Here is a 56,965-nt window from a genome sequence, read left to right on the forward strand (position 1 = left end):
AAACCTTCTCTCGATCTAGAGCCGAAAGAATTATTGGCACTACCTTCTGCTACTTTCTAACTTTGTCGAACTCACGTCGATTCAGAAGCCATACGCCGAGAGATTAATGAAGGTTTAAATGTGGTAGAGAGATGGAATGGGGTTAATGACTTTATCTTCTACGGTAAAGGTGGTGAGTTTGCTTCTAATCGCTTGGAGAGTCAAGAACTATCGGTATTATCTTTGCACCTGTTACAGATTTGTTTGGTGTATGTAAATACCTTGATGATTCAAAGCGTACTGGCGCAGGAGCATTGGTCGAAGAGGCTGACGGCGAGGGATTTACAGGCTATTACTCCTTTGATTTTTAGTCATGTGAATCCTTATGGCTTGTTTAAGTTAGATATGAAGGAGAGAATAGAGAGGTTAGCGCAACCATTAGTGGCATAGAATCGGTCTAATCCATCCAGAAATTCTCAAACCTTCGGGGTGACATCTGAGTATAGCGGACTGTATGATGAATATTTTTATGCCCTAAATAATCCTGAATCGCTCTGGTGTCATGTCCTTGGGCAGCTAGATAGTATCCGCACGCATGGCGCAGTTGATGAGGGTGAACGAGTAAGGGAATACCAGCTATTTCTCCTGCTCTGGCTACAATGTGGCGAATGGAACGAGTTGAGAGAGCGGCTTTGCGTTCGGAAACAAATACATAGCTCGTATCAGTATAATCTCTCTGGATTTGGCGTAAAGCTCTGATTTCGGGAGAACGCAAAGGATGAATACTGTCGTGACCATGTTTGACTCGATGGACTTCGATGTAACCACTAGCTAAATCTATTTGAGTCCATTTAAGAGCTACTAATTCAGCCGTTCTCAATCCATGACGAAACATCAGTAAAATAATTCCCCCATCTCTGATGCCATGACGACCTACTTTTTTGGCTGCGCGAATCATGGCATTAATTTCCGAAGTACGCAGGTATTCTCTTTCTCTGGTTGATGCTTTTTTCGGTGGAGGAGAAAACTTTGCCGAAAAGGGAAGTTGGGCGGTGATTTGTAGCATGGGTCAAGTCCTCATGCTGGTGTTTATCTCTTTATGATACTTTGCCTAGAAGGAGACAATTTAGGCAAAGTTAATATTTGTATTTCTTATCAATCAAACCAAAAAATGGTATAAAAAATCACACTTTTTTTGAGGCTGCACTTCGTTGCACGAACCTTCTATTTTCGCCAAGTCATGGATTGATTAAAAGTAATCCCGCCCAAAAGATTAAAGCACCCAAAGACAGAAAAGATCCTGCTGCTCGGATTACTTTTATGGAAGTAGATGAATTAAAATTTCTACTCGACCATATTCAATTTCAATTAGTTCAAGCTAAAACAAACAAACAAAAACTAGTACTGATGCGCGATCGCGTTTTGGTTGGCATCATGAGTTTAGAAGGATGCAGAACAGTAGAGATGCACCAACTCAGAATAGAAGATATTGTTAGGCAGGGCATTAAAACAGGACTAAAGGTATCGGCAAAACGAGCCAGTCGAGTTGTTCCTTTAACAGATAACTTGACTACTCAATTAGATGAATATTTAGAGGTAAGGCAACTCGTTTTAAGAAGAAAAATTAAACCTACTGATTTTGTCTTTGTATCCTTAAGTAACAATAGTAAAGGTAAACAACTATCTAGACGGAGCATCAGAGCAATTATTGATGGTTATTTAGTTGCCACTAATCTTAAATATACTCCTGGTCGAATCCTTTCTGCCCACAGCTTGAGACATACTGCTGGTACGTTGGCATTAAGAACTGGTGCAGATTTGAGACAGGTACAGGATTTGCTGGGTCACGCTGACCCCAGAACTACTTCGATCTATGCCCATGTTGGCGATCGCTGGGAAAATAATCCAGGAGACAACATTGAGCGCGATCTTTATTGTTGAGATTGGCAGTAATGTCCATTTTTACGTCTAGTTTTTTTGAAAGACTTTACGTTCTTCTAAATTAGCCTCCACTTCTGGACGTGAATACCAGACGGGACGCAACTGTTTTTGAGAAAATAATTTTAATTGTTCGCTAGAGTTACTATTTGACTGAGTGCTATTACCATAGGTAGTTAGTGCCATTGCCTTGACTGGTTGAGAAAACTCAATAGCAGCGACGAAAGAATCTCCATCAAAGCCTTTAAAATGTTTAGAGTCTGACCCCGGGGCAAAATTAACTACTCGAAAGATCCCAAAATCTCCTGGTCCACCATTAGCAGGGAGATCTACATTGCCGTAGTTCATACGGAACACTTCACCCCAGGGAACATCGATTGCGCCATAGTCTTGTTCGATTTTGGTAGCTACAGCTAAGAGTGTTGCTACTGATTGTTGAGGATTGGCTAAACCATCGGGGGTAGTAAGAGGAGATTTTTTTTGCCAGGGCTTACTAAACAAGGTATCAAAGTCAGTTTCTTCTAACCAAGCAGCAAATAATACTGCTCCCCGACTATCGGCATTAGCTTGTCGATCCCAGTTTGACAATACATCAGCTACTTTTAAAGCTAAGGGACTACCTTCTCTTCGTAATGCAGGGAGTAAATCATCGAGGAGGCGATCAGCCGTTTGCATACGGGTTGAGTGTTTATCGGCAATCATTTCTTCAAGAGAGATTTTAGAATCTTCTGCTAGCATACGGGCAGAACGTTGGGGTCGAAAATCCATTCCTTGGGGTGCTATGTAAGCAGGGTAATTTTTGGCAGCGATCGCAGTCGGAAAAGTAGTCGTCCAGGGCGGATCGTTGGCATTTTGTAGCCAACCGCTAGTCGGATCGACGATACGGGGTAAATCTTCGTAAGGGTGAATTTTAGTCCATAAGGTATCTGAGGTGTCACCAGGAATAATACCCGACCAATATGCAAAATCTCCCTGAGAGCGAATGGGAACTTGACCGTTAAATAGGTGCATAATATGCCCCTCACGGTCGGCATACATGATAGTGAACATGGAAAGCTGTAGGCGTTTCAGTACCGCTTCAAACTGTTTGAAGTTATTAGCTCTTGCCATATCCCACCATTGCTCTAGTACCCCAGGGCGATCTAAACCGACAACTCTTAAGGCTAAGGCTTTCCCTTGTTCTTGTTTGATGACTGGACCATGAATAGAGCTTTGTATGGTAAGTTTCTCTGATCGCATGGTGCCATCTGGTTGTTTGACCTTAATTTCAGCAGTTTTTTGGGCAAAATTACGTACTTCACCATCAAATAAATATCCGTCGCCAGAGAGGGTTAACTCATAGAGATCCCAACCATCAAAAGTATTGACCGTGTGAGTCCAGCCTAAATTATTATTAAAAGCGATCGCCAGAACGGGAATACCGACTAAAGTTGCACCATAGGCATCAATTCCAGGGGCGGTAATTTGTGCTTCATACCAGAGGAATAAATCTGACCAAGGCAAATGGGGATTTGCCAGTAACATGGCATTACCACTAGTAGAATGATTCGGCGCGATCGCCCAACCATTAGAACCTTTAGATTGTTCTGGTTTTGATTGTTTCCCTTGGCTACCTAAGTCGGCAACTGTTGCTGGATCTACCACAAAGGTAAAATTAAGTACTCGATGAACGTGCGCCAGAACATCTTCTCCTGTTACTGGCAATACTACTTCAACTTCATCGTCAATTAATTCAGGATGTTCTTGTGCATAGCTATTGATACCAGCAGCAAAAGCATCTAAATAGTTGCGAAAAGTTTTATTCTGTTCTTGATACCAAGTTGTTGCTCGTTCGGGAACGCCCATCGTGACAACCCATTGATCTGATTCTAGATAATCTTCGCCCCAGTATTCGGCAGCACGCCCTCTAGCTTGACCGTAAAGACGCAAAATTAGGTCGCCATGACTCTGCATTTGCGCCCAACCAAAAGCTCTAAATGCACCCTGAACGTCGACTCCATAGACATGAGGAATACCATAGTTATCCCAGAGAATTTCCGTACTTTTGGTATTACTTAGTAAACTTGTTTGTCCGATGAATAAAGCTATAAGTAGACCCGTAACAAATAAAATTGATTTAAAGGAGCGAACAAAATCTTTTTTGCTCGGCTGATTTTTTAAAAATAGATAATTATTCAAGTTAACTTGTTGGTTAATGATAGACATTTAATTGTTGAATTAATTCTGGAAGAAAAGACTGAGACGAATGAATAAAGAAATGATCTCCAGGTAACATTTTTAAATCAAAAGAATTGCAAGTTTGCGCTTGCCAAGCTTCAAGCTGTTCTATTGAGACTTCTTTATCTTGTAACCCACCAAAAACAGAGATTGGGCAATTTAGAGGAGCTTCATCAGAATAAATATATGTCTCTAAAACTGTAAAATATGCCCGTAAAATTGGCATTAATAGTTCCATTAACTCATGATTATTCAATACTTCTTCCGGAGTACCGTTGAGTTGGCGTAATTCTTGTAAAAAATCTGCTTCTGGGAGATTATGAATTGGCGGTTTAAAATTCTTAGTTTGAGGCGCTCGACGACCAGAAATAAATAAATGAACTGGTTCTAAATTGTATTGGCGACGAATAAAACGAGCCAGTTCAAAACTCACCAAACCTCCCATGCTATGACCAAAAAAAGCAAAAGGTTTATCTAGATAAGGTAGAATTTCTAGTGCGATCGCTTTGACTAAAGGTTCGATTCTTTGATAGGGTTTCTGCTCGATCTTAATTCCCCGTCCAGGTAATTCTATCGGACAAATTTTGATTGTTTTAGGTAAATAGTCAAGCCAAGAACGAAAAGAGTAAGAACTTGCACCAGCATAGGGGAAACAAAATAGACGTAGGGAAGCAGAATCATTGGATTTAGAGGGATCGAGGCAACAGATATTGGTCGGCGTAAATGCCATAATTTTTTCTGTTTAAAAGTTACTATTTTTATTCTTTAGAGAACACTTAATTAGAAGTAATCATTTCTCCCATAGCGACGACAATTTTGCGCTCACCTTGATAAGTATTACGACTATGAGCAGCTAACATATTATCTAGCATTAACACATCATTTTTTTGCCAAGAAAAACTAATTTTAGCTTCTTGATAAGCTCGATTAATTGCTACAATTTCTTCGTTTTCTAGACTAGAACCATCACCATAATAAACATTGCGAGGTAAATTTTCTGTTCCAAATACTGATACTAAAGATTCTCTGATTTTGATATCTAAATAGGATATATGGTGCAGTTGAATTTGATTAAAAAATATTGCTTCTTTTGTGAATGGATGTTTGGCGATCGCAGGTCGTTTTTGACGAGTTCTTAAAGCATTGTTGGGTAACCATTCAAACTCAATTTTAGATTCATAACAGTAATGTTCAACTACTGCTTTATCTTCGGTATGAAAGAAGTTTTGCCAACTGACATCTAAACCTTCAATATAGTTACGAACATACATTAATTGCTTTTGCACTAATTTTTTTCGTAATTTAGGGTCGAGGAGTCGATAAACTTGACGACAATCGACAATTGGTGTTTCTCCTCCCTGTTGTGCTGGTTGCACGCAGAAAAACCAAATTTTTTGAGGATAACAATTTAAGTGAGAACTTTCGTTATGAAATAAAATAGCTTGATCGGCAGGATAAGGAGTCGAACCGTAAACCTTGTCGCTAATCTCAGTGCGCGGTAGATCTCCATAATCACCAAAGAGACTAGGACACATAGCTTGTGCTAAATTTTCAAAATCGGCAATTGAAGTGAGATTACAATCACGAAATAGAATTGCTCCATGTTGGCGTAATCGATCTTCTAGCAATTGACGATTGCTTTTAATCCAATCAATTATATCGATATCTTTTACAGCAGGGGTAATTATTAAAGGTAAAGTTTGCCCTGCTTGTAGATAATCTGTCTTAATTAATTTCTTAGAAGAGGGTAATTCAATCGCTTTGGGTTTAACTTTGAGGAATTGCTGAAATTTATTTTGCATCTCTAGTTACTTTTGCCATTTTTGTGATTCTCTTGCTCTTATTGAAATTGAACCTTGTTATTTTAGTTAGCCTAAAAATCCTCCTTGACCAAGCTCGGTTAAGCTGTCTTGAATAGCTTGGAGAATTTGCTCAATATCTTCTTGAGTATGAGCTACAGATAAATAACCACTTGCTCCTAAAAGGTGAATTCCTCGATCGAGTAAGTTATAGCGTAATAACTCCATACAGCAATCAATAGCCGAATCTGGTTCGGAATCTTCGTTCTCATCTTCTATGGCAGCAGAGCCAAACAAGGAGCCAAAATTAGCCATCTTCAAAGGTATTGCATTGTTTTCAAAAAAACTATTCAGAGTCTCGACAAATCTAGAAGTACGTTGATTCAAATCTGCTTGCAGAGTCTCTCCCTCAGTTTGCAGATGTCTCAGGACAGCCCGTGCAGCAGCCATAGCTAAAGGATGTTTACAGAAAGTACCAGCAAAAAATGTTTTTTGTGCTTGAGGATAAGAGTTATCTCCATAATTCCACATCCCTCCATCGATGGCATTCATAAAGACTGCTTTCCCCGCAATAATACCGATAGGCATACCGCCACCGACAATTTTGCCATAGGTTGCAATGTCGGCTTCCACATCAAAATATGCCTGTGCGCCACCAGGATGTATCCGAAAACCAGTGACCATCTCATCAAAGATTAGGGCAATTCCCAATTTGGTGGTTAACTGTCTGAGTCGCTGAAGAAAAGCTTTTGGCTGTAAAGCTGGTCTTTTCGTTTGCACGGGTACGACCAAAACTGCTGCTAGTTCTTGTTCGTAAGCTTGAATTATTTCTAGTGATTGAGGGCTATCGTAATCTAGCACTAAAACATCTTTGACAAAATTAGATGGTATTCCAGGAGCTATGGGTAAAGTTAAGATATTTCCGTTTGTTCTTTGTCCTTTGACTAAAGTGCCATCGAAATGACCATGATAAGAGCCTGAAAAGATAACGATCTTAGTGCGACCTGTAACTGCTCTTGCTAAACGAATAGCCGTCATTACTGCTTCGGTTCCCGTATTGCTAAAAGCAACTCGCTCCATTCCTGTTAGTTGAGAAATTAACTCTGCTACCTCACCAACTAATTCTGATTGAGGACCAATTTGTATTCCCTTTTCTAGTTGTTTTGTTAGTGCTTCTTTGATGAAAGGAGGATTGTGACCAAAAAGATTGATGCCCAATCCCATCATTAGATCTATATATTCATTACCATCAACGTCCCACATTTTGGAACCCGAAGAATGCTCTGCCACAATGGGATAATAGATTTCCTTCAAAAGCAAACTAAAATTCCCTAAGTTTTTATTGTCAGCCAGGACTGGGCGATAGGTTTGAGAAAGTTGTTTTGATGTTTTTGTGCGCTGGTTATAGCGAGTAATAAAGTTTTCCAGATACTTTTGTTGATGTCGATTTAATTCGATGGTTGATGATGCTGTTGTGGATTGTTGTGAATTTGATAGCAAATCTTTTTGTGACTTAAATTCTGTAGTAGTCATTTAATTTTTACCTCCTCTATGATTTAATTTCTTGTTGAATTAGGTAAGAACAGTATTTATGCAGCAGTTTTTGATCCACTGGTGGGCAGATAATAGAACTACCTTCAAGTCCATAGAGAGTATTTTGGCAATCGAACTCTAAACTTGCTGTGGGTATTTTTTCTGCCGTTTCCTGAGCAGGGAAAAAAGGTATTAATGAATATAAAGGATGTTGGGCAGAACCTTTAGTAATCTGTAATAATTGCGATCTCCACTGTTGATAATCAATCGTCTTTAGTGAATAACCAAGAGAACGAATTTGTTCGATCAACATATTTGAGTGTAAGGTTTGTGAATTAACCAGGTGAAAAGCTTTTCCCAGAGATGTTTTTTTGCTTGATAAACGAACGATCGCTTTACTGACATAATCTACAGGAACGATGTTTTCCTTGATATCTTCGTCTGGAGCAGCTTCTAGTTGAATACAGCCTAAAATTAATTTAGATAAAAAGTCATTTTGGTTAAAGACTCCAGTTTGGCTATGTCCTGAGATGCGTGATGGTCGATAAATGCTGACAGGAATACCTCTTTCTCCTGCAATGGTGACTAACTTTTCGGCAACCCACTTAGTCTGACTATAGCCATCTTCAGGAATTAAGCGATCGTTAAGTTCATCTTGTTCTCGAATTAATTTCACTCCTGAATGAGCTTGAGATGAAAATACGCTAGAACTAGAGATGAAATGTACGGGTTTGACTTTAATCTGACTAGCTAATCTCAAAACTTCTTGAGTACCTAAGACATTAGTTGCTTTGAGGATCGAGTAGGGATAAATATGATGAACCCAAGCACCATTATGATAAATAGCATCGATTTTACTGGCGATCTCTTGAAATTGCGTTGCTTCCAAACCCAAAAGTGGCTTTGATAAGTCTCCTGGTAAGGGAATAATTCTCGAACTTAAAGATTCATCCCACAGGTAATAGGATTCTAAACTGTCCCGTAACTTTTGTTTGCCTGCCTCAAAATTTGAACACCTTACCAAGCAATAAATCTCAGCCTCTGTTTGTTGCAAAAGTTCGTAAAGTAAAAATGCTCCTAAAAAGCCTGTTGCTCCCGTTAACAAGATACAAGTACCGTCAGTAACAACTGCACCTGGATTTTCGGGGTGACTTGTTAGTTGAATTGTGGGGTCAAGCATCGCTTCAGTTTTGAAATCTATTAGAGTTTGAGGCTGAGTTGAATCGTTATTTTCTGGATGAATAACTCTGGCGATATTTTGAGCCAGACTATCTATTCTAGGTGTTTCTAGTAAACTGCGTAAAGATATATCTATCTGAAGAGTTTCTCTGATTTTGGCGAGTAGCTGAGTCGTGAGTAAAGAATGTCCTCCTAAGTCAAAGAAATTATCGTAAATGCTAATTTGCTCAACTTTTAGGAGATCGCGCCAAATTTCAACCAATATTTCTTCGATCGGAGTGCGAGGAGCAACAAAAATTCCTGAATTATGCGATCGCACCTGTTCTGGTCTGGGTAGGGATTGACGATCTATTTTGCCATTAGGAGTTAATGGTAAATTGTCTAGTAACACGAATACAGACGGTATCATGTAATTTGGCAGCTTTTCTTGCAAAAAATAGCGTAATTCCTCAATACTTGGTGCTGATTCTTGATGAGGAACACCATAGGCAACTAAACTTTGATAATTAGTTTGCTCTTCTCTGACAACAACTACACTTTCTTGTAAATCTGGATGTTGATTTAGGGTTAGTTCAATCTCTTCTAATTCAATCCGATAACCTCTAATTTTTACTTGGCGATCGCTCCTCCCCAGAAATTCAATATTTCCATCAGCCAAATATTGCCCTAAGTCACCGGTTTTGTATAAACGCGCATCTAGATCCTGACTAAACGGATGAGGAATAAATTTCTCGGCTGTAAGTTGTGGTTGATCGAGATAGCCTTGAGCTATTCCTGTCCCGCCAAGATAAATTTCCCCTGGAACTTGAATGGGAACTGGATTAAGCAGAGAATCAAGGATATAGATCTCAACATTAGCTATTGGTTTACCAATGGGAATTCGCCCAGGTATTTCAGATTGACAGTGATAGACGCTACTCCAGACAGTGTTTTCAGTTGGTCCGTATTCATTAAATAGATTAGTTTCTGGTAGTTTGGCTAAATGGCGTTTGACTAATTCTTGAGTACAAGATTCTCCTGCCACAATGACGGTTTGTAACGATTGGAGAGCTTGCGGCTTCGACTCCTGGAGGGTCAAAGCATATAAAGAAGGCAGACAGAGTAGATGAGAAATGTGATCGCGATCAATCGACTCGATTAACTTGGGTATGTCTCGCGGTAAATCTGCTTCCGGTAAGTATAGTGTTCCTCCCTGACATATTGTCCAGAAAATACCAGCAACCGAACTATCAAAGGCAAAGGATGAAAGCAATAAAAAGCGAGTTACAGGTTGTTGATAATAGCTAATACGAGCGCAAGTAGAATGGACTAAATTTCGATGATTAATCCGAACACCTTTGGGTTTACCTGTCGAACCAGAAGTGTAAATAATGTACGCTAGATTGTTAGGGATTAAATCTAGGGCTAAATTTTCTTGATTATGATTAGCAATTGTTTCCCAGTCTGTATCCAAACAGATTTTAGGAACTTGTTGATGTTGAGATAAGGTTTCTAACAATAATTGCTGAGTTAGTAAAAATGGAGTCTGGGAATTTTCTAAAATCCAAGTGATTCTTGCTTGAGGATAGGTTGGATCTATTGGGACATAAGCACCACCTGCTTTGATAATACCCAGAATACCCACGAGCATTAAAAGCGATCGCTCGACACAAATTCCGACTAATGTTCCTGGTTGTAATCCTAGTTTTTGTAAATAGTGTGCCAGTTGATTAGCGCGTTGGTTAAGATCTTTGTAGGTAAGTTGTTGATCGTCGAACACCACCGCAACATTATCTGGTGTCGATCTCACTTGTTCTTCAAACAGGTGATGAATACATTTGTCTGTCGGATAATCGGCTTGGGTTTGGTTAAATTCAACTAATAACTGATTCCTAGCGCGATCGCTTAATATATTTAAAGTGTCGATCTTTGCTTCTGGATTCTCAACAGCACTTTCTACTAACAGATAAAATTGATCTTGTAATCGCTTAATATCTTCTAAAGTAAATTGGGCTGAATCGTAATAAAAATCAGTAACTACAGAATTATCTTGGGGGCGACAAGACAACTTAACTTCAAATTTATCTGTACAGGTAAATTGTTGATAGAGAGAGAAAGAAAGATTATCTTCACAATATTTGATAGCTTCTGATTCAAAATCGAAGCCAATTAGACAGAAATTAAATTGTTGAGTATTATCAATGATTTCTTGCCAATCAAAACATTCTTGCCATCGAGATATTTCGGCTAAAGATTCCTCGATATTTTGCACAATTTGACTAAAGCTAAGATGGTCATTTAAATGATTATGCAGAGGTAAATTTTTGGCAAATAATCCTATTGTGTCTTTCAGTTCTGGATATTCTCTACCAGCACAAGCAATACCAATAATAATATTTTCTTGTTTAGTTAAACGCCAGAGTAAAGTTTGCCAGCAAGCCAATAAAAAATTGGCAACAGAAGTATCGTAATCTAGGGCAGTTTTTCTAATTTTTTTAGCTGTATTTTTAGTAATTTTAGTAGTAAATAGGCGAGGTGAAAATTCTAATTTATGCCTAAGATGACTTTCTCTAGGTAGCTTAAGATGTCCCAAAGTAGAAAAATCTTGTTTGCTCCAATATTCTCGACCAATTTCTGTTTCCGCTGCTGCCAAAATTTCGTTTTGCCATTCAGCAAAATCTACATATTGTAAAGGCTGTTCTGATATACTTTCCCCTTGCAAACAGGCTGAATAAGAACGACTCAGTTCTCGAATCAAATTGCGGATACTGCTCAAATCGACTAGCATCGCCGAAGTATTTATTATTAATAGATGGCGTTGCTTAGATAAAGTAACTAGACACGTATTAAATATCGATTCTTGCTCAAAATCAAGAGGTAAATTTTTAGTTGTTGCTAAAACATTTTCAATTTCTTGCTCTTGTGCTTGAGGAGTAAGATCTCTTAAATCGTAGAATTTTTCGAGTAAAGTTAAACCATCTAAATCGTCCGCGATCGCCTGAACGGGAATACTAATTCCAGGAAGATAACGAAAGTTTGTCCGCAGAATCTCGTATCGATTAACAATATTTTCTAAAGCCATTTTTAAAACTTGAATATTCAAGTTTCCCTCAATTAAAATAGCGCACTGAACGCGATAATTTTGAGAATCATTATCTTTATGTAACGACCATAAATATTCTTGTTGTAATGACAGTCTAAATCCTTCTTTTATTTCTGTTAACATGGTTCGATTATTACTTAACTGCTACGTCTTTGCTATTAATTGCTTGTGCCATCCCTACTACAATTTTACGAACACCTTGATAGGGGTAACGTCCATGTACTGCTAGCATATTATCTAGCAATAAAACATCTCCTTTTTGCCAAGAAAAAGTGATCATTTCTTGTTGATAGGCATTACGAAGATGATCTAAAACTGAAGCTTCAATGGGAGAACCATCACCATAATAGGTATTAGTGGGTAAATTTTCTTCTTTAAATCCAGAAAATAAAGCATCACGAATTTGCGGTTTAAGAGTAGAGACATGAAAAAAAGTAGCATGATTAAACCAAACTTTTTCCTTTGTTTGAGGATGAGAAACAAAAGCCGATCCTACTTGCCTAGTTCTCAAACCTTCTTCTCCTTTCCATTTCCATTGAATATTATTTTGACGACAATAGGCTTCAACTTTGGTTTTATCAGTTGTTTGAAAAACAGTTTGCCAAGGTAAACCAAAACCATCGCCAAAATTTCGCAGATACATTATTTTTTTTGCTTGAAAGCGTTCTTGAATGTCACGATCTATCTGCTGTAAAATATTGCGACATCTGCCTATTGGAGTTTCTCCTCCTGCTGATGCTGGAGTTAAGCAAAAAAATAAAATTCTCAGAGGAAAAGTAGGGGAGTAAGAATGTTCGTTATGAGGAAAAATACTTTGATCTGCGGGATAATCGGTGGAAGTATAAATGTTTCCACTAACTTGAGTACGAGGTGAGGCTCGATACTTATATTCTAAAGCTGGCTGACAAATAGCTGCAATAAATTGCTCGAATTTATCGACAGTTTCAATTTCAAAATTGCGAAATAGTATTGCTCCATACTTTAGTAAGTTTTTTTCGACAAATTCTCGATTTTTAGTCCCCCATGAGATCGGATCTAAGCCTTTAATAATAGGTTTAATAACCAAAGGAAATTCTTTTTCACGATGCAAAAATTCTGTTTTAATTAATTTTTCTGGAGACGAATTAATCGGTTTTCGATTAATTTTTCTGAATTTAGAAATTTCAGTTTTCATAATCTAATTATCCAAATTTTACTTACATTAAAGACTTGCGTTGAACCTTCCCTAGCTTCTGGCTTAGGGCTATTTGATATTCATGCTCCTGGGATTGATGCTGTTGTTTTGCTGCACAACTCAAAATAGATTTAAGTTCGCCTAATTGTAGTTCTGGTCGCCGAGCAATTGTAGATAGTATTAGTTTTAAATTTGTCAGCAATTCGGCTATTTTGCGATCGCTGAATAAGTCCGTATCATATTTTAGTAGACCATTTAATCCTGCCTCTGTATCTTCTAAATCTAGAAGCAGATCGTACTCTGCTATCTTTTTATCGAGATCTATCGAACTTATTATTAAACCAGGCAATTCTAAAGATGATATAGGAGTATTCTGAAGAATTATTTTGACCTGGAATAATGGTGTGTGACTTAAACTTCGTTTTGGATTTAAGACTTCTACTAACTTTTCAAAAGGTAAATCCTGATTAGCATAAGCATCTAAAGTTACGTGACGTGTTCTTGTTAGCAATTCTGGAAAGCTTGGGTTTCCAGAAAAATCGCTACGTAAGACTAATTGATTAACAAAAAAGCCAATTAAATTTTCAATTTCACTTTGATGACGATTAGCAATATCAGTACCGATAAGCATATCTTCTTGATTTGTATACCAATGGAGTAAAGTTTGAAATGCTGTGAGTAATGTCATGAATAAAGTTACATCATGCTTGATGCTGAAGTTTTTCAACTCATCAGACAAAGCTTTGGCAATTACAAAAGGTTGTTGTCCGCCGCGAAAAGTTCTAACATTTAGTCGAGGATTAGCAATTGGCAGTTTAAGGATCGGTAATTCACCACCTAACTTGCTCTTCCAATAATTTAATTGCCGATCTAAAACTTCTCCCTGTAAGTAATTTCGTTGCCAAACAGCATAATCTGCATATTGAATTGGTAATTCTGGCAGAGGTGATGGTTTGCCAGATAAAAAGGCTTGATAAAGTGTGGCAACTTCTTGAACTAAAATACCTGTAGACCAACCATCAGAAATGATATGGTGCATGGTAAAAAGGATGATGTGTTCTATATCGCTAAGTCGAATTAAGGTAACTCGCAATAAGCAATCTTGCTCTAGACAGAATGGTTTTAATGCTTCTTGTTCGGCGAGTTTGGTGACTTCTTGTTCTCGTTCCGTTTTGAGTAAATTGGTCAAATCGATTATAGGTAGTTGAAAATTAATTTCAGGATGAATAACCTGTATTGGTTCATCAGTAACTATTTGAAAGCTAGTGCGTAGAATTTCGTGTCGCTCAATAATTGCTTCGAGGGTTTGAATTAAAACATCTATATTTAATTTGCCCTGCAAACGTAAAGCTTCAGGAATATTATAGGCAGGGCTATCTGGTTTTAATTGAGCGAGAAACCAAAGGCGTTGTTGAGCAAAAGATAAAGGCAAATCTCCCTCTCTAGCTACAGGCGTGATCGGTGGTATTTCTGCTGCGATACTGCTGTCTAATTGTTTGGCTAATTCTGCTACGGTGGGATGTTCAAACAAACAACGCAAAGGTAACTCGGTAGATAAACTCTGACGTATCTTGGAGATAACTTGAGTCGCCAGTAAAGAATGTCCTCCCAATTCAAAGAAATTATTATCAATACCTACTTGCTTTAAATTCAACACTTCTTGCCAGATATTAGCAATGATTTCTTCTTGAGGAGTGCGAGGTGAAATATAAGTTTCCTGATTTTGATACCAGTATAAATCAGGAATCGGTAACGAGTTGCGAGCGCATTTTCCACTAGGAGTAAGCGGGAAAGCCTCTAACTCCATCAACGCAGCAGGAATCATATAATCTGGCAACTTGGACTTAAGATATTCCCGTAATTGTTGACTATCTAGTTGTTCCTGAGCAAGATAATAAGCAACTAATCTTTTATCTCCAGTTTGATCTCCCCAAGGGATAACCACACAATCTTTAATTGCTGAATGTTTTGCTACAACTGCTTCAATTTCTCCTAATTCAATCCGAAAACCCCGAATCTTAATTTGATTATCGATTCTTCCCAAATATTCAATTGAACCATCGGATAGATAACGAGCTAAGTCTCCAGTTTTATATAGTCGCCTTCCTTTGCTAAATGGATTTTCAATAAACTTTTCTTTGGTTAATTCGGGCTGATTTAAATACCCTCTAGCTAACCCTACTCCACCAATATGTAACTCTCCTCCTACTCCAATCGGCACGGGTTGTAAATCTCGATTTAAAATATATATCTGTGTGTTGGCGATAGGGCGACCAATAGGAATTGTAGTAAGGGCAGTTGGCCCTAAAGGACTCGCTTCGCATCGCGAACTATCCTGACATTCTGGTTGACATTGCCAATAAGTGACATCGATCGCTGCTTCTGTTGGTCCATAAAGATTGTATAGTTCACAGTCTAGCCGAGCAAAAAACTTTTGTTGTAGAGGGAAAGATAGTTCTTCGCCACTACAAATAACTCGCTTTAGAGATCGACAATGTTCTAATCCTTCTGCTTCTAAAAATACCTTTAACATCGAAGGAACAAAATGCAGGGTAGTTATGTTGTTTTTTCTAATCAAATCGATTAAATAGTTAGGATCGCGATGTCCTTCAGGTTTAGCTACTATTAGACGCGCACCCACCATCAAGCACCAGAAAAATTCCCAGACTGAGACATCAAAGCTAAAGGGAGTTTTTTGTAATACACTATCGACTGTTGTTAGTTGGTAAGCATCTTGCATCCACAGTAAGCGATTTAAAATACCTCGATGGGTGTTCATTGCACCCTTGGGTTTACCTGTCGAACCAGAAGTGTAAATTACATAAGCCAGATTATCTAGACTCAGATTACAATTAGGGTTAGCTTTACTCTCTTCTGCGTTTGGCTTTTGCTCTCGTTCTAAAAAAACTACTTGAGCTTGATGAGGAGGAAGCTTTTCTTGAATGAACTGTTGAGTAATTAGAATCGAAGCTTGAGAGTTCTCTAACATGAAAGCTAATCGCTCGAGAGGATAACTAGGATCGAGTGGAATGTATGCTCCTCCTGCTTTAAGAGTGGCTAAAAGCGCAATTACTAATTCGAGGGATCTCTCAAGACAAATTCCAACTCTTTCTTCTGGTCTGACTCCTTGTTTTTGCAGGTAGTGTGCTAATTGATTGGCTTTAGTGTTTAATTCTTGATAAGTTAATTGTTGGTTTTCAAAAATAACTGCAATAGCATCTGGTGTTTTCTCTACCTGGACTTCAAATAAGGTGTGGATATATTTGTCTTGAGGATAATCAACTTCTGTGTCATTCCACTCTACTAATAACTGCTGTGTTTCGTCTTTAGTTAATAAGGGTAATTGTAATACTGATGTTTCTAGTTGAGTTGCGATCGCCTTCAATAACACCTGAAAATGTTCTACCATTCTTTTGATGGTGCTAGGCTTAAATAAGTCGGTGCTGTACTCAAACACTCCTGCTAATCCAGAAGGGGATTCAAACATATACAGGCTGAGATCGAATTTGGCTGTTTGACCTTCTTCGCTAATTGAACTTAAAGTTAATCCTGGCAATGTTAGTTCGGACTCTGGCGCATTTTGCAAGGCAAACATAACATCAAACAAAGGATTGCGATTGAGATGACGCTCTGGTTTTAGTTCTTCTACGAGTCGCTCGAAGGGTAAATCTTGATTGCTATAAGCTCCTAGGGTGACTTGTTTGACTCTTTGCAGTAACTCTTTAAAGCTAGGATTGCCTTCTATATTAGTTCGCAATACTAAGGTATTCACAAAGAAACCAATTAAACCTTCAATTTCAGCACGGTTACGATTGGCTATGGGAGTGCCGACTAGAATATCTTCTTGCTGGCTATAACGATGCAGTAAAACTTTGAAAGCTGCTAGCAACAGCATAAACAGGGTAACTCCTTCTTTCTGACAAAGAGCTTTAAGAGCCTGGGTTAGAGATGGAGAAATAGTGAAAGATTGGTTAGAGCCTTGATAAGTAAGCTTAATTGGTCGAGGATAGTCTGTCGGTAGGTTTAAGATCGGGGGATTACTACCTAATTGCTGTTTCCAGTAATTAAGTTGGGTTGACTGCGCTTTTCCTTGTAACCATTGGCGCTGCCAAACTGCAAAGTCGGCATATTGAATTGATAATTCTGGTAAAGGGGACGGTTTCCCTGATAGAAAGGCTTGATAGAGAGTCGCTATTTCTTGAATTAAGATGCCTGTTGACCAATTATCCGAAACGATATGGTGGGTAGTAAATAAAATTGTATGTTCTTGGCAACCGCATTTAAGCAGAGTAACTCGCAGTAATAAATCTTGTTCTAAGTTAAATGGTTTTTCTGCTTCTTGCTGGGCTAATTGTTTTACTTCTCTTTCTTTTTGAGTTGGGGATAAATTGGTTAAGTCGATGACTGAAAGCTGAAAATCTACTTCCGACTTAATAATTTGAATGGTTTGTGCTGTAACTGTAGTAAATGTTGTTCTTAAAATTTCATGTCGTCTAATAATTTCCCGTAAGCTCTGTTCTAATACCGCAACCTGAAGTTCACCAGTTAAACGCCAAGCTGAAGGTTGATTATAAAAAGGGTTGCCAGGTTCTAAGCGATCGAGAAACCACAACCTTTGTTGAGCAAAGGATAAAGGGATATTACCAGTTCGGGAAAAGGGTTGAATGGGAGTTGAAGACAGGTTAAGCTGAAGCAAGAATTCTAAGATTTCTGCTTTACGTTGGGCTAGTTCGGTTTTTAAGTTTGGGGTGAGTACATCTTTAGGAGCATTGCAGCGTAAGCGCACCTCTGAAGTAGCTTCTGGGCTACTCTCAGTCCAGAGTTTGACATCTAAACTATTGAGATGGGATAACAACTCGTTAATGGTTTTCATAGCTCAATTTCCTCTTACCTTTTTATCTTTGATTCTTTCATTTGAGAAATATTTAATTCATTGTTGTTTTTTGAGTTTGAGTTTGAAATAAAAGTTATATAAACTTCAGATATTTATTTAGTTTTCGTGATTGCTTAGAGCTAAAAAATATAATTCAAATAATTTTTATAAGATGTAAAATAATACTAAGTTTTGTATAAACATTTACAAAATAAAACTATCAGTTATCGAAAATATTGTTTAGCAAAACTTTTGGTAATTAGTATCTAACAGTTTGACATTGCAGTTATAGTAGAACTTTTTTATAGCTTACGACAAACATATACTTTTGTTCCAGCCATATTCAGATCATTTATGGCTAAATCTCTTTCTACATCATATATATTGACAATCGTAAATCCTATTTTTTCTAAAGCAGGCTGAACTTCTAATTTAGTAAAAGCTCTTGTTGATAAAACTACTTCTGAACGTTGCCATTCTCCTTCGATTAATCGAAACACAATATGATGATGTTGAGCAGTTTTGCTTTTTACATTAAAGTTTTTACGCATAATCCAAGCAGAATCATTTGTAGAATTAACTTCTACTTTATCCTTCCCTAAATCCAATTTGTAAACTTCTTCATCTTCTAATTCAAATACAAACCATCCATTTTCTAGGAGTGCATTATAGGTATTTTGAAAGACAGATATTAGTTCCTCTAACGTCATAATATGAAGGAAGACAGATATTGAAATAGCTGCATGAAAAGTTGGTGTTAATTTAAAAGAGCGTAAGTCATCTAAAATGTAGAAACCATCGGATGTATTTTCACGAGCTTTTAATAACATACCTTCTGAGCCATCTATTCCGGTAGCTTGATACCCTTTTCCTATTAGTTCTTTCATTAAGCTTCCTTCACCACAACCAAGGTCTAAAATTTGTGCTTTTTTGGGAAGATATTGCAAAAGTAGTTTGTCTAAAATTGGTATTATAATTTCATTATTAGCTTTCCCGTCATGGTAAACAGGAGAGAGGGAATCGTATTGAGAATAACGGCTTATTAAAGACATGATACTTACCTCAGATTATGTTGACTAAATTGTTCTTTTTCTTCTATTTCCTTGATTTATTTTCCCTAGGAACTCTATTCAAAATACATTTAATCTACTAAGTTGCAACAACTCATTAATGCTTTTCATAGCTCAATTTCCTCGCGGTCGCTTGCTATATCAGTGGGAATAGTCTGTAATTGTTGTAGGCTTTGCATACTGTCAAGATAAGTAGCTAACTTAGCTACTGTTGGTTCTTCAAATAAACTACGTAAAGGTATTTCTTGTTGGTATTGCTCTCTTAAGCGAGATATAACTTGGGTGGCTAACAAAGAATGTCCCCCCAGCTCGAAAAAGTCATCATCAACACTGATTTGCGATCGCTTTAATACCTCTTGCCAAATAATTGCTACGGTTTTTTCCGTCACTGTCTGGGGTGGGATAAATTCTCTGGGAGTATCTTGAATTTCAGGTAAGGCTCGTTTATCTATCTTGCCACTTGGGGTAAGGGGTAAGACAGGTAAAGACATCAAAGCGGAGGGAATCATCTGCTGGGGTAATCTTGTTTCGAGAAACTGGCGTAGCTGTAGAATAAGTTGGCTATCGTTTACCAGGCTGATGTTTTTAGGTACTACATAGGCTAATAGAGTCTTATCTCCTGAATCATCTTTAAGAACGTTCGCAACTGCTATATCAATCTCTGGATGTTGATTTAAAACTGCTTCAATTTCACCCAGTTCAATCCGAAATCCGCGAATTTTAACCTGGTTATCGATTCTACTAAGGTATTCAATTGAACCGTTGGGCAACCATCGCCCCTTATCTCCTGTTTTGTACAGTAAATCTGTCTCGACTCCTGGTAACGGTTTAGCAGTTTCAGGAAAGGGATTGGGTATAAAGCTAGCTTGGGTTTTTTCTTCATTGCGCCAATAACCCAACCCGACTCCATAACCCGATACACAAATTTCTCCTGGTACGCCGATAGGTAATACTTGTAAATCTTTATCCAGAACATATAGATTCAGATTAGCTAATGGTTTGCCAATGGGAACAGTACGTTGATTGGCTGGCAAGGGTTGTTCAATAATTGCTTGAGTAATATCGTCACTAGCTTCAGAAGGGCCATAAGCATTAACAATGGGAATAGTAGGATATAAACTTAGCCACTGATTAACTAAATCTACTGAGACCGAATCTCCCGTTACCATCATCCATTGCAGACATGGTAATTGGCTAACTTCAGGGACTAGGTTGGAAATGTATTCTAGTAAATCTTTGAGTACCACTGGTACTAATTCGAGCAAAGTAATATTTTCTTGTTGAATCGTTTGAAATAACTTTTCGGGATCGCAGATGGTTTCCGTATCGACAATAATAGTTTTACCGCCAATCAGAATGGGTGCTAAAAATTGCCAGACAGAAATATCAGAAGAAGCGGGCGCACTTTGGAGGAAAGTTAAATCTTGAGTTAAGTTTAAAGCCTCAAACTGAGCATAGATATGATTAATCGCCCCGCCATGTCTAATCATCGCTCCTTTGGGCGTGCCTGTTGAGCCAGAAGTATAGATGGTATATGCTAAATCTGTTCCCTTTCGCTCTAAATTAAGATTATCTGAATTACCTACTTCTGAAGAAAACCAAACATAATTAATTTTCCCGTTTCTTCGTCTCCCCGTCTCCTTGTCTTCATCCAAACAAATTAGATTCTTAACTTCGGGGCAATCTATAATTAATTCGTTTAAGGACTCTAAACTATCTGCATCACTTAGAACAGTCTTCACTTGACTATTGGTAAGCATATATTTAATTCTTTCAGCAGGATAAGTACTATCAATTGGTACATAAACTCCACCTACTTTTAAAATTGCCAAAATTGAGATTAGAAAATTAATGTCTCTCGCTTTGACAACAGCAATAAATTCTCCTGGCTGGATCTTTAATTGCTTCAGCGATCTCGCTAATTGATTCGCTTTTTGATTGAGTTCTTGATAGGTTAAACGATCTTTTTTATAGCTGACTACAATGCGATCTGGTGTTTTATTTACCTGTACTTCAAATAAACTATCTATAGTTTGGGTAACTGGATATTCTCGACTATTATGATTAAACTCTTGTAATATTTGGGTGCGACCGCCTTCTGTAATTAAGCTAAAATTCGATATTTGACAATTATGAATATTGTTGATATTGGCTACTAAGGTATTAATATAATATTTACCAAATAATTCGATAGTTTGTTGCTTAAATAACGAGCTTTTATATAATATTTTTCCTTTGATATGATTATTTTCAACAGTAAAAGTAATTATAATGTCGTTGTTTATTGCTTCTAGAGTATTCAGCCGATGGATATTCTCTAAAGCAATTACCAGATCGAAAATTGGGCATCTATTAGCTTGCTCGGATATTTTTAGTTGTCGAACTAAATCTGTCAATGGATAATGTTGATAACTATAAGATTTAATAGTAGTATCTTTAACTCGTTCTAAAATCTCTTTAAAAGTAAGTTGTTGATCGAGCTTAAAACGTAGTGGTATAACATTATCATTTAGAGTTTGATAACTGGGTGAACCAATAATAATTTCATCGCGATCAAAATATTTATGGAGAAAAATAACTGAGCTTGTTAGAAGCAGTAAATAAATAGAAAAATCAGAACCTTGAGTTATTTTAGTAATCTTGTTTGATAAATCTACTGGAAGCTCAAAAATAAATTGAGAATCTATTTTTGTTGAATTTTTAGCTCTAATATAATCAGGGATACAACTTGTTTCTGCTAGTTCTCCAGCTAATTGGTTTGACCAAAAAACTTTGTGAAAAAATAATTCTTCAGGAGCAAGAGTATTATTACGATAATTGGCGACAATCATTTTCTTAAATCAAACTAATTAATAAAATTGAGATCGGCAATACATACAATTCATGATAAATTTTAGTATTGCCAAATTCTGACAATGTTTAGCTAACTGCCTAAAAAAAGTTAAGCGCTAACTTTTTCTAACTGAGAATTGTTGTACATATTTTTGGTTAAACAATCAGTTAAAACTTGTTGAATTATTGAACAACCCTGTTGCAAAATCGACATTTCGATATTTAAAGGAGGTAAAATCTTGAGAACGGTATCACCTCTGCCTACTCGCTCGATAATTAATCCTTGATGAAAACAGCGATCGCTTATATTTTTAACGAGCTGAGGATTGTTAAATTTACCAAGGTCTATCCCCCAAATCATCCCAATACCCCGTATTTCTATCCTCTCATCTATTGGTTTTATTTTCTCATTTAAAAAGGTTTTTAAGAAAAACTCTTTCAGTTCAACTTCTTTTTCAAGATCGATATTTTCTCGATATTCAAGTGCAGCAGTTCCTCCCACAAATGCTAATTGATTGCCTCGAAAAGTCCCTGTATGTTCTCCTGCCTTCCAGATATCTAGTTCTGGTTTAATTAATAATAGTGACATGGGAAAACCATAACCACTAATTGATTTAGAGAGAATAACTAAATCAGGAACTATATTAGCTCTTTCAAAAGAGAAAAAAGACCCAGTACGACCACAACCAACTTGGATATCATCACAGATCAATAAAATATCGTGGCGATCGCATAAAGCTCTTAATTTTTGCATCCATTCTATGGGTGCAACTGTAATTCCACCTTCTGCTTGTACGGTTTCAAAAATAATTGCTGCTGGTTTAGCAATACCTGAATGAGAATCGTCAAGTACAGATTCTAAATATGCTATGGTATCCAAATTTGCCATTTTGCCATCGGGATAAGGCATAAATGTAACGTCATTAGCAATACCAAAAATACCCGCTCGTATTTCTTTGTTGCCCGTAATTGATAAGCTGCCTGATGTCATGCCATGAAATGCCCCCATAAAGGAAAAGATTCCCGTTCTTTGTTTGACTTTTCTCGCTAGTTTTAATGCTGCTTCTACGGCATTTGTTCCCGTTGGACCACAAAATTGCAAACGATAGTCTAGTTTTCTTGGTGACAAGATAGAACTCTGAAACTTGGCGATAAATTTTTCTTTAGCATCAGTATAAAAATCTAATCCATGAGCGATCGCATCAGAATTTAAGTAATCGATTACTTGCTGTTTAATGTAGTCGTTATTATGACCGTAATTTAATGCTCCTGCTCCTGCTAAAAAGTCGATATATTCTTTAGATTCAGAATAGATAATTGATTCTTTGGCTTTGTTAAATACAGTAGGAAAACTACGGCAGTAACTTCTAACATTTGACTCGTATTGTTCAGAAATTTTCATGGTATCTTTTGAAATTTGTGATTAAGTTATGCGACTATTTAAACTAAAAGTGGAATGCTTAACTACTAATAAATTTTGCCTTTAAAGAGAGCAGTTTTCAAAATCAAACGTAACTTGTTGTTCTAACATTGTGATAGTTTGTTTTTGTTTTGCGGTTAATAGAGAGATATCCTGTAAAGAACTATCTGGATTGTTAATAATAAACTTCAGCAGTATTTTGAAATGAGTTAATACGGCATCAATTGTACTAACAGCAACTAAGTTAAAGTCGTAGTTTATACCTATTAATAAAGGGTAAACGGGAACTACAACTACAGTAATGGGATAATTAATTTTGTAAAAAGTATTGAAAGCAGTAATTTCTAGTTCTCGTTTATCTTCCCGTAAACTTTCAGGTTGTGGTAAGTTTTCAAAGACGACAATACTTTCAAACAAAGATGATCCTGGCGGTATTTCACTCCAGGTTTTAACTTCTACTAAAGGACTATATTCATATTGACGAATTTCAACTAATAATTTTTGAAGTTCTTTGAGCCAAGGTAGTATGGTCTGTTGGGGATCGACATTAACTCTGACAGGTAGAGTATTAAGTAACATTCCCGCAATGGATTCAACACCTTCTAATTCAGGTGGACGACCAGAGACAGTACAGCCATAAATTACCTCTTGTTGGCAACTGTAATAACTAAGTAAGATTGCCCAAGTTCCTTGAATTAGGGTATTTAACGTCAAGTGATTTTGTTTAACAAAAGCATTGAGCGCACTGCTCATGGCTGGAGATAAAGCAATTTGTCGATCATCATATTGTTCTTGGCGATCGCTATTGGCCTCCATATATAGATTATGGAGCGGAGTCGGCATTTTAATTCCTGCTAACATCTCTTGCCAAAACTGCTCCGCTTGAGATGTGTCTTGTTTTTGCAACCAGTCAATGTAACTACGGAAGGGAGTACTAGGAGCTAAAGATAACTCCTGTTCTTTACAGATACCTTGATATATTTGCACTACTTCATTGAGCAGTAGAGGAATTGACCAACCATCTGCCACAATAAAGTGTCTGGTCCAAATCAGTTCATAGATATCGTCAGCCAGGCGGAATAGAGTTAAGCGCATGGGACAGGGTTGAGCCAAATCGAAGCTATTGGCGCGATCTTGTTTTAAAAAGGAGTTCAATTGTTCTTGCTTTTGCTCGACCTCGATTCCTCGCCAATCGTGATGCTCTAAGGTTACTTCTACTTGTTTGTAGATAACTTGTAGGGGTTGTTCCACATCTTCCCAATAAAAACCCGTGCGTAAGATCGTGTGTCTTTGTATTACTTGCTGCCAAGCTCGTTCAAAAGCATCGATTTCGAGTAATGTTTTTAAGGTAAATGTGTCTTGGAACAAATACAGTCCGTTTTCCGAATCATATAGACTGTGGAAGAGAATACCCTTTTGTACGGGTGTAAGTTCGTAAATGTCTTCAATTGACCCCAACAGAGCAGGTGCAATCTTATCTTTTAATTCGAGTAATAAGAATTGATCACTATCTTGTGTTTCGGAAGTTAAATCAATCTCTGGAGAAGAATCTTTTGTTGTTATCTCTGCTGCTAAACTAGCGACGGTAGGATATTCAAATATTTGTTTGGGGGTAGTTTGTAACCCTACTTGGTGGACTTTGGCGACGATTTGAATACTTAAGATTGAGTCTCCGCCTAACTCGAAGAAATTATCGTGTATGCTTACTCGTTCAATTTCCAGTACCTTTGCCCAAATATCCGCCAGGATTGTTTCTGTGGGATTACGAGGAGGAACAAACACTTTTTCTGAATCAAGTTCATGTTTAACCTGTTCTGGTTCGGGTAACGCTTGGCGATCTACCTTGCCATTAGGGGTGAGAGGTAAAGCCTTTAATTGCACCCAAAGGTTAGGAATCATATAATCAGGTAATTTCTGACTGAGAAAATTTTGTAAGTCTTTATCGGTTAATGTCTGCCGTTGCTCTGTGACGATATATGCCGCGAGACGTTTTCGCTCGGATTTATCAATGGTAACTGTAGCGATCGCATCTTTAATATTAGGATGTTGTTGTAATGTGGATTCTATTTCACCTAATTCGATTCGATAGCCTCGAATTTTAACCTGATGGTCGATTCTACCTAAGAACTCTATGTTTCCATCTTCTAGATAGCGCGCCTTATCTCCAGTTTTGTAAAGAGAAGGCAGAAGATGTTTATTCTCTGAAGCAAGCTCTTCGATGAAAGGATTTTTGATAAACTTTTCAACAGTTAATTCTGGACGATTAAAATAACCTCTACTAACCTGTACACCGCCGATATAGATTTCTCCTGGTACGCCTATGGGGACTGGTTGTAAACTGCGATCAAGTAGATAAATTTGAGTATTAGCGATCGCTTTCCCTAAAGGTACTGTTGCGGATGCAGAGATGTTTGTTTCTGGGGAAATGGCAAAAGTACAAACTCCGATGGTGGTTTCTGTCGGGCCATAATGATTGAAAATTTGGCAATTAGGCTGATATTGTTGAACTTTATGGACTAATTGCCAGCTTAAGGCTTCCCCACCTAAGATTAAGCATTTTTTCGGTAATATTTTTTCTGGTTCGGCAGCACTGAGTAAAGCATTTAAGTGAGAGGGAACGATTTTAAGACAATCTAGAGAATAGCGATCGCTATAAGCTGCAAATGCTTCAGGATTGGTTGCTCTTTCAGTTGAGATGAGATGCAAACAGCCTCCAGTTAACAAAGCAGGGAAGACAACGGTATTACCTAAGTCGGCCGCGAGGGAAGAAACCAGAGCAAAACTTTTGTTTTCTTTTAAATTAAGTCTGTCAGAGATGGCATAGCAATAATTGAGGAGTTGTTGCTGTTCGATGGCTACTCCTTTGGGTTTTCCAGTCGAACCAGAAGTAAACAAGACATATGCTAAATTTTCTGTGGTTGTTTCGTTAGGGAGATTGGTATTACTTTCACCTGCAATCTTTTCCCAGTCTTCATCTAAACAAATTACTTTTCTATTGGATTGAGGTATGGTAGAAGCTAATTTTTGCTGAGTTAAAACTATCTGAGTATCTTCTAAGCGATCGCTCAATGCTTCTGTAGGAAGATTCGCATCAAGAGGTAAGTATGCCCCTCCTGCTTTGAGAATGCCTAACAGTCCGATAATTGATAAAGAGGATTTTTCTAAGTACAATCCTACTAATACTTCGGGCTTAACTCCTTTCTTTTGTAAGTAATGAGCTAATTGATTGGCTTGCTGATTGAGTTGGGCATAGGATAATTGTTGCTCCTCAAAAATAACCGCCATGTTATTGGGGGTTTTTTGTACTTGCTCCTCAAATAGTTGCTGAATAGATTTGTTTTGGGGATAGTCTTTTGCAGTTTGATTAAACTCTTGGAGAATTTTATGGCGATCACTTGCAGGAAGAATAGATAATTGCTCTATTTTTGATTCTGGATGTTCTTTGACATCTTCTAACAGGGTTTGAAACTGCCTAGCGATACTATCGATAGTCTCTGGTGAGAAATAATTGTGATCGTAATTAAGTTCTAGCAGTAGAGAGTTATTACTCTGAATACCAGATAGCTTAAGCTTATATTTTTCAATGCAGCTCGATTGTTTTAACAAAGAAAAAGTAACGCCGACCACATCTCGTGGAGTAGGCAATTCTTGAAACTCAAACCCAATGGGAAATACTAAATTATCATTAGCTATAGATTCTGGGACAAAATAATCTTGCCATTCTTGAACCGACTCTAAAGTCTGTCCCAGGGATGCTAAAACTTCAGCAAAAGTTTGACCCTGAGTGAAATCACTCTTAATTGGCAACCAGGTAGCCAACAATCCCATAATTGGGTGCATTTCTACATATTCTCGGCGATCGCTCTCCATGCCGATAACGATGCTAAATTCTTCTGTTAGTCGCCAGATCAAGATTTGCCAGCAGGCTAATAGAATTGTGGAGGTACTAGTTTGATACTTACGGGCAATAGTTTCTAATTTCGCCGTTATCTCTGGAGAAATCGCTGTATCTAGAGTTTGAATCTCCCGTGGTGATGATTTTAAAGGTGCGGAATGCACCATCCCGCAAGCACCTGAATTGAATTCGGGTGAACGAGGTGGCTTATTCTCGACTAGTAATCTCAATTGAGGCAAGGATGTAGGCTGTTGTTGCTGCCAAAATTGTCTTGCTGTTTCGGCATCTTCATCGGTTAATAATTGATTTTGCCATTCGGAAAATTGAACGTACTGTAATTCTGCTTCTGAAATACTTTGACCATAGTTGTTATAGTCATTAACAATCTCGTTAAACAGATTTTCCAGCGTCCAGCGATCACCACACAAAGCAGGTAGAGTAATCTGTAGAATATAGCTATTTGACTCAATTTGATATAGATATGTGCGTAAGATTGGCTCTGTTTCCAGGTTATATACTTGCTGTCTGGCTTTTTCAAACAACTCTTTCAGATTTAAGATGCGATCGCCCAAATCGATTTCTTGCCATGAAAACGAATTGCGATGAGGCTTCGCCAACCCTGTGCGAGCGCTTATAGTCATAACTGGCAGTTTAACACCAGGTAAACGACGAAAGTTCGTTCTCAATATTTGATGCCGATCGACAATTTGTTCCATAACCTGCTTCAATCTTGCTGGCTGTAAATTGCCTTGAATGGTGATCGCACCTTGAGTTAAATAAGCGGAATCATCCTGCTGGAGTAACCAGAGTCGTTTTTGTTGTGGTGAAAGCTGAAAGCCTTGAAGGGTTGATGTTGGCATGAATTTATAATCTTAAATATGTTAGTGGTTAATTATTTATTGTTTGTTATTGGTCATTAGCTATCAGTTTTTTTTTCTCGGCTATTCAGTCATCTTGAAGACTTAATTGTTTTAAATTTCGCTAATTTAGCAGCTTTTTTATGCTGTTTTGTTTTATTTCGCTCTGCTATTTCCGTATCACTCAGCATTTGGAGGGTATTAAGCCGAGCATCGGGAGTTTTCGTAACGCTGTGAAGTAAATTCTGGAAGTGAGTTGAGAAATTGTTAATAGTCGTCTTCTCAAACAAATCTGCATTATATTGCCACTCTCCCTCAATTCCTGCCTCTGTTTCCTTTAAAAACAAAGCTAGATCGAATCTGGTGGTTGTATCTTCAACTTCCATCATTTTTAAACTCAATCCTGGCAACTCGAAAGCTGGTAAGGGGGTATTTTGAAGTACCAATAACACCTGAAATAAAGGCGGAGTATGGCTCAAATATCTTTGAGGTTGTAACGCTTTTACCAAGCGATCAAATGGTAAATCCTGATGAGCATAAGCTCCTAATGTTACCTGGCATACTCGTTGGAGCAATTCCTTAAAACTAGGATTGCCACTTAAGTCTGTACGTAAAACCAATAAATTGATAAAAAAGCCAATCAATGGCTCTATTTCCGAGCGATTACGGTTAGCAACATCAGTACCAACTACAATGTCATCTTGACTTGTATAGCGTTGGAGTAATACTTGCAAAACTGCCAGCATCGTCATAAATAGACTTACCCCTGCTTGGCAGGATAGTGAATTAACAGCCTGAGATAAATCGGCAGGAATAATAAAAGTTTCCTTAGCACTAGGGTTAGTCGTAACTTCTTCTCGCGGACGAAAAGTAGGTAAGTTTAAGATGGGGAGTTGATTCAATTGTCGTTGCCAGTAAGTTAACTGAGCTTCTAAAAACTCTCCCTGTAATAGTTGGCGTTGCCAAACGGCAAAATCTGCATACTGAATTGGTAACTCTGGTAGCGGATTCGATTGGTTACTAGCAAATGCTGTATAAAGTTCCGATAGTTCCCGAATAAATAACCCTGTTGACCAACCATCGGAGATAATATGATGCATTGTCATCAAAAACAGATGTTTATTAGCCTCCAGTTTTAATAGAGTCAGTCTAAATAAAGGAGCTTGAGTTAGATCGAATACTTGTTCAGACTGAACTTTTGCTAGTCGTTTAACTTCTCTTTCCTGTTCAGTTGAGGATAATGTTGGTAAATTAATTATTGCTAAATCGATCTCTAACTTAGAAGCAATCTGTTGTATCGGTTGACCATCAATAACAGTAAAACTCGTTCGTAAAACTTCATGTCGTCTCACAATTTCGTTAATGCTATCTGAAAGTGCCTTTAGGTTAAGTTCGCCTTCTAGCTCTAAAATACTAGAGCCATTGTAGACAAAAGATTCTGATTCTAATTGAGCGAGAAACCAAAGTCGTTGTTGAGCAAAGGATAAAGGTAAATCTCCTTCTCTTGCTACAGGTTTAATCGGTGGTATTTCCAGGTTCGTCTTAGTCTCGATCTTTTCTAGTTGATTTGCTAATTCCGCTACTGTGGGATGTTCAAACAGACAACGCAAAGGCAACTCCACGGCTAAACTTTGACGGATCTTGGAGACAACTTGAGTCGCCAGTAAAGAATGTCCCCCTAATTCAAAGAAATTATCATTGATACCTACTTGTTCTAGATTCAACACTTGTTGCCAGATACTAGCGAGAATTTCCTCAAGAGGAATACGAGGCGCAATATATTTTGTAGTCGATATCTCAAAATCGGGAGTTGGTAGAGCATTGCGATCGCATTTTCCATTGGGAGTTAAAGGAAAAGCATCTAACTGCACCCAAGCAGCAGGAATCATATAATTTGGTAATTTGGGCTTGAGAAAATTTCGTAATTGTTTGCTGTTTAGTTGTTCTTGGGCAATGTAATAAGCAACTAATCTTTTCTCTCCAGTTTCATCTTCGCGATCGCTAACTACACAATCTTCAACAAGTGAATGTTTAGCTATGACTGTCTCAATTTCTCCTAGTTCAATTCTAAATCCGCGGATTTTAACCTGATTATCGATTCTGCCTAGATACTCAATCGAACCATTGGGCAACCATCGTCCCAGATCCCCTGTTTTGTAGAGTAAATCTGTCTCGACTCCTGGTAAAGGTTTGGCAGTTTCAGGAAAAGGATTGGCAATAAAACTAGCTTGGGTTTTTTCCTTATTGCGCCAATAACCAACTCCAACTCCATAACCCGATACGCATATTTCTCCTGGTACACCTATCGGCAATAGTTGTAAATTGCTGTCTAGAACATATAAATTCAAATTAGCTAAGGGCTTACCAATGGAAACTGTACTTTGATTGACTGCTAGAGGCTGATCTATAATTGCTTGAGTAATATCGTCACTAGATTCGCTTGGACCATAAGCATTAACGATGGGAATAGTGGGGTATAGTTTGAGCCAATCATTGACTGAAGTTACTGAAACCGACTCTCCCGTTACCATCAGCCATTGCAGATAAGGCAATTGTCTTTTCTCTATAGGTAAACCAGAGAGATAATTTAATAAGCTTTTAAGAACTACTGGTACTAATTCAACTAAAGTAATTTTATGGTCTTGAATAGTTTGCCAGAGCTTGTCTGGATTACAAACTGTTTCTGTATCGATAATAATTGTTTTCCCACCAATCATAATCGGTGCGAGAAATTGCCAGACGGAAATATCAGAGGAAGCGGGCGCACTTTGAAGAAAAGTTAAATCTTGAGTTAAGTTTAAAGCATCATATTGGGCATAAATGTGATTAATCGCCCCGCCATGACGAATAATCGTACCTTTGGGTAAACCAGTCGAACCAGAAGTGTAAATCATGTATGCAGGTTCGACTCCTGCTATTTCTAGATCTAACTTTAAATTGTCTGTTGGTAACCCTTGAAAGTTTTGTGGAGTATATATTTCAAGAATTTTATCTGCATCAATCTTAATAGTAAGATCGCATTCATCTAGACAGATAATATGTTCTAATTGGATACAATGTTCTAGAATACTGGCAGAATTTTCTAAGCAAAAGCGATCTCTCAGCAGAATTTTACTCTCACTATTGGCAAGTATATAGGCAATCCTTTCTGCTGGATAACTAGAATCGATGGGAACATAAACTCCTCCTGCTTTTAAAACCGCTAAAATAGCGATCGCAAAGTTAACACTTCTTTCCTGCCAAATACCAACAAAGTCTCCCTTTTGTAATCCTAAACTTTGTAGTAATTTTCCTATTTGATTAGCTTTGGTATTTAGCTCTTGATAAGTTAATTGAGTATCACGATCAACTACTGCAATTTTAAATGGTGCTTTGGCTACTTGAATTTCAAACAAGCGATCTATTGTTTTGGTGACGGGATAATCTCGGCTATTGTTATTAAACTCAACTAATAATTCTTGCCTTTCTACTTCCGTTAACATCTCAATATTCGATAGATGCAAGTCAGGATTGATAACAACATTTTCTAAAATTGTCTGATAGTGTCTCAGCAACCTTTGAACCTCATCTCTCTCAAAGCGATCGCAATTATATTCAAAACAAATATCCAAACTTTCATCTCGATCTCTAATCTCTAAAGTCAGATCGAATAATGCCATGCCATTATCAATAGCTATTTCTTCTACTTTTAATTCTGGTAGTTTTAAATTTGCACTCGGCAGATTATATAAAACGAACATCACCTGAAATAAAGGAGACTGGCTGATACTTCTTTCGGGATGTAGTTGAGCGACTAGTTTTTCAAAAGGTAAATCTTGATGGGCATAAGCTTTTAGGGCGACTTGTTTGACTTGTTGGAGTAATTCCGAAAAACGGGGATTCCCTGATAAATCGCTGCGAAGAACTAAAGTATTGAGAAATATACCAATTATGCCTTCTAATTCTGGGCGACTCCGATTAGCAATTGGTGAACCTACCAAAATATCTGATAAATCTGTATAGCGAGATAGCAAAACTTTGAATGCTGCCAACAGCAACATAAATAAGGTGACATTTTGTTGTTGACTTAGAGTTTTGAGTTTCTGGCTTAGTTGGGTTGACAGTAAAACTGATTCCCTCCCACCTCGACAAGAATCGGTATTGTTTGTCTTTATTTGTCGATTAATGCTAGGTAGTTCGAGTTTAGGTAAGCTGCCACTTAGTTGCTTTTCCCAGTAGTTGAGTTGAGTCGCAAAAATATTATCTGGTAGCTGTTTTTCCCACTGAGCAAAGTCTGCATATTGAATGGGTAATTCTAGTAAAGAAGGTGATTTCCCTTTTTTTAAGTCTGCATAAAGTGTGGTTACTTCTCGCATAAAAATCCCCATCGACCAACCATCGCAGATAATATGATGGACTACCATCAGCCAAAGATATTGTTTTTCTGAAAGCCGATACAGTTTTAGGCGAAATAAGGGGAATTCAGTTAAATCAAACGGTTTCCTGGCTTCTTGAGTGGCTAAAGCGATCGCTCTGACTTCGGAATTTGTTTCTTGTTCTATTTCAATTATGGGAAAACTTATTTCTAGATTAGGTGCAATTTGAGAAACGGGCTTTCCATCTTGGGCAACAAACTTACTCCGCAAAACTTGGTGACGCTGAAGAACCTGATTAAAGCTTTGTTCTAGCACAGGAACATCGAGAAACCCCGTTAACTTAATTAGGCTGATTTCGTTATACAGAGGTAGATCTGGCTGTAACTGATGGAGCAGCCATAGTCTCTCTTGAGCATAAGATAAAATTCCTGCATCAGAGTTTGACTGTGGATTACTTATTAATTTTGGTCTTGAATTTTTGAACTCCTTTTCCTTCAGACGAAGTTCCAACAATACTTTTTGTTCGGGAGAGAGAGCGGTAATTCTTTGTGAAAGATCTTTCATATGCTCAGTTGATAATATTGTCAAATTTAAGCTATTAAGAATATTTATTAATAAGATTCAAAAAAAAGTCTTGTTTAATTTTCTGAAGATTTTTGAGCCAGTTCTTTTTGAATAGCTTCAGGAGAAAGACTTTCTATTTCTGCTAGTAACTGTTCCATCTTACTAATGTCCGTCATTGAACTAGCTTGTGTTTCAACAAAAACAGCTAATTGATTAATAGTAGGAGCTTCAAACAGAAAAGTTTGTACAGGTAAATCTAGTTGAAACACTTCTCTTAGGCGAGAAGCAACTTGAACGGCGAGCAGGGAATGTCCACCTAACTCGAAGAAATTATCGTAAATTCCAACCTGTTTAAATCCTATCACTTCTTGCAAAATATTTGCAATAGTTTTTTCAATTTCGTTACGAGGAGCAACATAGTTTGTACTCAGACGCGATCTAAATTCAGAAGTATCTAAATTATCTGGTTTTTGAATATCATAATTAGTCAAGAAACTATTGTTTTGCTCGATCGCCGTTGATAAATCTTGAGTTGAGACAATCACTTGAGATAACCCGCTTGCCAAAGCGCGATCAAACACTTCTATCGCTTCACTTTTCAATAATCCATGTTTAAGATTATCGGCTTGCCATTGTTTCAATTCAGTCGGGACATCTGTATTAACTGCCATGCCAACTTCCTGCCAAGCATCCCAATTAATTGCCACTGTCTGACGACGATGATCACAACCAGCAAAAGCATCTAAAAAGGCATTCGCCCCACAATAATCAGCCTGTCCAAATCCGCCAACAATAGAAGTTAGGGAAGAACAAAGCACTAAGAAATCTAAATCTATTTCCTGTAAAACCTCATTAAGAACCAATGTGCCTGTTACTTTAGGAGCAAAGATCTTTTCAGCTATTTCTGGGGTTTTCAGTTGAATAATACCACCGCCAGCCACCCCAGCAGCATGAATTACACCGTTGAGCGTACCAAAACGTTCTAAAGCCAGGGCGATCGCCTGTTCCATTTGAGTGCGATCGCAGACATCGGCAGATAAGGGTAAAACTTCTGCCCCCAATGCTTGTAAATTCTTGATTTTACTAATTTTTTGGCTAATCGAATTTTCTGCATTATGATCCGCTAACCATTCATCCCAGGTTTCTGGTTCAGGTAATGAAGAACGTTCGAGTAAAATGAGTTTAGCTTGTACTGTACGGGCTAAATGTTCGGCTAAAACTAAACCAACGCCCCCCATACCTCCTGTTATCAGGTAAACTCCATCTGGACGTAATTTTGATTGTTCTGAGGGATTTTTAGTAATGGGAATTGGCTCAAAAGTTTGTATCCAACGGCGATGTTTGCGATAGGCAACAAATTTATCGGCTGAATCGGTAGTAAATTCGGTAATTAATTGTTCGATTGAGCGATTGCTATGAGATTCTGAGAGATCGACTTGACGGCAATTGAGATAGGAATACTCTTGAGCAATAACTTTAATTGCACCTAAGACTGTTGCTTCTTTATAGGACAAGGTTTCATCGCCAATAACATCATAAAAATTGTTAGTAGTAACGATAATTTCAATCTTGTGTTGTGGCTGTTGCTGTTCGAGTGCTTGCGCGAGGTAAATAAGATGCCAGAAACTTTCTTGACTAATTGACTGGGGGATGGGGTGACTTGGGGAAATACTCCAGAGGTGAATAATTTTACGGGGAATTTTATCTACTTGAACCAGATCTTGAATAAGAGCATGATAATCTTCTAGTTTACTGGGGTTGATAGTATAGCTATGGCGATCTTGGCTGAAATTATCTCCTTTATATACTGCGATCGCATCTTGTCCATTTTGTCTTAACTTTTCAACTAGGCGATCGTCAATTCCTGATTCATCAACAAAAACCAAACAACTTTCCTGACTAATATTACTAGTGGAAATCAAAGGAGTTGTTTTCCAAGCAGGAACATAAAACCAATCAGCAATATTGTCTTTTTTACCTTCTTTCAAAGGCTCGATTGAGGGGGGATTGACCGGATCGAGCCAATAACGCTGACGTTCAAAAGGATAAGTTGGTAGAGGTACTCGGCGACTTTGTTCGTGAGCAGTAAAATTGCACCAATCAATTTCTACTCCTGCCAACCAGAGTCTACCCAGCATATTGAGGATAAAAGTGCGATCGCCAACTGTTTCTTGAGGATGAGGTAAAGAAGATAAAACTATTTGCCCTGCTGATTGAGCAGCATTATGTTTGACGAAAGTAGATAAAGTTCTGCCTGCACCAACTTCCAGCAAGATATGTTCTCGATCCTGTAGTAGTTCGTCAACTCCCGCAGCAAAACGAACTGTTTGCCTCATATGTTTTGCCCAATAATGGGGATCGATCGCTTCTTCTGGGGTTATCCAAGTTCCCGTAACGTTAGAAATAAAAGGTATTTGAGGTGGTTTTAATTTAACCTTGGCAACTGCTTTGGTTAAGGGTGCGATCACACTATCCATCATGGTTGAATGGAACGCATGGGATGTATGCAAATGACGGCATTCAATACCTCGATCTTGCAGTTGTGTTTCGAGTTTGGCGATCGCTTGATCGTTACCTGAAATGACGCATAAACCAGGAGCATTAATAGCAGCTAAAGATAATTCTAATTCTAATTCATCATTTTGTAGGGGCGAATGGCCCTTCGGGTTCGGCACTTTGTGACGCGAAGCTAATCCTTTAGGGCTTATGTCGGGAAACCCGCCCACCGCAAGTGCCTCTCCATTCGCCCTTAATTCTATTTCTGATAAAGAAACCGCCAACATCGAACCTGTCGGCATTTGCTGAATTAACTTACCCCGTTGTGCAACTAAACACAAAGCATCTTCTAAAGACATCACACCTGCAATGGTTGCAGCTACGTATTCCCCAATACTATGGCCGATTGTAGCCTGTGGTTTGATTCCCCAAGACATCCATAATTGGGCTAAAGCATATTCGATGGTAAAGATGGCTGGTTGTGCGATGTCGGTTTGTCGTAGGGGTGAATCGCGAATCGCCCCTACGATGGGATATATTAGCGATCGCAAATCTAACCCTAATTCAGGTTTTAATAATTCTGAACAGCGATCGATCCACTCACGAAATACAGGTTCAGTCTCGTATAGTTCCTTGCCCATGTTGACATATTGAGAACCCTGCCCTGGGAACATAAACACAATTGAAGAGCGTTCTTGTTGAGTACAATGAGTCAAAACCCTTTGAGGTTCTCGGTTTTGGAGAGCGATCGCCACATCTTCAATATCTTTTCCTACCACCATCCGACGATAATTAAATTCCTTACGCCCCATTTGCAAGGTATAAGCCACATCAGCCAAATCTAATTCACGCTGTTTGTTCAGATGTTCGACTAAATTATCTGTTGCTATCTCCAATGCAGATTCAGTCTTGGCAGAAATAACTAATAATTTCTGTAAGGGCGATTGGCGACGCGAAGCTAGTCCTTTAGGGCCCTTCGCCCTTACAATGTCTGGGGCTTCTTCAAGAACAACATGGGCGTTTGTACCACCAATACCTAATGAACTGACCCCTGCGCGTCTAGGATGTCCTGCTGGTTCCCATTCCGTCAGTTTAGTATTAACGTAAAAAGGACTAGTGATAAAATCAATTTCAGGATTTGGCTGCTTAAAATTTAGACTGGGTGGAATCGACTTATGCTTGAGAGCTAAAACCGTTTGAATTAGCCCTGCAATTCCAGCAGCAGCATCTAAATGACCAATATTAGTTTTTACTGAACCGATCGCACAAAAACCTGCTTTAGTGGTATTGGCACGAAAAACCTGAGACAGTGCTGCAATTTCAATCGGATCGCCTAAAGTTGTACCAGTACCGTGAGCTTGGATATAGTCGATAGTTTCTGGTTCTACTCCAGCTAGCATAATGGCTTCGGCGATTACCTCTGCTTGACCATCAACACTGGGGGCAGTATAGCCGACTTTTCCCGCACCATCATTATTAATCGCGGCACCTTTAATCACGGCATGAATATAGTCGCCATCAGCGATCGCTTCTGATAATCTTTTGAGAACAACAATTCCGACCCCGTTACCAATAATCATGCCTCCTGCTTGAGCATCAAAAGCGCGACAGTGACCATCAGGTGATAAAGTCCCCCCTGATTCGTGTAAATATCCAGCTTTTTGGGGTACGCGAAGGGAAACTCCACCAGCTAAAGCCAAATCGCATTGATAATTTAATAAACTTTGGCAAGCGAGTACAGTGGCGACTAAAGATGTCGAACAGGCTGTTTGTACGGTAATACTCGGCCCTGTTAGATTTAATTTATAGGAAACGCGAGTAGTGAGAAAGTCTTTATCATTGCCGATCAGGGTTTGATAGGATTGTGCTGAACCCAGGCGATCGCGATTGGCATTGAAGGCATAATAATTATTAAGGCTAGCTCCGCCGTAAACTCCCGTTTTACCTTGATACCGTTGAGGATCATACCCAGCATTTTCTAACGCCTCCCAAGCGCATTCTAAAAATAAGCGGTGTTGCGGATCGGTAATTTCGGCTTCTTTAGGATTAAAGTCAAAAAAGGGAGCATCGAATAAATCTATATCTTCTAAAACAGCACTAGCTTTGACGTAGTTAGGACTTTTTAGTAAGCTCGGATCGATCCCTGATTGAGTCAATTCTTCATCGTCAAAAAAGGAAACTGACTCAACTCCATTGGCTAAATTTTGCCAAAATTCTTCTAGATTTTTCGCGCCAGGAAAACGTCCTGCCATCCCGACAATTGCTATTGCTTCTAATGATTCTGCGGTTTCTAAATTGTTCATCTATTTTTTGCTAGTCTTTTTTGTCTATTAATTGCTTTAATTCTTTGATTGGTGCGATCGCGTATCGATTGAAAAGCAGCTTTCTGGTGGCAACTTTGAGTAAGATATGTCGCCAAAGAAGCGATCGTCGGGTTCTGAAACATTTCCACCACAGATAAATCTCGTTGTAAAGACTTTCTCAATTTTTGATTTACCTCAAGCAAGAGTAAGGAATGTCCGCCGAGGTCGAAAAAATTATCATCGATCCCAACTTTTTCTAGATGCAATGCTTCTTGCCAAATAGCAGCGATCTTTCGTTCGATTTCCGAACTAGGTGCTTGATGAGCTACTGTAGTCGATGCACTTTCGGGTAGAGGTAAAGCACGACGATTTATTTTTCCGTTAGGTAACAGAGGTAGTTGCTCGAGCATGACAAAAGCTGAAGGCAGCATATATTCTGGTAATAATTCTTGGAGATATTTTTTACCTTCTTCCCTTGACCATTGGCGATCAGCTTTGCTGGTGCGCTCTGCGCAATCGCGATCAAGAACGATATATGCTATTAACTGCTGTCTTTGAGATATTTCTCTAACCACAACTACCGTTTCTCTCACGGCTGGATGTCTACTTAAAACCGCTTCAATTTCCCCCAATTCGATACGAAAGCCTCTGATTTTGACCTGATGGTCGATTCTACCTAAATACTCAATTGTGCCGTCTGATAGGTATCGTGCTAAATCTCCAGTTTTATATAATTGTGTTGCTCGATCAAAAGGATTTGCAATAAACTTTTCTTCAGTCAATTCGGGCTGATTTAAGTACCCTTTAGCTAAACCTACTCCTCCAATATGTAACTCTCCCGCTACTCCAATCGGCACGGGTTGTAAATCTCGATTTAAGATATATATCTGCGTGTTGGCAATCGGGCGACCAATGGGAATTGTCGTAGGGGCAGTTCGTGAACTATTCTTTTTACCTTCTGGTTGACATTGCCAATAAGTGACATCGATCGCTGCTTCTGTTGGGCCATAAAGATTGTATAGTTCACAGTTAAGGCGAGCAAAAAACTTTTCTTGTAGCGGTAATGAAAGCGCTTCGCCACTACAAATAACTTGTTTGAGACTGCGACACTTCTGTGATTTTTGTAATTCTGGTTCTTCAAGAAATACTTGTAACATCGAGGGAACAAAATGCAGCGTCGTAATTTGTGATTGCTCGATTAGATCGACTAAATAACCACTATCTTGATGTCCTCCTGGTTTGGCTATTACTAGAGATGCACCAGTTAGTAAGGGCCAGAAAAATTCCCAAACCGATACATCAAAACTATAGGGTGTCTTCTGTAAAACTTTTTCTTCTGGGATTAATCGATAAGTGTCTTGCATCCACAACAAGCGATTAACCAAACCCCGATGAGTGTTCATCACCCCTTTAGGTGTTCCTGTTGAACCAGAGGTATAAATTACATAAGCTAGGTTATCTGGTTTGATGTGACTGACTGGGTTGGCTATTTTGTCCCTTAACCAAATATCCTGATCATCTAAACAAATAATTTGTCCTTGATAGGTTGGTAAGGCTGATTGCAGATGCTTTTGGGTTAATAATACGTTGATGTTGGCATCTGCTAGCATAAATGCCAAACGTTCTTGAGGATAGTTACAGTCCAAAGGTAAGTACGCCCCACCAGCTTTGAGAATTGCCACTAAAGCGATCGCCATTGATAAAGAACGTTCCAGACAAACACCTACGATAGTATCTGGTTGAACGCCTAGAGTTTGCAACTCATGAGCGAGGATATTGGCGCGTTGATTTAATTCAAAATAAGTTATTTCTTGTTCTTCAAAGATGAGGGCGATCGCCTTGGGAGTTTTCGCTACCTGTGCTTCAAATAGCTGGGGAAAGCAAACTTGAGGATATTCAACCTGAGTATTATTCCAGTTTGATAGCTGCTGTATTTCTAATTCAGTGAGATAAGGTAAATCTGATAACTTTGCTTCTGGATTGGTAACGATATCTTGCAATAAATTGGCAAAGCGATCGAGCATTGATGAGATCGTCCCTGCATCGAATAAGTCTCGATTGTATTCAAAGCAAACCCTCAATTGCGCTTCTTCTTCAATAGAGACGTTGAGATCGAACTGTGCTGTCTCGTTATCGATTCGATACTGACTCCAATTCAAACCCTCAACTTCGGGTAACTTCGGCGTATTTGTCACGGCAAACATTACTTGAAATATCGGCGTATAGCTTAAATTCCGCTCTGGCTGGAGTGCTTCTACTAACTGTTCAAAAGGTAAATCTTGATGGGTATAGGCTTCGATCGCTACCTGACGTATCTGTGATAGTAATTCTCGAAAACTGGGATTGCCTGCTAAGTTAGTTCGCAGTGGGATGGTATTAACAAAAAAGCCGATTAATCCCTGCAACTTTTGATGCTGGCGATTGGCAACAGGAGAACCAACAATTATGTCTTCTTGTCCTGTATGGCGCAATAGTAAAATTTTAAATGCTGCCAGTAAGAGCATGAACATGGTAACATTTTCTTGTAGTGCCAGAGTTTTAAGTTGTTGAGAAAGACTTTTGGGTAAGACTAAAGATTGAGATGCACCTCGCTCGGATTGAATTGGTGGCCTAGGTCTATCTGTAGGTAAGTGTAAAACATTAGGTGCGCCCTCTAGTTTTTGTTTCCAGTAGTCTAGATGTTTAGTTATATTTTCTTGGTGTAACCATTGTTTTTGCCAATAAATAACGTCTTGGTACTGTACAGGAAGTTCAGAAATAAATGAAGGGTAATCGCAACAGATATCTTGATAAAAAGTACCAAGTTCTTTAATAAATATTCCTGCCGACCAGCCATCAAAAATAATATGATGGATATTAATTAAAAGTATATATTCTTGGGGTGCTAAACATAACAGTGTAGCTCGCAATAAAGGTATTTCAGAAAGGTTAAAAGGCTTTTGATGTTCTTGAGTAGCGATTCTTTTTACTTCCAATTCTCGTTTTTCTCTAGAGAATTGTTGATAGTTTTTTACTGTTAACGACAGCTTAAAATCTACTGCGATCGCGCCAATTAGTTGACCTTCTAAACTATTAAAACTAGTCCGCAATATTTCATGTCTTTGGATGATGCAGTTGAGGGCTTTTTCTAATATTTCGCTTTGTAAGTTACCTTGAATGCGAATACCAAAAGAAATATTATAGGCAGAATTACCAGTTTTGAGGCGATCAAGAAACCAAAGTCTAGCTTGAGCAAAAGAAACTGGATGAATATTATTATTGGTAGTAATTCTTTGCAGAGGTATAGATTCATTAGAATTAGATACTTCCAGTTGTGCTAATATTTTGGTCGAAAGTGATCGCGTAGTTAATCCTGAAAACAAATCCGCGATCGCAATATGAACTTCTAAATCATTTTCGATCTGATTTTTTAATTCAAAAACTTTTAAAGAATCCAAGCCCAAAGTAGTCAAAGGAAGCCCGATTTTAACTTCTGAAGGTAATCTTTTCAGTATCCGTGCAATTTTTGTTTGCACATATGCTTCTAAATGTAACTGAGATTCTGCAAGAGGTAATTGTAAAAGATCTTCTCTTGTTAACTTTTGTTCTTGAGCGACAAATTCTTTAGTTTCTAGAATGCTCTTGGCAACCGTATTTAAAGTACCTTCTAAAAACTTATTCCGAGTTGCTCGACGTTGAATTTTGCCACTAGAAGTCTTGGGAATACTCCCAGGTTTGATTAAAATTACGCCATAAACTTCTATCTCATGGGCTTGCGTTACCGCTTGACGAATAGCGGTAATAACTTCCTCTAGATTAGGCTTCGCCCGAAACTCTAATTCTTGCACGACTACTAACCTTTCTTCGTTATCTATCTCTATCGCAAAAGCTGCATTACTACCCAAGCGCAATCCATCATGACTTCTTTCCGCCGTTAGTTCAATATCTTGAGGATAAAGATTACGCCCCCTAATAATAATTAAATCCTTAAGCCTACCAGTAACAAACAACTCCCCCGACTCATCCAAAAATCCCAAATCCCCAGTACGCAAAAAACAACCATCTGGGCTTATTTCAACTCCAAAATCACCACTCTTAACTCCTTCTCCTTCTTCTTTGCGCCTCTGCCCCAAACTAAGCGGGATAAACGTCTTTGCGCGAAACGTCTCTTCCGTCTCCTCCAGACGATTCCAATAACCTTTAGCTACACTATCCCCACGTACCCAAATCTCCCCAATATGATCATGCTTACAAAGAGTCAAGGTTTCAGGATTAACGATCGCAATTTCTAGATCGGGAATACTCTTACCACAACCAACTAAAACCTTACTATCTTCTTGTTCGCAGACTTCTACAATTTTATCTTCAGCTAAAGCCAATCTGTCCACAGCTTTACTTTGAGAAGAAATCTGTTCATTTCCTAGTCTTTTAACCTCTTTATTTTTTCCAGAAACTAACAAAGTTGTTTCCGCCATTCCATAACAGGGATAAAAAGCCGATGGGCGAAAGCCACAGTCAGCAAATGTAGCTGCAAATAACTCTAAAGTCTCATTACGAATCGGTTCAGCCCCATTAAAAGCCACCTGCCAACTACTCAGATCTAGAGTAGCCCGTTGTTCGGCGGTAATCTTTTGCATACATAGTTCGTAAGCAAAATTAGGCGCACCGCTAGTAGTTCCTTTGTATTTAGAAATAGCTTGTAACCAACGATAGGGACGTTGTAAAAACGAGGTGGGCGACATCAAAACACAAGGGAATCCACCATAGAAAGGTTGCAAAATACCCCCGATTAATCCCATGTCGTGATAGATCGGTAGCCAAGAAATAAACTTGCTTTCAGGAGAATGTCCCATACAACGATAAGTCATCGCTGCATTATGTAATATGTTGCCATGACTTACCATGACTCCTTTAGGCGTACCCGTAGAACCCGATGTATATTGCAAAAAAGCAATTGTTTCGCGATCTAAAATTGGTTGTTGCCAATTAGCTTCTATTCCTGTCTCAACATTGCCTGTAGCCAACCATTGTAAATTGCTTGTTGTGCCTAACAAAGACTGCATCTTGGGTAAAAGCGTTTCAGTAGTTAAAGCGATCGCAGCTTGAGCATCTGCAACAATAGCTTGTATTCTGGGAGTTTTTCTTTGATTTTGTGGTGGATAAGCAGGTACAGCAATAACACCCGCATACAAACAGCCAAAAAAAGCAGCTAAATAATCTAATCCTGAAGGATAGAGTAATAACGCCCTTTCTCCTTTTAATCCTAGTGCTTGTAGTTGAGTTGCGATCGCTCTGGCTCGTCGATCTAGCTCTCCATAAGTTAGCGTCTCTGTTTCTTTTTCTCCATCTTCTAAAAACTTAAAAGCCGTTGTTTGAGATTGTGCCGAAGCTCTATATTGCAAAAGCTTTACTATTGTCGAACAATTATCCACTACAAAATTCCTCTCACCACCAAAGTGATTTTTAACTTGACGACATTCACGAAGTTAGAGGAAGCCCCTTCGTTTTAGCCTCATGGGTAAGGGCAAGCGGCGGGGTCTCTCTGACCAGTTTCAAAATCTTATATTTGACCAACGATCAGAGTAGGCTCTGACTGATAGCTCTCTAGTAATTTATCGCTGGAATTAAGCTAGCATTTATTGCAATTAAATATCAATAATTTAATTACATAAATTTACATTGTTGACTTATAAAATTCATCAAGAGATCTGCATAGTTTTATATTGCTCATGTTTTAGTTGTTAAATATTTCTCAAAAAAGCTTTAGGATGGTAGTCTTGAGCCTTCTTGGGGTGCAGCCGACATATGTGCAAAATAGGACACGATGTTAAGTAATGTAAAAAACGGCTTATGTTCCAGCTTTTCAAAAACCTTTGAAAATGCCTTGATGACTGCTTTACAGAGCAAATTTAATAATAACCCTGAGAGAAATAAATTACTAACTTCCCCAAAAAAGATAGTTGGGCTTAAATGACCAGGGTTCAGAAAATCAGCCTCTCAAGTCACTAATTATGGAAAACTTGCCCATTAATGACCATTTTTGGTGATGTTTTGATCCTTAATTAGCTTGAAAAGTTACAAATCTTTGTGTCGTGTCCTATTTTGCGGGTATGTCGGCTATATGCCTTCTTGTCTGATCGATGAGCATCTCGAATTTAGCCTGTAAAACTTAATGAAATCAAGATCTTTAGAAAACACCCTCAAAACGCGGTATATTTTATTGCGAATAGTTTTAGTTAACTAGAAGACGATTAATTACGAGGAGCAAAGACTTGAATTGGGTCAAATATAGTTTTTTCTTATTTCAATTAAGCTTATTGCCACTGTTGATTTCTATTAATCCTGTCGTAGCAGAAACAAAAAGCGATTGGCGAAGCCAGCGCGCGACGCGAAGCGAGTCCTTTAGGGGAGCGCATCCCTTAAACTTGACAGCCGTAAACTCTGTTCAGGATATTCCCCCGCGTCATCAGGTTTCGACTTCAGCGATCGATCTGCTAGCGCAAGCTCCTGTAACGCGAGTAACAGGAGTAGAAGTAAATCAAACTAATTCAGGATTAGAAGTAATCTTACAAACCGCAGCAGGAGGACAAAGATTAGTCCCGTTAATCTTACCAGAAGGCAAGAATCTGGTGGTTGACATTCTCGATGCCACATTGGGCTTCGACCTTAGAAATGGCGTGACTAAAACCAATCCCGTCGAAGGAATTAAGTCAGTCGCTTTAACTAAAGTAGACGAGAGCAGTATTCGTTTAACCATTACAGGGGGAAGCAAAGCTCCTAGTGCAGAAATAATACCATCAAGACAAAACTTGGTTTTAAGCGTCACCCCAGAAGGCAATACAGCACAAACTAAACCAGATGAGGAAATCGAAGTTATTGCCACTGGCGAAGCAGCAGATAATAATGATTACTTTGTTCCTGATGTGGGTGTTACTCGTACCAATACTCCGATTATAGATACTCCTGGAACTGTTCGGGTAATACCTCGTCAAATATTTGAAGACCAAGGCACAACTGAATTTCGCGACGCCCTATCAAGAAATGCAGCAGGTGTAGTTACCGGTGGTAGCCCCAGATCTCAATTTAACAATGTAAAGATTCGCGGTTTTGATGTTTCTTCAAACTCTTTGGTCAATGGAATTCCAGAAACTTTTTTCACTCTATCAACACCAAGAGATTTAAGCAATATCGAGCGACTAGAAATTTTGTCGGGGCCAGCTTCTATCGTTGGAGGACAAATTTCTCCAGGGGGCATTGTCAATGTTGTTACCAAGCAACCTTCCCTTTCTCCTTTGTACGAATTATCTGCTAGCTATGGTAGTTTCAATACTGTCCAAGGTGCATTCGATTTTTCAGGCCCGCTAAACGATAGTAAAACAGTAGCTTATCGTCTTAACGCTTCTATTTATCACTCTGGTACATTTATTGATGCAGACAATGTTGACATTGAACGATTTTCCATCGCCCCAGTCATTAGCTGGCAGATTGGTAAGCAAACTAAACTCAGCTTTGAAGGGCTATATTTTGATAATAGAACTCCTCAAAGAGTGGGATTGCCAGCACGGGGGACAGTTTTAGATAATCCCAATGGTGAAATTCCTCGAGACCAATTTGTCGGAGAACCTGATTTTGATGGTAGCACCAACAAACTTACACAAATAGGATATGACTTAGAACATAGTTTCAGTGACAACTGGTCTTTACGGCATGTTTTTCGTTACATGAATTTTCAAAATGAACAAAAGGAAGCGTTTGTTAATGAGTTACAAGATGATTTACGAACCTTAGAACGTTCTGGGGATCTATTTATCGATGATATTAATAATTACCAAGCCACCGCTTATGTAACTGGTAAATTTGAGACGGGTAAGATTAATCACGAATTGCTGGCTGGTGTAGATTATGTTTTTGAAGAAGATTTTTTTGAATCTGAATTCTTTGAAGCTGAAAGTATAGATCTGTTTAAGCCTGAGTTCGCAGGTGGTGTAGGGGAATCAATAGACTCTAGTAATGTTTTACAAACAGGTAATGGATTAGGAATTTATTTACAAGATCAACTGAAGACCTTTGACAATCGCTTGATTTTTGTTTTGGGTGGACGTGTTGATTTTGTGGGCAGTTCGTCTGAAGACTTAGTTGATGAATCTTCAGAAAAAGAATCTCAAGATGACAGTGCCTTTAGCCCTAGAGTTGGAGTTCTCTATAAACTAGCGGATAACATTTCGCTGTACGGTAGTTTTAGTCGCTCCTTTAAACAAGAAATTGGTAGAAGTCTCAATAATGAAACCTTTGAGCCGTCACGAGGCACTCAATACGAAGTCGGGGCTAAAGCTGATTGGTTGAATAAACGTTTGTCTACAACTCTAGCTTTTTACGACCTAACTCAGACTAATGTGCTGACAGAAGATCCTGATGATCCTGAATTTGAGATTCAAACAGGAGAACAAAATAGTCAAGGGATTGAACTGCAAACTACAGGAGAAATATTACCAGGTTGGAGTGTAGTTGCTTCTTATGCCTATACTAATGCGGAAATTATCCAGGACAATGTTTTTGCTGTGGGTAATTCCCTTGCTAATGTTCCCGAAAATACAGTGAATTTATGGAATACCTATACAATTTCTGAAGGGGATCTATCTGGTTTAGGATTTGGCTTGGGTCTTTTTTATGTTGGGTCAAGAGAGGGCGACTTAGACAACTCTTTTCAACTTGATGACTATCTCAGGACTGATGCAGCTATCTACTATCGTCGAGATAAGTTAGATTTAGCACTTAATTTTAAAAATCTTTTTGACGTAGACTACGTTGAATTTGCTGACGATGATCTTAGAGTTGGTCTAGCAGATCCTTTCACCGCAGAATTTTCTGCCTCTTATAAGTTTTGATAAATAGCTCTTCTGTTCCAATTTCCCAGTCTTTTTGTCTCTCTCAAGCTCATGTCCAAACTACGTCGTTATCTATCTTGCTTAATCTTAGGGATTTGTGCAGTAATATTAATCGTAGCTTGCGATCGCGGAGCGTACCTGGAAGGTAATCACTCTTCTAATTCTCCTACGAGCAATCCCGTTATATCTGCTAATTCAGAATCTTGTCGTCTGGTTTCTCACCAGATGGGAGAAACAAAAGTTTGCGGTCAACCGCAGAAAGTTGCTGCTCTGAGTCCCTTTGTTTTAGACAGTATGCTAGCACTTGGAGTACAGCCTTCTGCTTATGCTGAAGTAGAAGACCTAAAAATTCAAACCTATGATAATCCACTAGAACAGATCCCCTATATAGGTAAATGGGTAACGACACAGCCTAGGGGATTAGGCGATTGCAACTCTCCTTCTCTCGAACGACTTACTCTAGTCAAACCAGATTTAATTTTAGGAGAAGCTTGGCAGGTAGAAGATGAATATCCTCTACTAACCCAAATTGCGTCTACTTTATTGTTTAGCAACCAACAAGCTAATGGACTCCAAGGTTGGCAGCATAATATTCAGAAGATTGCTAAAGCTTTAGATCGAGAAGCCAAGGTAAAGGAACTATTAAGCACTTTTTCACAACAGGTTACCCAAGCTCGTATAGCACTGCAACCCGTATTAGAAAATTATCCTCGTGTATTGTTAATTAATTCTAATTTAACTACCTATGTTGCCTCGCAACCCGAAAGTACCACCAGCAGACTACTACAAGAAATTGGGTTTAGAATAGTTGAACCTCCAGGTATTCGAGACTATGCCGAAATCTCCTGGGAAATATTACCCCAGATTGAAACCGATATAATTCTGGTTTTGTCTTGGAGTGATGATAGTTTTTCCAATCCTGAAAATATCCTAAGACACAAGTGGGCTAAAAATTCTCTACTAAGCTCAATGCCAGTTTTTCAACAAGGCCGAGTATATTTTGTAGACTATCAACTTTGGGGCAGCAATATTGGAGGACCTTTGACCGACCAACTTATTCTAGAAGCTCTACCAGATCTACTGTTAAGTAGCGTGAACAAGAAAAACAGTGCGTAAATTTACCCTTATCTGGTTCGGTCAACTAATCTCTACCATCGGTAGCTACATGAGCGAGTTTGCTCTCACTCTTTGGGCTTGGGAACTGACAGGTTCGGCAACGGCTTTAGCCTTGGTGGGTTTTTTCTCCCTACTACCTCGCGTTTTTATTTCCTTGTTTGCTGGAGTATTAGTCGATCGCGCCAACCGCAAACATTTAATGATCCTAGGAGATGCGATCGCTGCTATTTCAACTCTAGTTATCTTAATTCTCCATCTATCGGGCAATCTAGCTATTTGGCATCTATATTTAGCTGCATCGATTAATGGTGGTTTTGGTCAAATTCAACAGCTTGCCTATTCCACATCGATTACTTTGTTAGTTTCTCCCTTAAATTATACTCGTGCCAATAGCATGAATTCGGTTGTCCACTATGGCTCAAATATCATGGCCCCTGCCATAGCTGGAGTACTTTATCCGATTATTGGTTTAGGTGGAATTTTACCTATCGATCTCGCAACTTTTACCGTGGCGATCGCGACTTTGATTTGGATTCGGATTCCTCAACCTGATCACGAAATTGAGATAGAAGAGGAGCAAGGAGATGAGGGAGAAGTAAGTCAGTTAAATGTTTGGTGGAAAGAAATTACTTTTGGGATTCGTTATATTTGGCAACGGGATAGTTTGCGTACTTTACTCTTGGTTACAGCTTTATTTTGGTTTGCTCACGATCTCGGTGGTGCGATCGACGAGCCGATGATCTTAGCTCGCTCAGATAATAATTCTCAAGCTTTAAGCGCGATTCTTTCTCTTGCTGGTATCGGTGGCGTTGCTGGTGCAGTAGTGTTAAGTGCCTGGGGCGGTACAAAACGCCGTGTTAATTGGATGTTGGCTGGGTTTATGGGGGCTGGCGTTGCCAAAACGATCTTTGGCTTAGGTCGAAATCTGACTGTTTGGCTACCCGCCCAATTTTGTTCTTCCCTTAACTTTCCCCTGTTAGGTAGCTCGGAAACGGCATTATGGATGGAAGCGACTCCTCCAGAACTTCAGGGACGAGTATTTGCTGCTAATTCTTTGGTTTTGGAATTAGTAAGTGCGATCGCCACATTAATAGCAGGACCACTGAGCGATCGCGTCCTAGAACCAGCTATGCAGTCACAAAATATTTTCAGTTCTCTATTTGCTCCTATTTTTGGTACTGGTATAGGTGCAGGAATGGCACTGTTGTACGTAATAAGTGCGATCGCAATGTTTTTAATTGGTGCAGTTGGCTATCAATTACCTCAACTAAATCGGCTGGACAATAGGGAATCGCCAGAATAAAGGCAATTGCCGATCTAAAATCAACACCCTTAACCAACTATCGTATCAACACCAGCGTTCCGATTAAGATTAAACCCGTTCCTACAAACATCTTAATCGTCAACGGCTCTCCTAAAAACATCACTGCAAATAGCGAAATCAATACCAAGCTCGATTTATCAATTGGCGCAACCAATGAAGCAGGACCAATTTGCAAGGCTCTAAAATAGCACAGCCAAGATAGCCCTGTTGCCATTCCCGATAATACTAAAAACAGCAGTGTCTTACGATTTAATTCAAATAATTCCTGAAATGTTCCCTCAGCATATACCAATCCCCAGGCTGTAGCCAAAATTACTACAGTCCGTACTGCCGTTGCTAAATTAGAATTAACTCCCTCCACACCTACCTTGGCAAAAATAGTAGTTAAAGCAGCAAAGAACGCCGACAATACCGCAAAAATCCACCAGTCTTGAACTCGATCCATGTTTTAAAATATCCTGCTGATTAACTATTGTTTTGTTATTAGCTCTTAGTCTCTCCGTCTCCCTGTCTTCTCCACCTCTCTGCATCTCCGCTCTCTGCGTCCCATAGGAATGCACATGGGGGTACCTGCCAAAGGATCGGGGACAATACGACACTCTAAGTTAAATACCTCCCGTACCATTGATTCCGTCATTACCTGTTCTGGAGTCCCTGTAGCGTAGATCTTTCCCTGTTGTATCGCTACCAAATAGTCGGCATAGCGACAAGAGAGGTTAAGGTCGTGTAGGATCATGACAATGGTTTTTCCTTGAGTTTCCTGGAGTTCGTCCAGCAAATCTAATAACTCTACCTGATGAGATAAATCTAGAAAGGTTGTTGGTTCATCTAACAATAAAATATCCGTATCCTGCGCCAGTACCATCGCAATCCAGGCTCGTTGTCTCTGTCCCCCAGAAAGACTATCTAATGCCCGATCTGCTAGTTCAGTCATGGTAGCGATTTCTAAGGCTTCTGCCACCTTTTTTTCATCGTCCGTTGACCACTGCTGTAACCAGCTTTGATAAGGATAACGTCCCATAGCTACTAAATCTCGTACAGTTAATCCCTCTGGAGCGGTAGGACTTTGGGGCAACATTCCTAGCTTTTTAGCTACAGTTTTTGCCTTGAGTTGAGAAATATCTTTGCCGTCTAGATAAACTATGCCTGATTGGGGTTTTAATAGTTTTGCCAGCCCTCGTAAAAGGGTAGACTTGCCACACCCGTTAGCACCTACCAGCACAGTCGTCTTGCCTGCGGGAATTCCTAAATTCAAATTCCGTATAATTGTCGCATTGTCGTATGCTAGGGTAAGCTGTCCGGCTTCTAGGCGATGATTGGAGAGACTGGGGGATGGGGAGATATTATGCCCTTGTGGTACTGGGAGATGGGGAGACTGGGAATTATTGCGATCGCGATACATAGGCTTTTAAAAGTAGGATATAGTTACGATTTCCATAAAAGCTAAGAGCTAAGAGCTAAGAGCTTTTAACTAAAAACTAAAATTCATTATTTTCGCTGGTTAATTAATAGATAGACGAAATATGGCGCACCAATAGCTGCGGTGATAATGCCACAGGGAAGTTCTAAAGGTGCAAACAACACTCTTCCTAATAAATCAGCAATTACGACCAGCATCCCTCCCATCATTGCCGATACGGGTAATAGTCCTTCGTGGGAAGCACCGACCAACTGTCTTCCCAAGTGAGGTGCCATCAAGCCGACAAAACTGACTGCACCTGCCGTTGCTATTGAAGCTCCCGCTAAAGCTACACTGGTTAAAAGTAATAAACCTCGTTGCCATTCAACCTGACTACCTAAACCGCGAGCAACTTCATCTCCCAGATTTAAAGTATTTAATTCTTTAGTTAGCAGCAATGCGATCGCGCCAAAGATAATAATCCAAGGAATTAAAGCCATTACTTGCGACCAAGTACGTCCGTAAACGCTACCCGCTAACCAAACTAAAGCCTGTGAAACAGTATCGATATCCCCAAAAGTAATCATAATGTCAGTTAAAGCACCGACAATAAGATCAAAGCCAATACCAACCAAAATTAACCGAATTGGCGAGCTTCCTCCTTGCCAAGCCAACAGATAAATTAATATTGCAACCGTCAACGCACCGACAAAAGCAGCAAAAGGTAGCAAAGACACGGGAACATTAGGCAGTAAAACTAATAAAGTAACCGCAGCTAAAGTCGCCCCTGCATTTACGCCGATAATTTCTGGAGCCGCTAAAGGATTACGAGTGATGCCTTGGGTAATCGTACCTGCGATCGCTAGTCCTGCCCCGACCAAAAAAGCGGCAATAGTTCGCGGTAAACGCAGGGTATTAATAATAAAGGCATAATCCCCATTAGCTGTGGGCAAACCCAATAGAGTCTTGACTACATCTATTGGTGAAATAGGATACTCACCATAGCCAACGCTAATTATCATTGCCACCATTGTCACCAGAGTGAGAATTAATAAAATTCCTGGTACTCGGCGATCGAGATGAAATGATATTGGTAATACTTTAGGGCGAACGATTAGCCATTGTTTTGTCATTACTAATTACTTATTACTTATTACTCATTTCCTTTACCGCTTCATTTTCCACCGAATCAAATAAAGAAAGAAAGGTGCGCCAATCAGAGGCATCACTAAACCTACAGGTAATTCACTAGGCTGAATTATCAATCGTCCGCAAAGATCGGCGATTAACATAATAATTGCCCCCAAAATTGCCGAGTATGGTAAGATCCAGCGATAATCAACGCCGACTATGAAACGAGCTGAATGAGGAACAATTAAACCAACAAAGCCAATTGGTCCTGCGATCGCCACACTCGCCCCAGCTAGTAAAATAATGCTAATAGCAGCCAGTATTTTAATCAATGCCGTAGACTGTCCCAAACTTCTAGCGGTATCTTCTCCCAGACTGAGAATGGTAATTTGTCTGCTTAAAGCGATCGCCAAGATCAAGCCAATGCAGATATACGGTAATATTTGCAGCAGCAGATTCATATCCCTACCTGCTACCGAACCCGCCAACCAAAACCTAATTTCTTCTAAGGTGCGCTGGCTGAGAATTAAAATCCCGCTAGTAATCGACGAAATAAATGCCGTTAGTGCTGCACCAGCTATAATTAGATTAAACGGTGTTAGTCCCCCGCGACCGAGAGAACCGAGGAAATATACGCCGATCGCGCTAAGAGCTGCTCCTGCAAAAGCATACCAGGCATAGATAGTTGAAGAACTACCGCCGAAAATAAACGTCCCCATCACCACCGCCAAAGCTGCTCCTGTATTAATTCCCAAAATACCAGGATCTGCTAGAGGATTTCGTGTAAGTCCTTGCATAATCGCACCCGACACGGCTAATGATGCGCCGACTAGCATAGCAATGAGCGATCGCGGTAGACGTACTGTACGAATAATCAAGTGATTGGTAGAACCATCAAAGGCAGTAAATGCTTGATAAATATCACTATAAGCAATATCTGCTGCACCCCAGGCAACACTAGCCATAAAACTGAGCCACAGAATAAAACTTCCGAACAACAAACCTGCTATCAGTAGAAGACTTTTACCTGAGTGATATTTTTTGGCGATCGTCATTTAAAGTACTATGAGTTGAGAAGAATTATTGATAAATATAGGACATGAAAATTTAATGAGAACTATTAGCAACTTATGACTACAAACAATATCACACCTTATTGATATTACTAAGCAATAAAATTAAAATTTTTGTAACGAAAATACTAGTTGAATTGTTTCTATGATTTAAGAGAACAATTTTTTGCTGAGTAACTATATGCTCAGGCGTTTGGCAACATAAATAATTTTTCAGACATCCTCTCAAAACGCGGTATGATTTACTGCTAATTAATCTCATTAGTCAAGAAATGATGAATACGAAGAGCAAGGGCTTGAGTTGGGTCAGATCTAGTTTTTTCTTATTTCAATTAAGCTTATTGCCGTTATTGATTACTATTAACCCTGTTGTAGCAGAAACAAAAAGCGATTGGCAAAGCCAGCACGGAGCGCATCGCACAAACTTAACAGCAGCAAACGCTATTCAGGATATTCCCACCCGTCACCAGGTTTCAACTTTGGCTAAAAATTTACTAGCGCAACAAAATAAAGTTACTCGCGTCACAGGAGTAGAACTCAAGCAAACTAATTCAGGATTAGAAGTAATCTTAAAAACCGCAGCAGGGGGACAAAGATTAGTGCCGTTGATTTTGCCTGAAGGGAATAAACTTGAGATCGATATTCTCGATGCAACTTTAGGTTTCAGTATCAGAAATGGCGTAACTAAAACCAATCCCGTCGAAGGAATTAAGTCAGTCGCTTTAACTAAAGTAGATGAGAGCAGTATTCGCTTGACCATTACAGGGTCAAGCAAAGCTCCTAGTGCAGAAATAATACCATCAAGACAAAACTTGGTTTTAAGCGTCACCCCAGAAGGCAATACAGCACAAACTAAACCAGATGAAGAAATCGAAATTATTGCCACTGGAGAAGCAACAGCAGAGGATAGTTACAATGTCCCCGATGCCACAACTGCTACCCGCACCGATACACCCTTGCGAGACGTACCCCAATCAATCCAAGTAGTACCAGAAAAAGTAATTGAAGACCAAGGTATAGTTCGGATTAGTGATGCCGTACGTAATGTATCGGGGGTAACACCGCAAAGAGGATTTTCTAATCTCATCGAACTGTTTAATATTCGTGGTTTTGATAGTTCTAAAATCCTGAGAAATGGTTTAAGCATCGATGGAGACGACAGTAGAATTGCCCCTAATATAGTCGATCGCGTCGAAGTGCTAAAAGGACCAGCATCAGTATTATACGGTCAGGCTCAACCAGGAGGAGTAGTTAATTACGTTACCAAAAAGCCACTGAAAGAACCATCCTACAACTTGGAATTGACGGCTGGAAACTTCGGTTTTATCGAACCATCTCTCGATATTTCTGGTCCATTAACTGCTGACAAGAAACTAACTTATCGCTTTAATCTTCAATATCAAAATGGGGGAAACTTTAGAGATTTTGTCGATTCAGAAATTTTAGCGATCGCTCCCACAATTAGCTATCAGTTTAGTAGACTTGTTGGGAAATAAAATTAAAGAACAACAAAACTGGAAGTGAACTTCGACTTTTAGATTAAGTTTAAGCAGCCATCAAATAAAAATTCCATAAACCTGCTGCTGTCAACATGAGGCGATCGTCAAAATCAGAAATTCGATTGCGATAAATTTGACTGACGGCACCATAGCGTTTGACTCCCGCAAAAGCATTTTCACAGACAACACGAGAGCTACTAAGGAGACGGTTTTCTTCCTTTTGAATTTCGTTTAACTCTCCACCTTTGGGTTTTTTATGAGGCAAATGAATGTTTTCGTCTTGTTTTTGTAAGCCCAAAAATCCCGAATCAGCTTCAATCGGAATCTCTTCAGGAATACTGCCGACAAGATCGTCCTCGTCGTGAGCGCGCTTGTCATGTACTTTTCCCTCTCTAGCTTGACCTAGAATCAACACTCTTTTGTTTTCGTCTACTACGGCGATATGTTTTCTCGTATGACGTTTTTTCTTCCCCGAATAATTTAATTTTTGTTTTTCCCGATCTTTTGGTCGAGAAATTGGTCTTTCTGTACCGTCAATCATTACTTTTTTAACTGTCGGATATCTCTCGATGAATTCTTCAATACTATTCATCTTTCTCTCTGGCAAAACCATTTTTACGCCTAAATGTAGCGACCCGAAATCATAATCACTCCGACCCGCAATAATGTCGTTTTTGAGACCACAATAAATGACACTATAAATGGCTCAAACCCAGATTAAATGACAATCGACCCAGATTATTCTGACACTAGCCCGAAATAACACCCTTCGGCTCACAATAACTGACAATAAGCTGTATTCCTCTTCAATTCTATTATTCAGCCTGTGTCAATAACGATGCTCGACAAGTGTTTGAATTATATGAACGTTTTAAACTTGCTTTTATTATCTAAAATCATGGTTTAATTAAATCTACAAACGTTTGATTAAATACATTTAGCTGTTTTTACCAAACAGAAAATAAAATTGTGGTTACATACGCCTATTTGAGAGTCTCAACTAACCAACAAGACGTTGACAACCAGCGTCATGGAATTCTCGAATATGCCAATCAAAACTCTTTGGGTCACTTAGAATTTATCGCTGATTCTGTTTCAGGACAAAAGCGATGGCGCGAGCGCGAACTGGGACAATTGCTTACTCAGACCGCGATAGCAGGAGACTTAATTGTCTTTGCGGAGATTAGCCGTATGGCCCGTTCTACTCTACAGGTACTAGAAATCCTCGAATGCAGTATGCAGCGGGAACTAACAGTTCACATCGCCAAACAACAGATGGTTCTCGATGATAATTTACCCAGTCGCATTACCGCTACAGTGTTGGGTTTGGCAGCAGAAATCGAGCGAGAATTAATTTCCATGAGAACAAAGGAGGCTTTAGCTAAAAGAAAAGCGTCAGGAAAGCCTCTAGGAAGACCCAAGGGCAGACAGTCAGCCAAACTCAAACTAGATCCCAGAAAACAAGAAATTCAAATATATCTAGATAAAGGAATTAGTAAACGTTCGATTGCTAGGTTGGTCGATTGCGCTCCGTCAACTCTTTACTATTGGCTAGAGAGAAATCAATTATCCAAATCGAAAAGCCACCACTAGAGGAATATGAGAAAAACCAGTATTCCTCTAGAAACCATTATTGAACTGCGCCAAAGATTAGAAAGATGGCCCAAGCGCAGTCCCCAAAGACGGACGTTAATTAAAGATACCGCCGAACTATATGGGGTTTCTCCTGAGACAGTTTATCGTAACTTACGCCACCACACTTTACCTCATTCGGTGCGCCGAACTGATTATGGGCAAACGCGGGTTATGCCCAAACAAGACTTATTACGCTATTGCGAGATAATTGCTGCCTTAAAAGTTAGAACTAGCAATAATCAAGGTCGCCATCTGTCTACAGTACAGGCAATTAGATTGTTAGAAGAACATGGCATTAATACAGATAATGGTCATTTTCAAGCCCCACCTGAGTTACTAAAAAAAACAACTGTCAATCGTTACCTAAAACAATGGGGATATGACAAAGAAAAACTATCTCGCCAACCACCAGCAGTGCGCTTTGAAGCCGAATACAGCAATCAATGTTGGCACTTTGATTTAAGCTCTTCCGACCTTAAACGGCTTAAAAATTCCGTTGAATTAGAACCAGGTCGGGGTAAGCCCCTGCTCATGCTTTACAGCGTGGTAGATGACCGTAGTGGCGTATCTTATCAGGAATACCATGAGGTTTATGGAGAAGATACAGGAGCAGCATTGAAGTTTTTATTTAATGCCATGTCGGCTAAGACTACAGAAAGCTTTCCCTTTCAAGGAATTCCTTCAATGCTCTACATGGACAATGGTCCGATTGGTCGCAGTCAAGTATTTCAGAAAGTGATGAATTATCTGGGAATTGAAGTACGCACCCATGTACCAAAAGGTAAAGATGGTAGAAGAGTTACCGCTCGTGCCAAAGGAAAAGTAGAGCGACCTTTCCGCACTGTTAAAGAGATGCACGAAACCCTTTATCACCTGCACGAACCAGAAACCATCACTGAAGCAAATACTCGGCTAATGCACTTCCTGCTTTACTACAATAAACAATCCCATCGCCGAGAATCTCATTCTAGGATTGAAGACTGGATTAAAAATTTAACTCCTGATGGCATTAGACAAATGTGCAGTTGGGATAGGTTTTGTACTTTTGCCCGAGAACCTGAAAAACGGAAAGTAGGTTTGGATGCTCGTATCTCCATAGAAGGAGTGGCTTATGAAGTCGAACCTGATTTAGCAGGAGAAAAAGTAATTTTGTGGTGGGGACTATTCGATAGCGAATTATACGTGGAACATCAAGAGCATCGTTATGGTCCTTACGCACCGATTGGCAAACCTATACCCATTCATAGTTACCGTAGTTTCAAGAAAACTAATACTCAAAAAAGAGCCGACCGCATCGAACACATAGCTGCTCAGTTATCTCTTCCTGCTTCTGCCATTGGTAAAGTCGAGTTACCAGT

26 protein-coding genes and 2 pseudogenes are annotated in these 56,965 nt (G+C 39.0%); 8 read left to right on the forward strand and 20 right to left on the reverse strand.

The genetic code is table 11. From position 1 onward, the window contains the following. Window positions 1–78 precede the first annotated feature (78 nt). Window positions 79–429, forward strand: a pseudogene (locus C7B62_RS06925) (Tn3 family transposase); the annotation flags it as partial. Between the two features lie 7 nt (window positions 430–436). Here C7B62_RS06925 and C7B62_RS06930 read toward each other — a convergent pair. Beyond that, entirely contained in the window at window positions 437–1,045 is a 609-nt protein-coding gene (locus C7B62_RS06930) for a tyrosine-type recombinase/integrase (protein ID WP_106233979.1), read from the reverse strand. Between the two features lie 179 nt (window positions 1,046–1,224). Here C7B62_RS06930 and C7B62_RS06935 point away from each other — a divergent pair, with 179 nt between their 5' ends. Next, window positions 1,225–1,920 carry a tyrosine-type recombinase/integrase gene (locus C7B62_RS06935; RefSeq protein WP_233219848.1) on the forward strand — a complete coding sequence of 232 codons (696 nt, stop codon included), beginning with the start codon at window positions 1,225–1,227 and terminating at the stop codon, window positions 1,918–1,920. Between the two features lie 27 nt (window positions 1,921–1,947). On the opposite strand, the gene C7B62_RS06940 is transcribed toward C7B62_RS06935, so the two are convergent. The 14 genes and pseudogenes from C7B62_RS06940 to C7B62_RS07005 all read right to left on the reverse strand — a co-directional run bounded on the left by C7B62_RS06940 (window position 1,948) and on the right by C7B62_RS07005 (window position 42,977). Then, complete coding sequence (locus C7B62_RS06940) at window positions 1,948–4,122, reverse strand: acylase (protein WP_106233982.1); 2,175 nt, start codon at window positions 4,120–4,122, stop codon at window positions 1,948–1,950. Then, window positions 4,109–4,864: a thioesterase II family protein gene (locus tag C7B62_RS06945; protein ID WP_106233984.1), complete on the reverse strand. Its 756-nt coding sequence runs from the start codon at window positions 4,862–4,864 to the stop codon at window positions 4,109–4,111. Before C7B62_RS06945 ends, C7B62_RS06940 begins: the two co-directional genes overlap by 14 nt. 46 nt (window positions 4,865–4,910) lie before the next feature. Beyond that, window positions 4,911–5,927: pseudogene (locus tag C7B62_RS06950) on the reverse strand (TauD/TfdA family dioxygenase); the annotation flags it as partial. 75 nt (window positions 5,928–6,002) lie between these two features. Next, window positions 6,003–7,466, reverse strand: coding sequence for an aspartate aminotransferase family protein (locus C7B62_RS06955; protein WP_106233989.1), 1,464 nt, complete (start codon window positions 7,464–7,466; stop codon window positions 6,003–6,005). Window positions 7,467–7,482: 16 nt separating this feature from the next. Then, window positions 7,483–11,850: a non-ribosomal peptide synthetase gene (locus C7B62_RS06960; protein ID WP_106233992.1), complete on the reverse strand. Its 4,368-nt coding sequence runs from the start codon at window positions 11,848–11,850 to the stop codon at window positions 7,483–7,485. 10 nt (window positions 11,851–11,860) lie between these two features. Continuing rightward, window positions 11,861–12,901: a TauD/TfdA family dioxygenase gene (locus C7B62_RS06965; RefSeq protein ID WP_106233994.1), complete on the reverse strand. Its 1,041-nt coding sequence runs from the start codon at window positions 12,899–12,901 to the stop codon at window positions 11,861–11,863. Window positions 12,902–12,923: 22 nt separating this feature from the next. After that, window positions 12,924–17,774, reverse strand: a complete 4,851-nt coding sequence (locus C7B62_RS06970) for a non-ribosomal peptide synthetase (protein WP_106233996.1) — start codon at window positions 17,772–17,774, stop codon at window positions 12,924–12,926. A gap of 302 nt (window positions 17,775–18,076) precedes the next feature. Then, window positions 18,077–18,826, reverse strand: a complete 750-nt coding sequence (locus tag C7B62_RS06975; protein ID WP_106233999.1) for a class I SAM-dependent methyltransferase — start codon at window positions 18,824–18,826, stop codon at window positions 18,077–18,079. A gap of 125 nt (window positions 18,827–18,951) precedes the next feature. Beyond that, complete coding sequence (locus tag C7B62_RS06980) at window positions 18,952–21,675, reverse strand: amino acid adenylation domain-containing protein (RefSeq protein ID WP_106234002.1); 2,724 nt, start codon at window positions 21,673–21,675, stop codon at window positions 18,952–18,954. A 110-nt stretch (window positions 21,676–21,785) separates the two neighbouring features. Beyond that, complete coding sequence (gene ectB / locus C7B62_RS06985) at window positions 21,786–23,078, reverse strand: diaminobutyrate--2-oxoglutarate transaminase (protein WP_106234005.1); 1,293 nt, start codon at window positions 23,076–23,078, stop codon at window positions 21,786–21,788. A gap of 81 nt (window positions 23,079–23,159) precedes the next feature. Continuing rightward, entirely contained in the window at window positions 23,160–27,851 is a 4,692-nt protein-coding gene (locus tag C7B62_RS06990) for a non-ribosomal peptide synthetase (protein ID WP_106234007.1), read from the reverse strand. An 89-nt stretch (window positions 27,852–27,940) separates the two neighbouring features. After that, window positions 27,941–32,767 carry a non-ribosomal peptide synthetase gene (locus C7B62_RS06995; RefSeq protein ID WP_106234010.1) on the reverse strand — a complete coding sequence of 1,609 codons (4,827 nt, stop codon included), beginning with the start codon at window positions 32,765–32,767 and terminating at the stop codon, window positions 27,941–27,943. Between the two features lie 74 nt (window positions 32,768–32,841). Continuing rightward, window positions 32,842–37,566: a type I polyketide synthase gene (locus C7B62_RS07000; RefSeq protein WP_106234012.1), complete on the reverse strand. Its 4,725-nt coding sequence runs from the start codon at window positions 37,564–37,566 to the stop codon at window positions 32,842–32,844. Next, on the reverse strand, window positions 37,563–42,977 hold the full coding sequence (locus C7B62_RS07005; RefSeq protein WP_106234014.1) for a non-ribosomal peptide synthetase: 5,415 nt from the start codon (window positions 42,975–42,977) through the stop codon (window positions 37,563–37,565). Before C7B62_RS07005 ends, C7B62_RS07000 begins: the two co-directional genes overlap by 4 nt. 840 nt (window positions 42,978–43,817) lie before the next feature. Here C7B62_RS07005 and C7B62_RS07010 point away from each other — a divergent pair. The 3 genes from C7B62_RS07010 to C7B62_RS07020 are packed head-to-tail and all read left to right on the forward strand — an operon-like array spanning window position 43,818 to window position 48,849. Continuing rightward, on the forward strand, window positions 43,818–46,430 hold the full coding sequence (locus C7B62_RS07010) for a TonB-dependent siderophore receptor (RefSeq protein ID WP_233219849.1): 2,613 nt from the start codon (window positions 43,818–43,820) through the stop codon (window positions 46,428–46,430). 51 nt (window positions 46,431–46,481) lie between these two features. Continuing rightward, window positions 46,482–47,546 carry an iron-siderophore ABC transporter substrate-binding protein gene (locus C7B62_RS07015; RefSeq protein WP_106234019.1) on the forward strand — a complete coding sequence of 355 codons (1,065 nt, stop codon included), beginning with the start codon at window positions 46,482–46,484 and terminating at the stop codon, window positions 47,544–47,546. Next, the gene (locus C7B62_RS07020; RefSeq protein ID WP_106234021.1) at window positions 47,539–48,849 is read left to right on the forward strand and encodes an MFS transporter; all 1,311 of its coding nucleotides are present in this window, start codon (window positions 47,539–47,541) and stop codon (window positions 48,847–48,849) included. The genes C7B62_RS07015 and C7B62_RS07020 overlap by 8 nt, the downstream gene beginning before the upstream one ends. A 37-nt stretch (window positions 48,850–48,886) precedes the next feature. On the opposite strand, the gene C7B62_RS07025 is transcribed toward C7B62_RS07020, so the two are convergent. The 4 genes from C7B62_RS07025 to C7B62_RS07040 all read right to left on the reverse strand — a co-directional run bounded on the left by C7B62_RS07025 (window position 48,887) and on the right by C7B62_RS07040 (window position 52,455). Continuing rightward, window positions 48,887–49,315, reverse strand: a complete 429-nt coding sequence (locus tag C7B62_RS07025) for an EamA family transporter (RefSeq protein ID WP_106234023.1) — start codon at window positions 49,313–49,315, stop codon at window positions 48,887–48,889. 45 nt (window positions 49,316–49,360) lie between these two features. Continuing rightward, window positions 49,361–50,272 carry an ABC transporter ATP-binding protein gene (locus C7B62_RS07030; protein ID WP_106234028.1) on the reverse strand — a complete coding sequence of 304 codons (912 nt, stop codon included), beginning with the start codon at window positions 50,270–50,272 and terminating at the stop codon, window positions 49,361–49,363. A gap of 86 nt (window positions 50,273–50,358) precedes the next feature. Continuing rightward, a complete protein-coding gene (locus C7B62_RS07035; protein WP_106234030.1) occupies window positions 50,359–51,402 on the reverse strand; it encodes an iron ABC transporter permease in 1,044 nt (347 codons plus the stop codon). Window positions 51,403–51,435: 33 nt separating this feature from the next. Beyond that, the gene (locus C7B62_RS07040) at window positions 51,436–52,455 is read right to left on the reverse strand and encodes an iron ABC transporter permease (protein ID WP_106234032.1); all 1,020 of its coding nucleotides are present in this window, start codon (window positions 52,453–52,455) and stop codon (window positions 51,436–51,438) included. Between the two features lie 290 nt (window positions 52,456–52,745). On the opposite strand from C7B62_RS07040, the gene C7B62_RS07045 reads away from it, so the two are divergent. After that, on the forward strand, window positions 52,746–53,969 hold the full coding sequence (locus C7B62_RS07045; RefSeq protein ID WP_158260639.1) for a TonB-dependent receptor plug domain-containing protein: 1,224 nt from the start codon (window positions 52,746–52,748) through the stop codon (window positions 53,967–53,969). Window positions 53,970–54,018: 49 nt separating this feature from the next. On the opposite strand, the gene C7B62_RS07050 is transcribed toward C7B62_RS07045, so the two are convergent. Next, a complete protein-coding gene (locus tag C7B62_RS07050; RefSeq protein ID WP_233219850.1) occupies window positions 54,019–54,564 on the reverse strand; it encodes a transposase family protein in 546 nt (181 codons plus the stop codon). A 377-nt stretch (window positions 54,565–54,941) separates the two neighbouring features. Between C7B62_RS07050 and C7B62_RS07055 the strand changes: the two genes are divergently transcribed. Together C7B62_RS07055 and C7B62_RS07060 are read left to right on the forward strand one after the other, a co-directional pair. Then, window positions 54,942–55,565, forward strand: a complete 624-nt coding sequence (locus tag C7B62_RS07055) for a recombinase family protein (RefSeq protein ID WP_106234037.1) — start codon at window positions 54,942–54,944, stop codon at window positions 55,563–55,565. 6 nt (window positions 55,566–55,571) lie between these two features. Next, a partial coding sequence (locus tag C7B62_RS07060; protein ID WP_106234039.1) for an IS481 family transposase occupies window positions 55,572–56,965 on the forward strand: 1,394 nt, incomplete at its 3' end.

Origin of the sequence: Pleurocapsa sp. CCALA 161 (assembly GCF_003003995.1) — a bacterium.
GTDB lineage: Bacteria > Cyanobacteriota > Cyanobacteriia > Cyanobacteriales > Xenococcaceae > Waterburya.

Bases quoted from the DNA above. Each gene is read 5' to 3' on its own strand.
- C7B62_RS06970 (WP_106233996.1), bottom strand. From the start codon at position 17,774: ATGAAAACCATTAACGAGTTGTTATCCCATCTCAATAGTTTAGATGTC.
- C7B62_RS07040 (WP_106234032.1), bottom strand. From the start codon at position 52,455: ATGACGATCGCCAAAAAATATCACTCAGGTAAAAGTCTTCTACTGATA.
- C7B62_RS06960 (WP_106233992.1), bottom strand. From the start codon at position 11,850: ATGTTAACAGAAATAAAAGAAGGATTTAGACTGTCATTACAACAAGAA.
- C7B62_RS06980 (WP_106234002.1), bottom strand. From the start codon at position 21,675: ATGATTGTCGCCAATTATCGTAATAATACTCTTGCTCCTGAAGAATTA.
- C7B62_RS07000 (WP_106234012.1), bottom strand. From the start codon at position 37,566: ATGAACAATTTAGAAACCGCAGAATCATTAGAAGCAATAGCAATTGTC.
- C7B62_RS07025 (WP_106234023.1), bottom strand. From the start codon at position 49,315: ATGGATCGAGTTCAAGACTGGTGGATTTTTGCGGTATTGTCGGCGTTC.
- C7B62_RS06945 (WP_106233984.1), bottom strand. From the start codon at position 4,864: ATGGCATTTACGCCGACCAATATCTGTTGCCTCGATCCCTCTAAATCC.
- C7B62_RS07045 (WP_158260639.1), top strand. From the start codon at position 52,746: ATGATGAATACGAAGAGCAAGGGCTTGAGTTGGGTCAGATCTAGTTTT.
- C7B62_RS07015 (WP_106234019.1), top strand. From the start codon at position 46,482: ATGTCCAAACTACGTCGTTATCTATCTTGCTTAATCTTAGGGATTTGT.
- C7B62_RS06940 (WP_106233982.1), bottom strand. From the start codon at position 4,122: ATGTCTATCATTAACCAACAAGTTAACTTGAATAATTATCTATTTTTA.
- C7B62_RS06965 (WP_106233994.1), bottom strand. From the start codon at position 12,901: ATGAAAACTGAAATTTCTAAATTCAGAAAAATTAATCGAAAACCGATT.
- C7B62_RS06975 (WP_106233999.1), bottom strand. From the start codon at position 18,826: ATGTCTTTAATAAGCCGTTATTCTCAATACGATTCCCTCTCTCCTGTT.
- C7B62_RS06990 (WP_106234007.1), bottom strand. From the start codon at position 27,851: ATGCCAACATCAACCCTTCAAGGCTTTCAGCTTTCACCACAACAAAAA.
- C7B62_RS07035 (WP_106234030.1), bottom strand. From the start codon at position 51,402: ATGACAAAACAATGGCTAATCGTTCGCCCTAAAGTATTACCAATATCA.
- ectB (WP_106234005.1), bottom strand. From the start codon at position 23,078: ATGAAAATTTCTGAACAATACGAGTCAAATGTTAGAAGTTACTGCCGT.
- C7B62_RS07050 (WP_233219850.1), bottom strand. From the start codon at position 54,564: ATGAATAGTATTGAAGAATTCATCGAGAGATATCCGACAGTTAAAAAA.
- C7B62_RS06995 (WP_106234010.1), bottom strand. From the start codon at position 32,767: ATGAAAGATCTTTCACAAAGAATTACCGCTCTCTCTCCCGAACAAAAA.
- C7B62_RS07030 (WP_106234028.1), bottom strand. From the start codon at position 50,272: ATGTATCGCGATCGCAATAATTCCCAGTCTCCCCATCTCCCAGTACCA.
- C7B62_RS06930 (WP_106233979.1), bottom strand. From the start codon at position 1,045: ATGCTACAAATCACCGCCCAACTTCCCTTTTCGGCAAAGTTTTCTCCT.
- C7B62_RS06955 (WP_106233989.1), bottom strand. From the start codon at position 7,466: ATGACTACTACAGAATTTAAGTCACAAAAAGATTTGCTATCAAATTCA.